Here is a 57,671-nt window from a genome sequence, read left to right on the forward strand (position 1 = left end):
TCTCTTACTATAACTCAATTCGCATTCAAACAAAACTAAACAACCAGTCACCGGTTGAATTCCGACGACTGGCTGCTTAAACTTGTAAGGTGTTTTGATCCCTGTCCTACAAACGGGGGTCAGTCCCTTTATATTGCTCATAGCTTTTTTCTCCTTGCTTGCTTTTTCACCTATTCCTGTTCAAATGTGGAATGAGCATCTCTTTCATCTTTATCATGTCTCTGTCCCATTATTATGAATACTGCCTAGACTTCTCTTTTCTCATCAGGATAATAGATAATTCGAACATAATCCGAATCCTTTGAATCCATATCCCCTAGAAACATTCGCTCATGCTCGGGTACAAGCTCATACTTTTCCTTAAGTCTAGCTCGATTAAACTCGGATGGATCTTCTAAATACTCATAATAGACCTGTCTGCATAGTTCTAAAGAAGCTGTTTCTCCCTTAAGCTTTTTAAGCATATCCTGTAATTCATCATACTTATCATTGATTTCGCTTGCATACTGAGCTACTGAGAATGTTACCTCGCCTAAATGATCAAGTACGATAGCAGTAGGTTCTTCAAATGAAGTAAATAAGACTTTATTGTCCCACAATTCCTTAACACTCTCGATACTATATTCAAATGTAAAAAATGAATTGTAACAAACCACAGCATCATCCTTATAAACAACAATTCGCACAAGATAATTTTTCCCCTCATGCTTCATAAAGGCTGTGAATCCTTGACCCGCTACAGTGTCATATCCAATCTCGTGAGTAACACGGAAGTCTTCGGGGGTTGGAGAATGCAGAATCCTTCTGGCATTCCATAGCTCCTTCTCTTCCTCAGAAATACGATAGATATTACGGAGTGAGGGATTTAGTTGTGTAACAGTGTCGCGGATCAAATTCATATATTGGCCTTGGTCAAAATTCCACTGTGCATCCGCTATCTCATACGATCCCAATCCAAATATAGAGATCGCTTCACCTTGAGGGACACTAGGGACGAGCCAATTCTTATTGAGCTTTTCAACTAATCCATCTAAATCGACTAGCTCCCAGCAATTAACCATCCCATCCTCATAAACGTCTACATAAATAAAAAAATAACTCCCGCCATTGCAAATAAAACCAGGTATCTTCGTTCCTTCTATCGTTTTTGTTCTGCGAATTTTTTGCATATGGGTCTCCCCTTTGTCATTTATTAATCGACTCGACTACCGAAATTGCTCTCGCACCCTCATAAGGGCAAAGCCTAACAGATTCTCTCCCCTCCAGCGCTGTGGCCGTTCAGCATCAGGATGATCTTGCGCTAGTCCAATCCCCCATACTTTGTCATAAGGACTAGCTTCCACTAGAACTCGATTCCCAGTCTGGAGTAAATAGGATTTTAACTGAGGATGTTGACCGAATTTTAGTAAATTCGCTTGTTGAACAATTTCGAGCTTTTGTGCATTCCACACTTCCTCGTCAAAAGCTTGAACCCTGCGTCCCAGTGCTTTTGCTTGATTTGGATGCTTCTGCTGCAAAATCTGATCACGAATCGCAGCATCGCCAAACAATTCCGCTTTTTTCGCCATCATATAATGCTCTGCGGTAGGGTATGTAATGCCATCCTCTACAAAAGGAGCTGGATACCACTGGCTGAAGCAGGATTTATCTACAATTCCCTCTCTCTTCGGGGTATTTCCCCAGAAAAACAAATATTTCAACTGTTTTTTATGCGATTCCCTGATCAATGTCTGTACATCTTGTATCAGTTCCATCTATTCCACCCCTTGCAAATAATCCTAACAATCATGCACATAAAATGACTACTCTATGCTCGATCTATTTATTTTTTGCTTCACCATTGTCCGTACAAATTCTATGTAATAAGCTAGCGTAATTAGGTATGTGGTATACTATCATCCCATTCTGCTTGACCATTTCCGCCAACAAGCCAATTAAGTGCATAATGTCTTTCCAACACGACCCCCGCGTCTAATTCAGCCGGAGCATTTCGCTGGTTAATGCGGGCATCCACACATGCCCAGTCATAACGCATAATTAGATCTGCTGCATCTAGTAATTCTTTTTGAGACCTCGGTTTACAATGTTGTATTAAATAGTCCAAGCTTTGATATGGAATGAGTAATTCGGAAATTCGTGGGACATGACACGTGCTATCTGGGTATGTTAATTCATCTATCAATCCAAGCGCCCATAGTAAGACCTCGCAGCACTCATACCTCCACACAAACTGAATACATTCAATCTCCTTACATTCTGCTTTTTCTATATATGCTCTTTCCTTTGGCGTCAGCCAATCTCTAACTTGATATACCTCATCTACCCTCTCAAAATAAGACAAGGCTTCCTCCCGATTTCCCTCTGGAGACAATACTACTTCCGAATATAGCGCTACGGCGAACAGGGCACTAACTCTTTTCGCGATAGATGTAAGGTCTCTAATGACTGCATTCTCTTCCACCAACGCTACTCTCAAATGAGAAATATATGGAATCTTTCTTGCTTCTAATAAAGCAATAGAGCGATTCATTCGATCGCGATCTGCCTCTGATTCCTCCCCCTTATCACGGTCTAACAGGTCAGAATTCGCTATTGGAATGAGTTGCTCCAGCTCACTTTTTCCCTCTAATGAGAACACAAGCCTTCCTTCACTGTTACATATCTCCATGCTTGGATACAGTAAATAAGCATTTATCTCGCTTGCAACAGCATAAATAGCATCCATTAAAAAATGGGTCCGATTCGTATCATTAGTAAGCTCAAATCGAATTCCAACGATGCAGGTAAAGCACAAAATCTGTTGAATAACACTTTGCTGTAGATCAAGTCGTTCGGTTTTTACCTGGGAATAGTAAGTAGCCATCCCGTTTATTTGCCGTTCCACTTCTTCTTGATTCGCAATATAATCAATGCGATTTATTTTCATGAAAGTATCATCTTGCAAGGTAATCGTTAACTGCCCACCATCTACCTGATGTGATTTGCTAACTTGCTCAAAATTACTGATAATTGAATCAAAAACTCGATCTGGGTTACCTATCCCTGTATATAGCGTAATAACGGCCTCTTCCATGTATGTGTTCGCTCCTTTACAGATAAAAGCTACTAGACAGTATCAAAAACTGTACCGCACCTATAATTTCAATGATTCCAGCCTTCCATGGACGCATCGCTTTTCCAGCATAGACAAAAGCTCTTACAGTTGAATAGACATAAGCAATTGTCATCCAAGGAAAGCCTATTAGCCACGGAACAACTAGTAATAGTCCATGATAAATATGAGCATACATGATCCAACGCTTGTTGTCTCGTTCCCGAAAAACTGACTTTACAAAAAATGCACTACCCATAAAATGCAACCAACTGAACAATACAATAGCAGCCATCGTTACATCAAACTCTCCACCAGCCAAAAGGTAAGAAGCAGCACCTCCAATGGAAAAAATAAGAATGGCACATAAATCGTTAACGATCGCCCTCTCTTTTTTACGTTTTGCATGCCATACATTTACCAAAAGAAGAATAAGTAGCGGTAGTGCAAAAGCACAAAGGAATGGATTGCTTACAAGCGCTGGTATTAAGCAAATAAGGGCAAGTAAACCGTACAATAATCCCCATTTCAGCAAGTGCTCAGCTCGTGTGGTTCGTTTCATATATTGAAGAAACGGATAAGATGACAAATAGAGAAATAGCCAAGCTAGAAATAAGAGGATATGCATCCATTGAGGTTTTCCAGCCAGCATTCCGAAAAGAAACGGGACGCTAACCATTGCCCATCCCCCGTGTTCATGGGGTATTACAATACTACTTTTTTTCACAGAATTTCACTCCTTTCAAAAGGGACTCAATCGTAAATCAATTCTTACAATTCGTTTTTTAAAGCTCTTTTCATTCGAAACGTTCTACGCAATAAAAAAAGCCTTCTGCCTCTTTACAGACCTGACTACAGAGCGAAGTATAGCATTACAACGAGTAGTTTGCCATTCCTTCGATCAATCTGCCACAAGAAAGCCAAACATCCTAAAGCATCCGCAAGTAAATCTATCGAAATCGAGAACACTGTCCATACAAAAAATGGTGGAAATTGTAGGTAAAGAAATAACTACAATTCCACCATTTCTCTTTGACTTGCCGATATCACAAGTTGTTCTTGATCGCGATTTGTTCGACCACAAGTCCACGATGCGTACTCCAGACATAAATCGTCAACAACGCAACTACAAGGAACCCTACCCAATAAGGAGCTTCCGGCTGAATTTGGTATAATGCCGTTCCAGCAATCGGCGCTACAAAAGAGCCCACCCCTGTTGCCGCCGTAGTCAAGCCTGCTGCTGCTCCCTGTTCCTCTTCTCCTGATGCCAACGAAACACCTGCTGTATAACCTGGCATGGCGAATCCGCCTCCAACACCCAGTAGCAAAAAAGCAAGGACGAAACTAAATAAATTGTTAATGAAAACAAGAAGCAGCAGGCCTCCCCCCAGTATCGGCAGACCAATACGAAGCAAGGTACGCGGCATGAAGGAGCGTTTCCGAATGACTACTATTTGGACCAATGCCATCATAAAACCGACGCAAAACAAACTGATTCCAACCCACAGCGCCGTATCTTTGGAATTTAATCCAAATTTATCTTGGACATAAAAGCCTGCTGTCACCTGTAGCATCACAATGGCGCTCATCATACACAAGGCAATCAATAAATAAGGCCGTATACCTGGCTTTCGTAGATTAAGCTTGTTTCTTTTACCAGATGACTTTGGTGTAAAACGCGGAATACGTACATACACCATAAGAGCAGCAAATAATGATAGAACAGCAGCAACAACAATGGGAAACAGGAGGTGAATCCCTGATAATGCTGCCCCCATGGCGGGGCCGATCAGAAAACCAATACCACTCGCCGCACCAATCATCGCCATTCCCGCTGAGCGTTCATTCAACGAAGTTAAATCGGCTATCAGTGCCTGCCCAGAGGAAGTCATTGCAGGGAAAAACAGACCGAACAACATCCGTGAAAGCAACAATAGGATAAAAAGCAAAGTCAGCTCTGTTCTCCCCTGTAAACCAATCCAAGAGAGCCAAGCAAATAGCACCAAACTAATCGTAAACCCAACCAAACCAATAATCATAATCGGTTTTCGACCGAATCGATCACTTTGTTTCCCCCAGATGGGAGCACCAAGTAACAAGATGAGAGCGGAAGCTGAAATGATCCAGCCTGCATGCATTTCATCGAGGCCCATCTCTCGAATTAATGGAGCCAGCACCGGATTAATGACTCCTAGGCCGATATAACAAATCATTAATGACAAGAAAATAACACGTTTCGGTTCCATGTAACCACCTCCATTAGTACTTGTAATTCTTGCGGTATTCCGTTCGTTGCAATTGCTTCAAAAAACTCGACAGCAAAAGAGAATGCCCCCTTTTGCTGTTACCTTTTTGTGCATTTAAGAGCAACTTCTGCCCCATTAAGCTCTGACCGCCTCCCTATTACTTCAAATCTGTATTTATTATCAATAAAATGTAAATGCTGTTCCGCCAGTAAACGGATGATTCCTAACGTTTAACGGATTATTTTCTATCAGACAAAACAAAAATTTGATTTAACTCACACTAGCTATGCCCCTTCCGCATAAGAAGCCCTACCGCGTTTACTTATGTTATTGCATAGAAAAAAGCCCATTTGTTGCGCAAAAGCCACCTCATGTAAGGAGCTAATATCTAACAAATGAGCTAACCATGAATTTAGGAAACTTTTTTCCCTTGAGAAAATAACATCTCTTTTGGGTTATTTCAAATCATCTGCTCAGTGTACTTACACTGTCGCATGCTCAGCTTCCGCATACCATTGTGCTTGCGACCGGAACATCTCTGCATACTCTCCATTTCTTTGCATCAGCTCCTCATGTTTGCCTTCTTCAACGAGTTTGCCGTCCTTAAGAACCAAAATCCGATCAACATTTTTACAGCTTCCAAGCCTGTGAGTGATGAAAATAGCGGTTTTATTATCTGTAATCTCAATAAATTTTTCTAGAAGCTGTGCTTCAGCAATCGGATCTAATGCAGCTGTTGGCTCATCGAGAATAATAACCTCGGCTGGCTTAAACAATGCTCTGCTCAAAGCAATTTTTTGCCACTGGCCTCCTGAAATATCTTGTCCTCCAGCAAAGGATGTACCCAATTCAGTCTCGTAGCCTTTTGACAGTTGATTAATGACTTCATCGGCGCCTGTTTGATTGGTTGCACTCTTTAACCGCTCTTGATTATTGATATGTTGCACATCGGCTATCCCGATATTTTCTTTAACTGTTAGGTTATAGGTTACGAAATCTTGGAAAATAGCACTAATAATGTGTCTCATAGATACATGCTTAATATTGTGCTGATCATAATAAACATTGCCTCCAGATACTTTATAGAGTCCGACTAAACATTTGATTAACGTACTCTTACCCGCACCATTTTTACCTACAATAGCAATCTTTTCCCCTTTATTAATCTGAAACGAAATATTATGTAACGCTGGTTTTGTACGATTAGGAAAAGTAAAAGTCAGATTCTCGACCCAGATCCTTTCCTTTAGAGAAAATGTATGATCAATCGCCAGCTCCTGCTCTTCCTCTTCTAGTTCCATAAAATCAAAGAAATCCTTAATATAAAGAGTTTCGTTATATAGCTGCCCTAAATTATAGGCAATGAATTGAATAAGTGATATGGCTGAGCTAATGGCCTGTGATATTGATACATAGTCACCAATGGTTAGTTTCCCTTGACTTCCGAACCAAAGGAGCACAGCTATAAAAGCTGTTTCTGCAAAGCTATTTATCCCGCCTTTCCCAAGTTCAGCCGAAACACTTTTTTTACGAAGCTGGTAAACTGAATCCTCATATTTCCAATAGGTATTTCCCCATTTTTCTTGTAAATACTTCGTATGACCAAAAATACGTAATTCCTTAGCCGTATCACGTTCAATTAGCAGACGATACAAATAGAAAATTAAACGATTGGTGCTTGTGAACTCCCGAGCTTGCGTATATTGCTTTTTACCAAGCCAGGTAGTGATGATAATCGGCGGAAATACCAGCAATAAAATACAGGCAAATAGAATCCAATGTAGCTGAACTAAAATATACAAATAGCCTATTAAGGTTATTACATTTTTTACGACATCTAATACAGAGAAGCTCATTTTAAGACCTCGAGCTCCTATACCAGCCGAGGCTCTATGTAGGTAATTATAATTTTCTGGATTTTCAAAGAAAAGTAGTGGCAACTTAGAGGATTTTTCAATGATCAGCTTGTCAAAATAATAGCTCACCCTTTGAGACATGCGTAATCGTATCAAATCATCAAGATTATTTATTAAAAGCCCAACAACAACTAGCCCCATCTGTAAAACTAGAAGAAATACTCCTTCTGTAAGGTCGGCGTTCTTATTAATGATATCCATCGTCGTATTGACCAATGTTTTGGTTAGATAGATTTGTAGAAGAGGGATGACTGCCTTAATGATAGCCATTGAAATCGTTGCGATCATTAAAAGGGAGGTACACTTCCATATTAAAGGAAAGACCTTTTTCGTACACTGCAATGAAAATAAAATGCCCCAATCCTTTTTCTCGGAACGCGATGAAGACATATAGTCACCTCTTTCCTGTTTTCATTATGGAAATGAAAGCTCCCTATCAAGAATGATAGGGAGTCTCCACTATAGGTTATTTTCTAGCAACAACCTGCGTAATAACTTTGATCCCAATAGCAATCTGTTGTACTACCGCTTTTGCAACGTACGTAAACATGTCTCCATTTATTTGTTTTGTTACCGCATTTTACTGAATCGCATGTGTAATTATCATTGCAGCTTCCAATTGCACTCCATCCTGAAGGGCATCCCATATCTTATACCTCCTTTAAATTTACACCTCATAGATTTCCATCATCGTTTCATTCCGTGTAAAGCTGGTATGTACATCCCTTCTTTTATTACAGGAAATCGAATATTGGGAAAACATATCTATCGGTGAAAGTATTCATTTTTCCTAAAATTCTAAAATAGAGGGATTACTTCCTATCAACCAGCTTTACTTTGCTACTTAGCAGCAGCCTGCGTAGTAACTTTGATCCCAATAACAATCTGTTGTGCTCCCTTTTTGGCAACGTACGTAAACATGTCTCCATTTATTTGTTTTGTTACCGCATTTTACTGAGTCGCACGTGTAATTATCATTGCAACTTCCAATTGCAGTCCAATCATTTGAAGGGCATCCCATATCTTTCACCTCCTTTCAAATTTTCTATGCTTCCTTTCTATTTCCTATTCCTCACAGAATACGCTTACATAGCTTTCAGCCATTAATTCATTATCAATATAAAGCCGGTATGTATACACCCCTTCTTCCACTACAGGAAATCGAATATTTACACGTATGTCGATCCCTGGAACCATCCCTTCTTTTCTAAAATTTTTGAGTGGGGGAAGTTCTTCATGACAAACCAATCGATTCTCTTGATCCAAAACTTGAATAGATGGTTGCAGTGGCGGTGTATCCTCCTCAAAAAACACTTTCACAAGTACATCTGTGATAACGGCCGCTGGGAGTATTGGAACTGTAATAGCGTTTAGTACTTTTTCAACAGAGTGCATTTTTTCATACTCATGAAAATGAACCTTCTCAGCAATAATCATTTGTATTTTGAATGTGTCAAGCATAGTTTGCATCAGCTTATTAATTCCTCCTTTTCTGTCATAACAAACCGTACGTACTCGTACGAATCCGAAAAATGAAATATCTTATGATGTCTCTGTACAAGTACAGGATTATTGTGTAGCAGAGGTGTAAACCAAGAAAACGAACTACTGTTTACAACAAGATGATTTTTCCATAATTTTGCTTTGATAGTAATAAGCCAATCCGGAGCAGAAAAAAATATGATTATTTTTTTATTTTCACCTTGAGCCAGCAATTGATCTATGCTCTTAAAATTAGGAGAAGCATAGTCCACAAGGATTATAGTAGAAAAGCTTGTCCCTAGCTGCTTTTGTAATGTGTGGATCAATCTCACTTCATGAACGAGGCGTTTCTTTGCTAACCAGACCCTAATGGCGATCATGAGCAGCACAATAATCCCGCTAAAAATGATAAGGACGTTTATCATCGGTCGTAAGCTCCCTTACTTGTTTAGCTTCGCTCCAAATATCATAGGCGATTACAAAACAGACGATAATAGCTCCAGAGACTATCGATTCATCTAATGAAAAGATACGGGTGGGGAGAAGCAATTTCCCTATCAACAAGGCAATCAGAACAAGATTTCGAATAATCGGATATTTATTCAAGGAATCCACCTTACCAAAGCACCCACAATCAGCCGCTTCGCTAATCTTACGTTTTCGTTTAATAAACAGGATAAAGGAAGACAGCATAAGAATAACCAAAATTTCTTTCCATATGTATGCGATACCAATTACGAAAAGTAAGAAAATAGAAATTTCGGATATCAGCAAAAGACAGGCTGAAATAGCTGTAAGCTGATAAGGGATTATTTGATAAGAGTGTATTTGTAACCTTAGATCATGAAAATGATAAACCTTCATGTAAAAGGATAGAAAAAAGACTACAGCTATTATCATGTCTATAACATAGGACAATACGGTCATACTCCAACCTTCCTATCATGTAATAAGTTGAAATAAACTATCTGTATCAGTTGAATGTATTCCTTTGATAACCTTTCCGTTTTTATCAATAAAGTACGAAAAAGGTGTAAACGGTATCCGTAAATCATCATAGCTGCCAGCATACGATAGAATTGGAAAATCAAATTCATGATATTTTGCTATCTCATCATTGTCTTCTGGTGTACCATCGCTTACAAGTATAAAATGATCTGTATATCCTTTGAGAAACGCTGGAATTTGAGGTAATAAATCGATACAAAGAATGCAGCTCAAAGAGATAAAACAAAATACACAGTTCGCCGAAGAATCATACTCCATTCCCAGCTTCTCAATAGGAAAATCTTCTCCTACACGGAAAGGTACAATCTCTCCACTACTGCTTTCATTGCCACTGCTTTTCTTCTTAGTAAATAAATCTTTAAAATTTATACGACTCACAAAAGTTCCCCTCCTATGCCAATATCCGACGTAATGGTTCCATTAATTTGTTAAACCAATATAAGTCGGAGCACCCATTTGTAGAAAGAACTTGTCCAAGCTTGTTGATCGCATAACCCCTTGGCATGAAATAAACATTTAGCTTTCGCGTAATCAATTCTTTTGGAACCAAGTAAATGTGTTCAATGCGATCCGTGAAGGCCGCCTTCATTAATTCAAAATTTTCCGGACTGGTATGAAGTAACACAGCAATATTGATTCCAGGATTCTCGTGAGTAAATTCATCCAAGGCTTCCATCGAAGCTAAGCAGGATTCACAATCCGTGCTATAACACATCAACAGCAGGTAATCTGAAACAAGATCATACAGTTTTAGCTCTTTCGCTTGGTCTTCATAAATCTTAACATTCGGGATATAATCCCCGACTTTTAGCATTTCAAGTTTTTTATCCTTATAAAATTTTCTGTGGGCTGGTGTTTCTACGACACTCACAATATTCCTCCTTTTATTATGTATGGATCAGAATAGTATGTAGGAAAATTAAATTGGATATGTTTTCCTTTTATGTATTTATATTACATTGAATATAAATAAATGTAAACTGTTTTTTCTGATTTACTGCTTTATCTTTCTTTATGTATATGCATTCCTTAATTTAGATAAGGGAAATCTGCTTCTTTCAAAAACAAAAATAAAAAAAGAGAAGCCTCTTTTCACTCCGTTCTATCAAACAGAATGTCTAGAAAAAGCCTCTCTTTTTATGATTTTTTATTCGAGATCCTATGTCTCTAATCCCACCTTCGTATCCTGTGACTTCGGTAGTACCCTCCCCTCAGTCAGATAATGCATAACCGCAGAAATAAAGAGCTTGCCAGCCACAAGCATAGAGCGTTCATCTACGTCAAACATTGGGTGATGATGTGGATAAGTCGCCTGAATGTCTGGGTTTCGTCCTCCTACATAAAAGAATGTACCAGGTATTTTTTGGAGATAATAAGCAAAATCCTCCGCACCCATTCGAGCCTCTAGTATCTCTGTATGCTCCTCACCTACTAAAAGCTTGGCAAGCTGATGAATACGCTCTGTCTCTGTCTCATCGTTACATAAGGCTGGATAGCCCCGTTCATAGTCGATTGTGAACGTTGCCCCCGACCCTTCACAGGTCGTTTTGGTAATTTGTTCAAGTGAGGTTTCAATCTTTTGGCGAACATTTTCATCAAAGGTACGTACCGTTCCTGATAAAGTAACACTTTGCGGGATGACATTAAACGCTTTTCCTGCGTGAAAGCTACCCACTGTTAACACGGCCGCTTGAAGAGGATCAATCCGTCTACTAACAATTTGCTGTAGGTTTAATACCAGTTGGCTTCCAATCACTAGCGGATCAATCGCTTTATGTGGATACGCGCCATGCCCTCCCTTACCCGTTATCTCCATATAAAATGAATCTGCCGCTGCTAACATATAACCCGATTTTACTCCAACAACTCCTACAGGCTGATCTGATGAGACGTGGGCACCGTAAATAACATCTACACCATCAAGGCATCCCGCTTCAATCATGGAAACCGCACCACCCGGCAATAATTCTTCTGCAAACTGGTGAATAAAAATTACAGTCCCGGGTAACTCGTCACGATACTCACTCAAAACCTTCGCAACACCAAGTAAACCCGCTGTATGAATATCATGACCGCATGCATGCATCACCCCAGGTACTCGTGATTTATATATCACTTCCTTTTCATCCTGAATGGGTAGAGCGTCAAAATCAGCACGCAAAGCAACTGTTTTTCCTGGCTTTCCACCTTTTAGAACTCCAAGTACCCCATTGCCACCTACTCCCGTTTTTACCTCAAGTCCAATTTGGCGTAAATAATCGGCTATTTTTATAGGCGTATTCACTTCTTGGAAGGAAAGCTCCGGATACATGTGTAAATCTCGGCGAAATTCAACTAATTCAGGATAAAGCTGTTTCAAGCGTTCTAGCATTGGCTGTATCATAAAACTGACCTCCTTTGGAAATTGAGAAAACTAATGCTCACAGAAGTATTCTAGCCAACGGATTCCCGCTTCGGCACATTATGTCTATTCCTGCTTTTGTATAACTATACGTTTTGTATCATGAACAATCAACCGAAAATTCAGTCTTTTAAAACCAAAGAAAGATCGATGCCTTGACTAAAGGGCTACCGATCCTCTTCTTTACATCATTCAAGCTGCTGCCAATTTGCTGGATACGTAACATATAAAAACTTTGCATAGGCTGGTACCGAGAATTGAATGCTCGTATTTCGTGGAATGAGAATAATATCACCTGCATGTCCGATAATGCGACGACCATTTATTACAATTTCTAGGGTTCCTTCTATGATATAATCAATTTCATCATATTTTAAAGTCCAATCAAATGTCGTTTCTTTCATTTCCATCAATCCACAGCCAAGCCGAGGGCTCTCCTGTAAATCTAACGCATCTTTTAAATATACGCGATCGCCTGCTTTTCCCGTATCAAAAGGCTCCAATTTCAACGAGTTCAATTTAACAGACATTACACCGCTTGGATCGATCTTCTTATCTATCTCATCAGGTGATTGGTTAAGCTGCGTAAGCTTTTCCAAAACAATTTTACGAATTAACGCTTCAAGAGATGCTGGATCAAGTTGCATTTATTTTACCTCACTTTCCGCAGTTAGCTTTGATTTGGAAGCAATCAGAATAGCTACTAGCACTGCGGTGATTCCACCCACTAGTTTCCCTACGATCATTGGAAAAATAAGATCTTTTTCTATACCAGCCGTAAATCCTAAATGATCTCCAAAGGTAAAAGAAGCACTAACTGCAAAGGCGATATTTATGATCTTTCCCCTTGAATCCATTTCTTTTAGCATGCCAAACATCGGTATGTTGTTGGCTAAAGATGCTACTAGTCCTGCGGCCGCTTTATCATTCATACCAAGTAATGAGCCTAGCTTAAGTAATGGTTTTTGGAAAACTTTCGTAATGACATATACCATGGGAAATGCACCCGCAAGTACGATAGCAATAGAACCTACGATTTCAATGCCATCCCAAATACGAGTCATCCCAGGAATAATAACCACTCCTGTTAAGGTCTCAATAATGATAGCCGCTAGTGCCAGCGTAATAATAATAACGACTCCTTTGCCAAAAACACTAAAGCCCTTTATCATCCCATTCGGGACCAGCCATAGCCCAACTCCAATAATTAATGCTACTAGTATGATAGGAACTAAATTACGCAAAATCATTCCAATATCATAGCCAGCAACCAATCCACCTACTAAGCAACCAATCGGAATGGTCATGATTCCAGCTAGCACCCCGGTAGCAAGGTATTTACGATCCTCTCTTTCAATAATGCCAAGTGCAACAGGAATGGTAAATACAATAGTAGGGCCAAGCATGGAGCCAAGAATAATACCGGCAAAGCGTCCTGCTTCTGGGTTGCTAGCCATCTGCATTGCTAGCGGATATCCTCCCATGTCATTAGCGAGCAAGGTGGTGGCAAACATGGCTGGATCAGCACCTAATGCCGTATAGAGTGGCACAACGATCGGCTTTAACAACGTCGCTAATACAGGTGCCAGCGAAATAACACCCACCATGGCAAGTGTGAGCGATCCCATCGCCATAATTCCTTCCTCGAATTTATCTCCTAAATTAAATTTATTATCCAAGCATTTATCAATTGCCCCCAAGACCATGAAGATTACCATTATGTAAATGATAATTTCATTAATACTCATACACTGTCCTCCTTACCCGAGTCTCTTAGCTCATAGCTATCAATAATACCAACGATCGTCGCATCAATGGGTGCTTTGACTTGATCAAAAGCCGCTCTTGCCGAACCGCCCTTCGTTACCAATACCAAATCACCAATACCAGAGCCTGCACCATCCGCAGCTACAAAGGTCTTAGCTGGTTCACCACCAAAAATTTCGGTGGGAGAGACAATCATCAGTTTCAGACTATCTAATTTTGCATCTTTTCTTGTGGCCCAAACGTTACCAATGACTTTTCCAATAATCATACAGGTTTGCCCTCCTGCTTTGTTTTCTTGACAGTAAGCTGATTCATACGTACAAAATCCTTAGCCAGTGGAGTTAAGATGGCATTGGGTAAAATGGTAAACGATTGAGCCCCTAATAAGCATAGCTTTTTAAATACGGATTCAGATATGACCCTCTGCTCGATATGCCATACTTTTTCTGCGGCATCTGCTAAATTACTTGCCTCATTCACATGTAAATCATGCTTTCGCTCACAATTTGAATCCAAGTGTTCAGAGGACCTTTGGCATATGGACTGCGTTAGGGGTCTTTCCAGATGGCGCTGTTCCTGACCTAGCAGATGAATGTCTGCTTTTTTGATCAAAGTCACTCCATAGGAAACAAGCTTCTGCTCGTATGATTGATACAGCTCATATAAATGAGCTGGAGCTGTACGGTGGAATTGCCGATGCTCAAGACCTTCTTGTAACAGGTACACCTTTTTCCCTTGAAGTAATGCTTGGGTAATAAGATTCTTTGAAGATATGAGCCCCAATGCTAGTGAAGCTAATGCGCAGCAATGTAATCCAGTTATCAAAATGAAGGCAAAGGATTGAACGTTACATTCCAAGAGGTCATCAGGCCACTTTTGTGAGCAGGTTACATCATTGATTACAACAGAATGAACGTCAAATTTCTTATTGAGGACCGACTTTATGGCAAGCCATTCGCTTTCATGTGTAGAGATAACGATTATTTTTTGCTTGTTCTCTAAAGAAAGCGTGTCCAATCGAGATATAACCTCATTAGTAACGGCTTCTATTAGCTGCTGTATCTCCAAACCGGTCACTTCCTAACAAGTCTAGCAACTGTCCCTTTTTGATACCCGCAAGCGTTCGCTTCATCATAATCGAGATGCATAAACGTACGAAAATGTGGACTTACTCGAATGGTTACTTCTTGAAAGATAACCGGTCTCGTTCCAAGGACTTCCACACACACATTTTGCTTATCCGAAAGACCAAACCATTGAGCATCCTCAGCTGACATATGAATATGGCGTTTCGCAATAATTGCCGCTTTGACCGGAACTGATGCAAGCTGGGTAGCCAACGTAACTTCTGCACTTTCTGCTAAATTTCCAGATTCACGAAGAGGCGGTCTAATTCCCAGGGCAACTGCATCCGTTAAGGAAACCTCCACCTGTGTGTTTTGCCTTTCCGGCCCCAGAACAGCCACATTCTTAATCGTTCCTTTTGGGCCAATCAAATCAACCCGTTCCACGCAGCTAAATTGCCCTGGTTGGGATAATTCCTTAGCTTTCGTAAGTTGGTATCCCTCTCCAAATAAGATATCAATGATCTTGCGAGATAAATGCACATGCCTTCCTGAAGCTTCAACGGGAATAAACAGTTTTTGCTTAATTCCAGCCACTACTTTTTCCGCAATTTGATCAACCTGATCTTGTATCAACTCCACACCTCTTTTCAGTCATATGCTTGTTTATGTAAAGAGGGCATACTATCCGCTATTTAGCCTTCAGAAAACCATTTTTATCAAAAGAAAGCTTGTAAGGGATAGTATGTTCCTGTATTTAGACTGGTTGTTGCTTGGACTTAGGAAGAATGCTATCTACCTCAGTGTGAGGGCGTGGAATAACGTGTACAGAAATCAGTTCGCCAATTCGTTCTGCCGCCGCTGCACCAGCATCGGTTGCCGCTTTTACTGCCCCGACATCCCCACGTACCATTACGGTTACCAAGCCGCCGCCTACCTGCTCTTTACCAACCAGCTCAACATTAGCTGCTTTCACCATGGCATCTGCTGCTTCAATCGCGCTCACAAGTCCTTTTGTCTCAATCATACCTAACGCATTTGTACTTGCCATTTCAATTCCTCCGTTTTTCATGTCATCTATTTACAACAAAATGCTAAGAGATGCAGTTGCTCTGCTTCAATTCGAGTAGGACTTTTTGGATAATGGAATTCACTAAATCATCATGAACTCCAAACCCTCCCCGCGTGTTACAAGCCACTTGGTGTGGACGTAGTGCCTCTAGTTCCCTAACCCCATAAGCAATGCGTCGAATATTAATTAAGTTCATAGGTCCTACGTTATCTGAAGTAGAATTGTTACCCACTGCTCCACAGCCCAATGTTAAAGCAGGTACTAAATTGGTTGTTCCCCCGATTCCACCTAATGCTGCTGGTGTATTTACTAAAAAGCGAGATACAGGCTGACGTAGACCAAAGTAACGAATAACCTTCTCATCCTGTGCATGAATAATACAAGTATGGCCTGCTCCCTCATGTAGCAAAATTTCTTCACATAAATCACATGCTTTCTCCATACTTTCGGCTGTGTAGAATCCTAAAATAGGAGCCAGTTTTTCCCGTGAGAAAGCTACTTTATAGCCCACCTCTGTTTCCTCTGCAATTAAAAGTCTTGCGTTAGCGGGAACTGTGATCTTAGCTAAATTGGCAATATGTTGTACACTCTTCCCTACGATTTGCGGATTCATTGAACCATTTTCTCGCATAATCAATCGTCCAACTTTTTCCTTTTCATCTGGGGTTAGAAAATAAGCTCCCTGCTTTTTAAATTCTGCTATTACCTTCTCTTTCATGCATCTTTCCACGACGACTGATTGTTCGGAAGCACAAATTGTTCCATTATCAAAGGTTGAGCTATCAAAAATACGCTTGACTGCATTCTGCAAATCAGCAGATTTATCAATGTAAGCAGGCCCATTCCCCGATCCAACACCGATTGCTGGCGTTCCCGAACTGTAGGCTGCTTTTACCATTGCTGAGCCGCCTGTTGCTAAAATCAGCTGAACATCTTTGTGTTTCATCAATTCGTTGGTTCCTTGAATGGTAGGCATCTCCATACAAGTCACAATATCTTCAGGACCACTTGCTGAGGCAATTGCTTCCCTTATGATCTTTATCGTTTCCAAAATACATTTTTTCGCATTTGGATGAGGGGAAAAAATAATGGAATTACCGGCTTTCATGGAAATAAGGGATTTATATAAGACAGTAGAGGTTGGATTCGTTGATGGGATTAATCCAGCGATTACTCCTACTGGCACTCCTACCTCGATGACTTTTTTCACTGTATCCTCGTTTAAAATCCCAATCGTTTTTAGTTCCTTAATATGCTCATAAACGACCTGACTGCCAAACAGGTTTTTGATTACCTTATCCTCCCAGATGCCAAAGCCAGTCTCTTCTACCGCTAGCTTTGCCAATCGTTCGGCATGTGCGACACCAGCATTTGCCACTGCTTTAACAATGGTATCAATCTGCTCCTGGGACATTTTACTTAAAGTCCTTTGAGCCGTATTCGATCTCTTTATCAGATTTCTTACTTCTTGTACGGAAAGTAAGTCTTTATCAGAAAGCATCATGTAGTTACCCCTTCTTTATGCATTTTGGTAATCTCCTGAACAAGCTGAGCTTTTTTGGCTTGTCTTACTTGCCTATTGTTAATCGTCACGATTCCTAATCGTTTCGCTTCCTCTCTTAGCTCACCAACTGTCATTTTCTCTAGCTGCTCTGCCTGACTTTCAGGTAGTGGAATGGTGGCTTTATCCGAGTTAGTCAACGGTGGCGATGCTGTTTCCGCATGAGCCTCCCCTTGATCGGGTAGCAATTCACTATCAAGGTCTTGTAGCTCTTCGGTTGTTTTTGATTTGCCCGATTCTCCAAGCTCCTTCGTCTTTGTAGGTGTTTGGGTAATTTGTGTGGGCAGCTTGCGGTCTCTTGGTTGGAATGGTAAGCTATTCGGCTGTTCCACCATTCGATATAAGTTATCATCTGGATTTGAGATCACATGCTTAGAAATTAGTGTGCCAACTCTATTCACTGCTTCTGCCCCTGCTTCCACAGCGGCAGTAATTGCTGACACATCTCCTGTAATTTTTACGGTAACAAAGCCATTTTTTATTTTCTCCAACCCAATCAAGGTAACATTAGCTGCCTTCATGGCCGCATCTGCTGCTTCTATAGACGCCAACAGCCCTTTTACCTCAATCAGTCCTAAAGCATTTTTTCTCATAGGATCACCTTATTACTTAATAACTTTGTGGATTTTCTGCAACATATTGGACGGCATCGGCAAATGCATCACATGCTGCCTTACAAGCGGATTGACTTCCTGTTAGCAATGCACCACCGAAGTTGGTCTCCGAGGGTGGACCGTAGAATGTCGCCAGCTTAACATCGGCTGCTTTCAAGGCAGCATCAAGGGCATACATTGCTTCTAAAGGAGGTGCAATCAGGTAGGCAATAGCTTCTGCATCCTCTAAATTTGCCATCTTGGACAAATATGTTCCTGGTCGAGAAACACAATGAGCAAAGTAAGCGATAGAATCATCATCATTAGCACTGACAAAATGAGCTCCATTATGAATGAAGTCGACCGCTGTATGTAAGCCACTTCGAATTTCTGCTGGATTTGGACCAGCCAATATTCCTATTACTTCTCCCGCCAGCTTCGAATTGGCATTGGCAGCTCCTGCATACATTGATTTGGCATATACGACATCAACGGCTGCCTCCTTTGTCGCTTCATCCAAAGCAGTATAGGTTACATCGTCGCTGTCAGCCGTTATAATCCCTAAGCTTTTTTGGTTCGGTTGTAGCTGAAATGCTTTTACCATATCGGGAGCCACATTTGGGATGATTTTTACACTCAACACATTCGCCCGAAGTGCATCATTCTTCATTCAAAATTCCCTCCTAAGGACAATGGGGAGTTTATAGTTTTAAATCGATTCCGCTCGCTTTTTTCTCCAGCATGGTCTTAATCAGCTCTGCAATATGGGCACCTGCTTCTACAGGAGGTGTTCCGCCCTTATGGATATTGGAGATAACTGTGCGGCGTGCTTCTGGCATATTAATCGTCGCCTTGTAGGCGATATAAGCACTCATCGACTCTGCTGTGACCAGACCTGGACGCTCACCAATTAATACACAGGTTACGTCTGCTCCAAGTATCTCGGAGATTTGATCCATAGCACCAACACGGCCTAATTTTACAAAAAACGGTGTTCCTACCTGAATTTTATACCCCTCTAATCCTTGTATGATCGCTGGCAAAATATCCTTTGCATTCGCTTCTACCGCAGCAGAGCTTAGCCCATCAGACACATAGATTTGAACTTGGGGCTGCTTCTGACAGTTTTCCTTAATCTTTTGCAAGCCCTCTTCAGATATTTTTCGTCCCAAATCCGGTCTGGTTAAATATTCATCCTTATCCTTACAAAGAGTCTGTACGCTAAAGAGATTCATCTCTTGTAAGAACTGCTCATTTACATGTGAAAACACAGCGTCCTGTGCCGCAGCATGGTCCGCCCGAAAGCGAAGCGTGGTTTCTGTCTTATACCGGGGACCTGCACGCCAAATTCCCAGACGGGCGGGGGTGCGTTCTTTCATTTTTAAATAGCCTTTTGCATCTACTGGATCAGGCACTAACAATTGGCTTTTTAGATCAATTTTCGTAATATCATCAATAGCTCCATCGGAAGGCATCTGCGGTTGGACAACCCATCCACCACCGACATTAGATTCAGGTCGAGGCTTGGCGGATTTAATTTCAATTTTTCCCTCCGTTCTCACTGCCCCTTCATTGGAGGTTAATTCCAATAAAACCTGTTCTACTACTTTTCTGATGTCATTTTCTTGAAGCATGCTCTAGCCTCCATTCCTTACGCTAGGAAAACAGATGCATCCCCAGCACGTTTTGTTAGCTTACCATTCTCGATGAATCCCATTTTTTCCATCCATTTTTCAAACTCAGATATTGGCCTTAAATGAAGTAGTTCACGAAGAGTTGCTGTTTCATGATAACCAGTTGTTTGATAGTTCAGCATCACATCGTCTCCATGGGGAATACCCATGAAATAGTTACAGCCAGCCGTGGATAAAAGAACCGCCAAATTCTCGATATCGTTTTGATCCGCTTTCATATGGTTCGTATAGCAAGCATCACAGCCCATGGAAATACCGGTTAATTTCCCCATGAAATGATCTTCCAAACCTGCGCGAATGACCTGCTTACTGTTGTACAGATACTCAGGTCCAATGAATCCCACTACGGTATTTACCAGAAACGGGTCGTACTTCTTAGCAAAACCATAGCAACGTGCTTCCAGCGTTACCTGATCCACACCATGATGAGCCTCAGAAGATAGCTCAGAGCCTTGTCCTGTCTCAAAATACATGACATTTGGCCCGGTTGCCGTTCCGTCTCTGTGTGCCAATTGACGTGCCTCTTCAATCATGTCCCCTGAAATTCCGAAGGCTTCATTTCCTTTTTGAGTACCAGCAATACTTTGGAAAATAAGGTCGGCTGGAGCTCCCTTACGGATTGCCTCCATCTGGGTAGTCACATGAGCTAACACACAGTTTTGCGTAGGAATTGACCATCTTTGCTTGAAATCCTCAAATCTCTTCAATACCCGACTTACGCTTTCAACGGAATCATCTACGGGATTTAATCCAATAACAGCATCACCAATGCCAAAGGTAAGCCCCTCCATTAAGGAAGCTGTAATTCCGTCTGGATCATCTGTGGGATGGTTGGGCTGCAATCGAGCTGACAGAGTACCCTCATAGCCAATTGTTGTATTACAGTGGGCTTGAATACGGATTTTTTTTGCTCCATAAATAAGGTCCAAATTCGACATAAGCTTCGTGACCGCGGCAACCATTTCACTGGTTAGCCCCCTGCTAATTCTTTTAATATTTTCCTCTGTTGTATTTTCATCAAGAATCCATTCACGTAGCTCAGAGACTGTCCAGTTCTTTATTTCGTTATAAATTTTTTCGTTGACTTCATCTTGAATGATCCGTGTCACTTCATCTTCTTCATAAGGAATAGCTGGATTATTCCGCAGATCAGCCATTGTAAATTCACTCAGCACAATTTTAGCTGCTACCCTCTCTTCTGAGTTTTCCGCCGCGAGGCTAGCCAATTTATCTCCTGATTTTTCTTCGTTTGCTTTTGCCATGACGTCCATCACATTTTTAAATTGATATGCATTTCCGAAAAGGGTTGTTTTAAGTTTCAACGCCGTCACCTCATAACTGTTAGGAATGAAATACTAGAGTTTTAATGATTACAGGTAATACACGGCCGTTTGCCAGTGGTTTTCCTATATCGATGTAATCGCCGTTTTCTAAGCGGATGCTATCAATGCATACAACCTCTTTCGAAAATTGCAGTTGCCTATGCATCGTCTGACCTAACACTTTGGCAAAATCCATTTCAACAATGACCACCAAGGGCAACTCTGCTTTTATTAACGCCTCCATACCACCGATTAAAGCTTTTGCAAGCTCCTGAATTTCTGTAAAGCTTGGGCTTTTTTTCCCACGAATAGCAATGGCAACAGGCTGCCATTCGTTTTCTAATATGAACCAACGTAATTTTTCCTGTAGGACATTTTGTAAATGAGCAAAGCCTTGTGATTCATCCTCTTCTGTTAGCTTTAAAATAGGCAGATTTTTCATAGGAAAGTTTTTCTCTGTGTATGTAATCGTGCTCCCACTTATCTCGGTTGTATGCGTCCCTGCTCCAACGACAGTTGCCCGAATCGTCTCTGCGGCTTGCACCAATTTCAGTTTTTCGCAAAGAGATGATTGGCGAATCGCTTGTCCTAGCAAAATTCCTATATCCCCGTAAGCTAGTACATCATCAGCTTGCGGATGATAGACATAATCTGCCACTCCGCCAGAGAAAGAAATGTATTGCGGGTGAATCCGATCATCAATTCCATGATGGGTTACAATGGTTGAATAAAATGGGGTACGCTGTGTCAAATTGACGGACTGCTCCAGCAGGCTCACCATTTCCATTACTACTTTTCGCAACTGTTCGATATTAGCTATATCCCCCTCTTTTACCTGTAAATTCCTCTCGTTGATAAGCTGCTTGATTTTATCAGCAATGTAGGTAATTTTACGTGTAGAGGGTTCGATTTTTATGAGCCTGCCTCCAATATCCAAACATCCTGTATTCACCAATTCCCCGTCGTTAAATACAGCTAAATTGGTTGTGCCACCACCAATATCTAAATTGACAACACTAGCCCCCTTCTCTTCTGATACCTTGTCTATTCCAGCTCCCTTTGCCGAAATAATGGATTCAAGATCAGGGCCGGCCGTTGCCACAACAAAATCTCCGGCAAAACCACTCAAACTCTGCAATACATCCCTTGCATTTTGCTTTCGAGCAGTCTCGCCAGTGATAATGACAGCACCTGTTTGCACGTCACTAGGCCGAACATGTGCTTGTTGATACTCTTTTTCTACAATCCTGCGAACCGCGTCACTATCAATCTCGGTCTGGGAAAGTAACGGAGTAAAATGAATGTCGCTTCGATAGATAATCTCTTTATCCACGATCGTAATGCGCGGAACTCCAAAAGCAGATGCTGTATTTTCGATGCCAATCTTGCTAAATACGAGTTGTGTGGTTGATGTACCAATGTCTATTCCGACACTAAGCACTTCCTCTTTCATTCTGTTACCACCTCAAGTGTTTCCTGCGAGCAATTCCTTGATTTTCTCAAGACCTTGTTTTTCATAGCTACTCACATGAAAAATTTGTTGTGCTCCTGCTTCACGTAAAAACTGTTCGGCACGCTCCAGCTCTTCCTTTTGATTACACCGATCTACTTTAGTAACAATCCCAATCACTGGTTTAGCAAAGGCGCTAGCAAATTGAACGGGGAACAAACTAGCTTGATCCGTGCAAGCTTGTACGAATCCAATCAAATCACACTCTGCTGAGGTTACGATAAGTGCACGGTAATAATTACGGTTCTCAATATACTCACCAGGCGTATCAATAATATTTTCTACAGTTTCAATCATCTGTGTTTTATGGTAGCTGAGTTTTGTATTCATAAGAGCTTGTGTCAGAGTTGTTTTTCCACAGCCCGTTCTACCCACTAGCATTATGATTTTTCCCATAGCTATGACCTCGTTATCGATGTAGCTGAAAAATGTAAGACTTCAGAGAGCATTTTCAGAACTTCTCGTAGCGCAGATTCCACACTTGAGATATCACCGGTAATGACAAGTGAACCACTGAATCTATCTACGAAACCAATGGAAACATCCGCAGATTTGGTGGCAACATCTGCTGCAATGATGGAAGCCTCGCTTGGCGTGATCGTTAGGATTCCAATCGCTTTGATATTTTCAGAGAGAAGACCCAGCTTTTTATATAGATCGGGATTGGGATTTGCAATCAAGTGGGCTAGAGTCACCTGCTTTCCTGGAACATATTCTTGAATGACACGTTGTTTCTCTTCCATATGCTTCATCACCACACTTCATAGTTATTATGATTGTTAGCGAGACAAAGTATGCTTTAAGTCAAACATGTGTTTATGAAAAAATGGTTAAAATAAATCAAGCTGATAAAAGACAAAATAACACTATGTCTGCTTATTAAAGGAGAAAGCTATGAAATCGGAACCCTATCTTGTGATAGATATAGGATGAGTTGAAAGGAGACAGATATGAACCATTTTCAAATAAAAACGAGCATTCATTTCGGGACAGATGCTTTATCTAGTCTTCAGCGTATAGAGAATAAACGTATTTTCGTGGTAACCGATCCCTTCATGATTAAGTCCGGGATGATTGATAAGGTTAAGCTTCAGCTAGAGGAAAAAAACGAACATATCACCATTTTTCATAATATCGTGCCAGATCCTCCCCTCGAAAACATCGTGAATGGTATACAGGTCATGAGTGCAGCCGATCCTGATGTCGTGATCGCTTTAGGTGGCGGATCAGCAATTGATGCAGCAAAAGCAATTTGTCTGTTTAACAATCGCCTGCATCAAAAAGAAGCGATTACAAAAGAGGTAACATTCATCGCCATCCCAACTACGAGTGGGACTGGTTCTGAGGTAACGAGTTTTTCGGTTGTTACAGATCGGACTAAAAATGTAAAATACCCGCTCGTTTCTGATGAAATGCTCCCAACTGAGGCAATCCTTGACCCGGAGCTCGTAAAAACTGTCCCTCCATTTATAACAGCTGATACCGGAATCGATGTGCTAACGCATGCTCTGGAAGCCTACGTATCTACGCTTGCCTCAGACTTTACGGACGCCTTCTCGGAGAAAGCCATACGACTTGTGTTTGCCTATTTAGAAAAATCATTTCGAAATGGGGAAGATCATCTTTCACGTGAGAAAATGCATAATGCCTCATGTATAGCCGGACTTGCCTTTAATACAGCCTCACTGGGCATTAGCCACAGTATGGCGCATATTATTGGAGCCAAGTTTCATATTCCTCATGGGAGGAGCAATGGCATCGTGTTGCCGTACGTTATCGAATACAATGCTCACATTAAAGGGTATACAGATCGAAGTTTCAGCATAGCGGCCAGTAAATATGCGGAAATCGCTAAGCTTTTGAATTTGCCCGCCTCTGATACACGAAACGGAGTAAAAAATCTGATTATCTCAGTGAAAAAGCTTCGAAAGGATTTAGGAATGCCCGCGTCTCTAAAAGAAGCAGGAGTAAAAAAAGAGGAGTTTTATCAGGAGCTGGATAGTTTAGCCGAGATAGCTATGAAGGATAAATGTACAATTACAAATCCGCGTTCCCCTAGCATTGGGGATCTAAAGAATCTTTTTGAACAGGCTTTTTTAGGAAATTAGGTATCAATATTAATTTTGCTATTGACAATTTCAAATTGTACCAGTATCATTCACTATAACAATTAAGTCCTCGTTAGGTGAGGCTCCTATACAAACATAGGCCACTGCCCAGAAATATCGAAAGATGCCCATGGGTAGAACAGGAACTGTCGGATTAAGGCTTTTCTTAAGGTGGCTAAGAGATTGTGTTACTCTCTTTACGTTGTATAGTGCCAAAACTCGACTAGGGGGAGCGAAAATGCTTTTTTGGCTATGCATATTTCCAACCCTCTAGTTATTTCTAGAGGGTTTTTCATTTTGTAAAGGGGGGATTCCACATGGAAGGCAGTCCTAGTAATCAATGTAAACAGCTATATCAATCATCTGTAACAAGAGAGAAGCATATTTTCTATGCCCTTACATGTTTGCTATGCTCTTTTTTTCGCCCTCCTTTACCAACTACGTGGGTGTATTTAAGTATGTGTACATGACATGCGAGTGCATAGAAAAATAGTGCAGCTAGCTCTCTCTTTTACAGGGAGAGTTTTTTTGTGTCTATTTTTCACACTCGGGAGGTACTACCATGAAACAACGTAAACACATTACAAAAGCATCGTTGAACCACGACATTTCTTCTCGTCTCCTTGACGCATCTACCTCGAATATCGATAACCTTATGGAAGCCTTGGCTACATCTATGACAGGATTATCAGAATCTGAGGTCAATAAGAGATTAAATCAATACGGTCAAAATCAAATTGCCCAAGAAAAACAGGCAGCCTGGTACATCCAGCTCCTGTTATGCTTCAAGAATCCATTTATTCTAATATTACTCGGGCTAGATATATTCTCTTATTTTTCAAATGATCTAGAAGCATCCATCATCATTAGTACGATGGTTTCCATTAGCGTACTTATCACTTTTACCCAGGAGTTCCGTTCCAGACGGACAGCAGAAAAACTAAAAGCGATGGTCAAAACCACCGCAACTGTAACTCGCCAATCCATAAAACAAGAGATCGACATGGAGAAGCTAGTACCAGGAGACATCATTCATCTATCAGCTGGTGATCTTGTTCCAGCAGACGTCCGAATCCTTCATTCGAAAAATCTGATTGTTAGTGAATCGGCTCTCACTGGAGAAGCTTTCCCCGTTGAAAAACAAGCTACGGTTGAACCATCTCTTCACGCATTAGAGTGTTCCAATCTTTGTTATATGGGAACAAATGTGATAAGCGGAGCCGCCACTGCCCTAGTGATATCAACCGGTTCTTCTACTTACTTCGGCTCCATGGCAAAGACATTGGTCGATAAGCGTCCAATGACAAGCTTTGATAAAGGAGTCAACAGTATCACCTTTGTCCTGATTCGCTTTATGCTGATTATGGTCCCTATTATTTTCTTCATTAACGGCTTTACAAAAGGGGATTGGTTGGAAGCCTTTTTCTTTGGATTATCCATCGCTGTTGGCTTAACACCAGAAATGCTTCCGGTTATTGTGACGGCTAATCTAGCCAAAGGTGCAATTAGCATGGCACGCAAAAAGGTAGTCGTAAAGAAACTCAATGCGATTCAGAATTTAGGAGCTATGGATATTCTATGCACCGATAAAACTGGAACACTTACACAAGATAAAATCGTTGTAGAAAAACACGTAGATATTCACGGTAATGATGATGAGAATGTATTGAAATATGCTTATTTGAACAGTTACCATCAAACAGGGTTAAAAAGCTTACTCGATGCTGCCGTCGTAGAACATGCAATCCATAGTGATGTTACGGGGATCGAGGAAAAGTATCAAAAAATAGATGAAATCCCCTTCGACTTTCATCGTCGTCGCATGTCAGTGGTATTAAAAAACAACGAAGAACGTATTCTCATCTGCAAAGGAGCTGTAGAAGAAGTTCTGGATCATTGCTCTCAAGTATCTAGTAACGGACAGCTCATGCCCCTCACATCACAAGTAGCGGATAACATAAAAAAAACGGTGCATGATTTAAACACAGATGGTCTACGTGTCATCGCCGTAACCATCAAGTCTTGTGATTCTCGGGATCATGTGTATAGCATGGAGGACGAAAGTGAATTAATTCTGGTTGGATTCCTCGGATTTTTAGATCCACCAAAGGAAAGTGCCGCAAGCGCCATCCAAAAGCTACATGCTAGCGGGGTCAATGTTAAAGTCCTTACAGGAGATAATGCAGTGGTTGCTCGTAAGGTTTGCACAGACTTAGGCCTGCAGGTTGATCAGGTAATTGTGGGGAGCCAAATTGATGATGTAACGGATGAAATGTTAGCTGATTTAGCCGAAAAGACAACCGTGTTTGCCAAGCTGAATCCGTTACAGAAGGCAAGAATCGTTCGTGTGCTACAATCCAAAGGGCATACGGTAGGGTTTATGGGGGATGGAATCAATGATGCTGCATCCTTGCGCGAGGCAGATGTGGGAATTTCTGTAGATTCAGCAGTCGATATTGCAAAGGAATCAGCAGACATCATTTTGTTAGAAAAGAGCTTGTTGGTATTAGAAGATGGAATACTGGAAGGACGTAGAACGTTCGGAAACATTATTAAATATATCAAAATGACAGCTAGCTCCAATTTTGGAAATGTCTTTAGCGTATTAGGCTCAAGTGCATTTCTCCCCTTCCTTCCGATGTTACCCATTCATTTATTAATTCAGAATTTATTTTACGATATTTCACAGCTATCCATTCCTTGGGACAATATGGACAAAAAGTTTTTGCAGACTCCAAGAAAATGGGATGCGAAATCGGTAGGGCGTTTCATGCTTTTCATTGGCCCTATTAGCTCAATCTTCGACTATGCTACTTATTTCGTCATGTATTATGTATTTGCAGCCAATACCATTGCCGATCAATCTTTATTCCAATCCGGCTGGTTTATCGAAGGCTTATTGTCGCAGACGCTTATTGTGCATATGATTCGTACAGAAAAAATACCATTTATTCAAAGTCGAGCTAGTTTACCCGTTTTACTTTTAACTAGTATCGTGATGATAGCAGGTATCTATATTCCATTCTCTACTTTTGGAGCAAGTGTTGGATTACAGCCGTTACCACTTGAATATTTCCCTTGGCTGGTAGGCATCTTACTTTGCTATGCACTTCTCACCCATCTCATAAAAAAATGGTACATTCGTACTTTTAATGAATGGCTATAAGGTAAGTAAATCATTCTGGCAAAGCTACTTACTTCGCTTTGGGTCCACAGCTACCTGTCATCTGGACCCAAAGCAGATAACCTACCTAGTACGTAAATTATTTACGAATATCATTCATTTGAGGAGCTTCTGGTCATTCATCTATTATGTTAGCAGTAAACGAACGTTTGATGAAAGACAAGCTACACCGGTGCTCCTCTTATGATTTCTTTCTCACTGCCAGAACCACAAACAACCAACCTAACAAAAAGCAGACACCACCGATTGGAGTGATAGCACCTAGCATTTTGACTCCTGTTACACATAAGAGATACAAGGAGCCTGAGAAAATGAGAATCCCAGCCAATAAAAAAGTACCAGCCCATTTCAGCATAACAGTTTCCCCTACTTGCTTCCCTAACAGCCCAACGAATAACAAGCCTAGGGCATGATACATTTGGTAACGTACTCCTGTTTCAAAAGTGGCTAAGCTTTTGGCATCTAGCATCTTTTCAAGTACATGAGCACCAAAAGCTCCCAAGGCTACACCTAACAATGCGAGTATAGCGCCCGCTGTTACGTAACGTTTTAGCATAATGTCCCCCTTACTTTTCTCTAACACTTCTCATTTTTTGTCAGAAAGCATGCATGATCCTATCATAGCATCTCTTCTTGTATGGAAAAAACAGAAGGGACCCATAATCCATGGAGAAAGCGTGACGAAAAAAAACTGATTTTGGTCAGCTCTCTTGTTTTATGCATCATGTAGTGCATCTCGACATTCGTAAAAGCACCAGTACATCCATTTTACATAGAAAGCGTTTTTTCTGTATACGTAAGGATTAAAAAGTTGATTGTACACAAAAAAGCTGATCAGCAAGTGACACCGATCAGCTTTTTTCCTGATGTCTATTCTTCGCGAATGACTAATAGTACACCAATAAAAATTAATATCGTACCTATCCAAAAAGAGAAACCAATCTGTTCACCTAGTAATAACCACCCTAAAAAAGAACCGACGATTGGCTGGAAAAAGAAAAATAAACCGCCACTTGAAGCATTAAGCAGCTGCAGTCCACGATTCCACAGCAAAAAGGCACATGCAGTCGAGATAAGCCCCAAGTATAAAAGCCCGCCCCAAATAGTTGGATGCGTCATGGTTTGAAAATCGAGCTTAGCTAATCGACCAATCGTAAAAGGGGTTAGAACAACAATCGCAACAAGAATGGCATAGCTCGTTACGACAATTTGTGAATATTGCTCCGGTACACGTTTAATCAGAACAGACATAAGTGACCACGTCAGTGCAGCAATAAGTAGCGATAAGCCCCCAAGCTGGTGAGACGAATCAATATGTCCATTTCCAACAATAATACAAACTCCAATCGTTGCTAAAAAAATAGAGATTGCCTTTTTATATGTAATTTTTTCTTTTAAAAAAATACGCGCAAATAGCACCATAAATGCAGGTGTGGTTGAAGTGATAATGGCCCCTGTTTGTGCAGTAGAAAGCATCGTACCAACTTCCTGAGTCACGATTGAGAGGGTATTTCCAATAAGGCCAATGATGATAATTAATGGCCAGTCTCGTTTTTCAATCCGCCATGATTGTTTTGTTATAACACCGATCATTAGCAATGCACACATGGCAATTACATAGCGAAACCATACTAATTCAAGTGGTGGCACGAGGTCTACCACTGCTTTTACAACAACATACATCCCGCCCCAAATGCTAGCAGCGAGTGATAAATATAAAGAGCCTAATAATTTTTTCATGTTGTACCCTCCGTTTTAGATGGACAATTCTGTCCTTAACGGAGATGGAATTATTCTACCGTTAAGGAAGAATAACTACAGGTACATCATTTTCAAATAATGGTGACCACATCATCAGCTAACAACTCCCTTTCAAAGCGTTTAGCTTATCGTACAATACTTTTGTTGCGGATGGAATCCGTAATTCTCAGTAATCCTCTTCATTTGAGGTATTCCTTTTGCTACGATTGATGTAGTCCTCTTTCAGTAACCCATATATTTCCAAATCTACTACACCTTTACCAGACCATAAAAAAGCTTGTCTTACTAACCCTTCTTTTATAAATCCATTTTTTACGATAACTTTCTTTGAAATCTGATTTGCAGGCATGATCTCTGCTTGGATTCTATTAACATCAACCTCTTCAAATAAAAATCTTACTAATTCCGCAACAGATTCAGTTGCAATACCTTTTCCCCAGTATTCCTCTGCCAAAAAATAACCAATCGAAACCATATTCACTTTTTGATTAAAATCCATACATTCCATAATTCCAACCAGCTTACTCGCTTCACTTTTTTGGAAAATCCCCCATTTAATTCTGCTTTTCTTATGATAATCCCTATCAAAATGGTCAATCATTTTCCTTACAGTTTGTAAATTATGCTTAGGAATAATCCCACAATACGTAAACACTTTATCATTGTCGTAGATTGTAAAGACCTCTTGTAAATGCTCCTGTTCTATTTTTTTCAATATGAAATGATCAGACTCCAATACTGGAAAATCCCCAAAAATCTTTCCAAAATTCATTTTATTCTTCTCTCCCTAGATTTCTATTTGATTGGTATATATATTTTCATTTTCATTTCATTAGGATATATGGAGTTCAAGACATCTGTAATCTCAAAATCCGGCCCATCTCCTCTCTCATATTTGGAGTTAAGTAACCATGTACCATAAATGTATCTTCTCGTATTTTGGACTAATTCAGTGGTTCCATTGACTTTGAATTTAGCATATTTACCCTCCGGAATTTCAAGATTCACGAAACCCTTTTCTAATGTTGTATACATCTCCTTCACTTCTTCACCAATAATAAAAGAAAAATGACCTTCATCATGAAAATTTGTCGATATACCAAATGACATAATAGGTGAACTTCTTCTAGGTATCTTATGATAATATCTGTTTTTTCCAAAATCCGTATAGAATGTAGGAATTTCCTTAAAATATTGTTCATGATTTAAACTCGTTTTGTACTCATAACCAATAATATGTTTCTTATTTAAAACAACAATTTCAGGTTTATTCATAATTAGATCACCTATCATCTTATTTTTGTAATCCAAAAAGTTAATTTTTTTTTGTTGTTTTATAATGGTTCCCCCTCTTCGATAGTTAGCTGGGGTCAATCCAAAATGATTTACAAATGCTCGGGTAAATGCTTCCTGGGAACCATATTGAAAAAATAACGCTATTTCCAATATGTTCTTTCGTGTTTCCTTCAGTAATACAGCCGCTTCTGAAAGTCTTCTGCTTCTTATATACTCCTGTACAGAAAAACCTGTAATGGCTTGAAAAATTCGTTGGAAATGAAACGCTGAAAAACAAGATTTCGAGGAAATTTCAGTAATTTTTACTTCCTCTTGTAGATTTTTTTCGATGAATTCAATTGAATCTTGTATTCTTTCGAAGTAATCCATTCGTCAACACCTCTTGAATATTAATCATACACTTCCTGTAAAAAATATTTTTGATAACTTGTGCTATCTTTCAAGGTAAGGTGATTCATTTTTTATGTAAAATAAAATGGACCCTCTAGGGCTTCTGAACTATGGCTAACCTTCTCGAATCCTTTGACGAGAAAATGGAGGTTTTGACGAAAAAAGCCCCCGCCACTTTATTGGCAGGGGCCTACACTAAACGTAGCTTCTACACGTATCCAAAAAAATCTCATCATAAAAAAGATACATGATTGGATCAACTATTTAAATTAGAAGGATAAGAAGTAGTGTGTATCGTATTATTGTCGGACAATAATCCAGGAGCCTGCTTGTGAACCGTCTGTACGTACTAATACATATTTATTAACAAGCATATACTTTGCATATTCTAATGAAGTTTTAAATGGATTATTAATTTCATTTGTCTCCGTTTGTTCAGTCATTTGTACTGTTGTATGACTTTCTGAGACTTTTAAGGAATTTGTTATAGATGTTTTTATAGCTGAGGTTAGACCTAAAATATTAAATCCAGCGTCTGAACCAATTGTTGTACCAAATGTCTTTACCATCGAAGATTGATCTGTTCTAGTCATCCCATTTTAACTCATCTGTATTTTCTTTGATTGCATGGATTTGTAAAAAGATAGGTACATGTTTTTCATTTACCTGACAAGCTTATAACGGGTAGGTTCATACTATTTATTAGCGGTTTTTTAGTGAATTCGAAATGCTAATTTATTTTTCGAAATTTTCTTATCATTCTAGCCGTTGAATGGTTAGAAAAGCCCCTTCTATACCGTTTCCTAAAAAACTAACGGCGACATTATCCCCCATTACCTGAAGGGTAATTTTATCTCCTTTGATTAAGTTTTCCTGAGTTTCAGCCCCAAACGTATTTGTCTGTTTTCCTCCACTTTTAGAGGTATTAATTTCAACTGTATTATTTCTTACTAATCGGGTAATAAGAGTAAAAGAACCGGATGTGGTGATATTATATCTGAGAATATAACGTCCATCTTCTGGAACGATGAAGGCTCTGTTCGCATCTTCAACTGTGAAACTATCCAATTTTTGATTGTCTGGCAGAGGGAGATTTATTCCTTCTGGTGGTACAACAATAATAAAGGGATTAGTAGGGGGTGTTAAAGTGGCAGTCATCGTGTTGATGTTTAGATTTGGACCTATTGCTCCTGTTGGACCTGATGCTCCTGTTTGCCCCATTGATCCGGTAATTCCTGTCGCCCCTGTTGGTCCTGTCGCTCCCGTTGGACCAGGAGGACTAAAAATTCCTAATTGTGTTAAACCTGTCCATCCTGTGTCCCCTACGTCTCCAGTAGAGCCAGTTGCCCCTGTTGCCCCTGTTTCTCCGGTAGAGCCTGTTACCCCTGTTGTCCCAGTTGCTCCAGTAAGTCCCGTTGCCCCTGTTGTCCCAGTTGCTCCAGTAAGTCCCGTTGCCCCCGTTGTTCCAGTTAATCCGGTAGAGCCAGTTGCCCCCGTTGTTCCAGTTGATCCGGTAGGTCCCGTTGCTCCTGTTTTTCCCCGTATAAATGTACAACAAAATGTAGACGATGAAGAGGATAAATGACATGAACGCTTCATGTGTTTTGGATTTTTTTTAGCAAACTCATCGAGATCAGTATGTTTAATTTCATCCCATATTCTTTTTATATCGTGTAATTCTTTCACGATCTACACCTCACTTTTTATCTCAAGATATTCTACACATCGGAAATACTCTTGTACAAAAAGAACCCTACCTTAAAATGGTTGTTTATACAGTAAATAGTACAAATTACCTGCAAATAAAAGAAATCTTCTTTTACAGAATTATGCACTATCTCATATATAACTAAGACTAAGTAGTTTGCTGTTTTTGTTCCACTGTTAATCACTGATTCCTCTTTTCAAATAATCGTTTATAGAAGAAAAATCGTTTCCACATTTCTTAGGAGACGATTTTTCTTCATTTCATCCTTGTTTTAGCTCATGTTGCCAATCGTGTCATTTATCAAGCTCGTAATTGATAGATTTTTGAGATTTCCAATATCTCAAGCTCTTTAGCATGTTCACTCGAAGCATATAACGTGATCTGCTAAACTAGCATCTAAAATTTTTGATTATTCCAGACGTTGAATGGTTAGAAAAGCCCCTTGTATACCGTTTCCAGCGAAATTAAGAATAACATTTTCTCCCATTACCTGAAGAGAAATCTTATCTCCTTTTATTAAGTTTTCCTGAGTTTCTGCAGCAAACTTATCAGTTAATTTCCCCCCACTTTTAGAGGCGTTAATTTCAACTGTGTTATTTCTTACTAATCTGGTAATAAGAGTAAAAGAATCGATTGAGGTGATGCTATATCTGAGTGTATAACGTCCATCTTCTGGAACTATGAAAGCTCTGTTCTCATCCACAGCGATAAAACCATCTAACTTTTGATTGTTAGGCAAAGGAAGATTTATCCCTTCCGGCGGTACAAAGATAACAAAAGGACTAGTCGGGGGTGTTAAAGTAGCAGTCATGGAATTGGCACTTATATTTGTCCCTGTTGCTCCGGTCTCTCCTGTCGCACCAGTAGGTCCCGTTGCTCCTGTTTCTCCTGTGGCTCCTGTAGGCCCAGTTTCCCCCATTGGCCCTGTATTTCCTGTGGCTCCAGTAGGTCCCGTTGCTCCTGTTTCTCCGGTAGGTCCTGTTTCTCCGGTAGGTCCTGTGGCTCCTGTGGCTCCGGTAAGTCCCGTTGCTCCTGCGGCTCCAGTAGGTCCCGTTGCTCCTGTTACCCCGGTAAGTCCCGTTGCTCCTGTGGCTCCTGTGGGTCCCGTTGTACCTGTGGCTCCGGTAGCCCCCGTTGCTCCTGTTCCTCCAGTGGGTCCCGTTGCTCCTGTTTTTCCACGTATAAATGTCCAACAAAATGTAGACGATGAAGAAGACATACCACATGAACTCTTCATGTATATTGGATTTTTCCTACTAAACTCTTCAAGATCGGTATTTACAACTTCGTCCCATATTCTTTTTATATCGTGTAGTTCTTTCACTATTCACACCTCGCTTTTACTACCAAGATATTCAATGCCTAAGGAATTTTCTTGTACAAACAGTACCTCGTCTTAAAAATTGGCACTTTTCTAAAAAATACTTCTTTATCAGGTTTCTCTAACGTAAGACGTACTGTTTAAGACTTTCTACATTAACAACATCTTCTACAGTCATCCATCAAAAATCCCCATCGTTTCTATCTTGATTCATTTAATTTATGTAACAGTGCTTTCAAACTTATCTACCCATCTTATCTTCTAGCGGATCCTATCATGCCTTTACTCTCTTTTGTCTCTTTCTATCGGACAATTGAAAGGCATAATCATACTGTAGAGAGTCAGATAATCTTTGACAAAATTCAGCTAGCTCATCCTCATCAATAATAGGTTTCTCGATCGTTTCTAATCTTCATGAAGCTACTGGAACCTCCTTGATCTAGGCAAAATAAATTTTGTTAGTCCCTAGTCATTTTTTTAAAAATAATCATTGTGGCAAGAGATATATGATAGAAAAGTAGTGATCCACCTATATAAACAATATAAGCTTTATAGCAACATATTTTTTGTAGAATATCCCCTTTAGTTAATCCGAAGAAAATCAAGGCTATGGAAATACCTGCTAACGAATATAATCCAAGATGTACAAAATAAAGCTTACTTTTATTCGATATTCCCATTCTATTTGTAATAAAATCGATTAAGATCGTGCATGGAATTCCAATAAGCAAAAATATTGGAATGGAATACATTAGATAGATAATCAATAAAGTCACAAAAGGAAAATAATAGGTATTTGGCTTGCGTGCTATCATTGGGGTATATTCTGCTACTGCAACAACTAGACAAAAAAGCATTGCTGTAACGACCCCAGCAAAGATTCTATGTAGCATTGCCCTTCCCCCCTTTTTATTAGCCTACTAATAGTTCCTATTCATTAGTTTTACTATGGTGAAAAAACTGTGGTTGAAGGGCTCCCAGTCTTTCAGTCTTCAAGATTCAAGATTTCAAGCTCTGATGCTCCTCAAATTGTCGCGAAAGTCTATGCTACCTTTTTTCATTTTTATGTAACTAGTAAACAAAATTTATAAGCCCAAATTATATTTTTTAAAAAATCCTGCAACGCAACAAAATAAACTTACTTTTATGATTTTTCAATGACTTTGTGAAAGCTAGTTTTTTTTAAAAGCACTTCAGCTCAAAAAATAAGTCTCCTTTGTCTAGTTTCATGTATACTAAGTATAGAATATACCGAAAATACTAACATTTAATCAGGAGGGTACATATGCAACATTTCATCTGCACTACCTGCGGAGTTCAATATTCTAAAAGCAAGGAAGCCCCGCTTTTTTGCCGTATTTGTAAGGAGGAAAGACAATTTGTGAATCCTCTTGGGCAGGCATGGACAACTCTCGGGGAGCTCCAGCAAAATGCAGACTATACGAATGAAATTGTAAAAAAAGAAGACGGATTATTCAGTATTACAACAAAGCCAAAGTTTGCTATAGGACAGAATGCGTATCTCTTACAAAGTCATGGGTTCCAGCTTTTATGGGACTGTATTACCTATTTGGATCAATCAACCATTGAGCAAATCCAAGGTCTAGGTGGTATCCAAGCAATTGCTCTTTCCCATCCACATTATTACTCTACTCAGGTAGAATGGGCTGAAGCCTTTAACGTACCCGTCTATGTGCATGAAGATGATAGAGAATGGATCACTCGTCCTAGTGAACATATCGTGTATTGGTCAGGAGAATCTCATAGCATAACGGATCAATTGACTATTCATCGCTTAGGCGGACATTTTAAAGGCGGGTCTGTCTTACACTGGAAGGATGGGAATAACGGAAAAGGTGTTCTTTTAACAGGAGACATCATTCAAGTAGTAGCAGACAATTCTTGGGTGAGCTTTATGTATAGCTATCCGAATTTAATTCCATTACCAGCTAAAAAAGTAAGAGAAATAGCCGATAAAGTACAGGGTTTACCATTTAATCGTTTATATAACGCGTTTCATGGAATCGTTTCCGAAAATGCTAATGAATCCGTACAAAAGTCTGCAAAACGCTATATCAAGGCTTTAGAAGGAAGCTTATTTGAAACCTGATACATCCATATAAAAATGCAATACAAGCAAGACTGTTGGGATTGCCAGCCTTGCTTGTTTGTTTTTTTGACAAAATAGAGGAACCTAAAGCTCTCACATTAGACCTAGCTTATTTTTTCCTAAAATACGCACTAAGGTTTTACTACAATTTCACTATCGTCCGTCCACGTATCTGCCCCTCTAAGATCTGTGAAAGCGTCTTAGGCAATTCCTCCAAGGTAATTTCCTTTACCATTTGATCTGTCAAATGCTTGGGTTTCATATCGGATGCTAGACGTTCCCATACCATTTTGCGTTGATTCATCGGGCAATAGACGGAATCGATTCCAAGTAGATTCACGCCACGTAAAATGAAGGGATATACACTTGTAGACACATCTGTTCCTCCCGTCAAGCCACTTAGAGCAACAGATCCCCCGTACTTCATGGTCGAAAGGAGATACTCTAATGTTTTCCCTCCAACAGGGTCTACTGCTCCAGCCCAAAGCTGCTGGCGCATTGGCTTGTCATCCACGGTAACAACCTCATTACGGTGTAAAATAGTAGTGGCGCCTAGTTCTTTTAGATAGGCATGCTCACTTTCTTTGCCTGTACTAGCCGTCACTTCATATCCATTTTTCGCTAAAATATCAACTGCAACACTGCCTACACCACCTGTAGAACCAGTCACCAGAACAGGTCCCTGCTCTTTCGACAAACCATTCTCCTCTAGTCGAATAATAGATAAGGCCGCTGTAAAGCCAGCAGTCCCCAAAATCATTGCTTCCTTCATTGTTAAACCATCGGGTAGGGGCACAACCCATTTAGCCGGAACTCTAGCTATCTCACTAAATCCCCCAGGATGAGATACACCTATTTCGTAGCTTGTAGCGATTACCTGATCACCTACTTGATATCGTTCATCCGTCGAGGCGATTACTATGCCCGCCAAATCAATTCCTGGAACCATTGGATATTTGCGAATGATCCGATTCGGAAGTGTTGCCATGCCATCCTTGAAATTAACACTGGAATAGGCAACACGAATCGTCACTTCTCCCTCTGGTAAATCAGCTATAGACCGTTCTTGTATCTGCATGTTCGATTGACCATTTACAACATCCAGCACAAGTGCGCGATAGATATCCTGCATGAAATCCACTCCTTCCCTGATTGCTTTCCCTATGAAGTATAAATTGAATTACCTTTTATGAAAAGAAAACATCTAGCAAACTTTTATGTATCAATTCATTTTTTCTAGTCTTCCCAATAAGAGTATGAGCAATTTTCAAAGCAAAAAGGACTCTACCTAAATAAAGGATAGAGTCCTTTGATTTTTATGCGATGGGTTCCATCTGTTCTACTGGCTGATGTGCCTTTCCATTACCTTTAATGCGATCCACGATAATTGCAATGGCTCCATCTCCTGTTACGTTACAGGCTGTCCCAAAACTATCTTGTGCAATATAAAGGGCAATCATTAATGATGTCAGTGATGGACTAAATCCAAGCATTAATTGCAATAAACCAATTGCTGACATTACGGCTCCACCTGGTACTCCTGGGGCGGCCACCATGGTAATGCCCAGCATGAGGATAAATGGAAACATAATCCCAAAAGTAGTAGGCATACCATTTAGCATCATTACAGCCATGGAACAGCTAACCAGCGTAATCGTACTTCCGGATAGATGAATTGTTGCACATAGGGGAACTACAAAATCTGCAATCTGATCGCTTACTCTATTTTTCTTCACTTGACGTAAGGTTACAGGTATTGTAGCTGCTGAAGATTGTGTTCCAATCGCTGTCATGTAGACAGGAAGCATATTCTTCATTAAAGAAATATAGCTTTTACGTCCCAATTGTCCAGCGATAAAATACTGCACGAAAAGATACAAAATATGCAAAGCAATAATAATGATAAAGACTTTAAAGAATACAGATATTATCAGTTGTACTTGTCCAGCATATGTGAGATTGGTAAACACACACATGATATGCACAGGCAATAAAGGTACGATTACAGATGAGATTACTTTTTCAACAATTGTTCTGAGATCAACCATTACGTTTTGGAGAGAATCTCCCTTGAGGGAAGCAGCCCCCAATCCCAAGGTAAAAGCAAGAACAAGCGCGCTCATAACGCCCATGATTGGCGGGATTTCAATCGTAAAATAAGCCTTAGTTAACGCTTCCTCTGGATTTTTGAAAGCACTGGTTAATGTCCCAACTTCTAAAATATGCGGGAAAAAGTTGGTGCTTACAAAATAGGCGGCCAAGCCTGCTACAATCGTAGAACCATATGCGATTGCTGTCGTTAATCCTAAAAGCTTTCCAGCACCCTTTCCAAGCTCCCCAATACCAGGAGCAATAAATCCGATAATAATTAATGGAATAATAAAGTTAAGAAAATTACTAAAAATACCGCTAAATGTTGCAAATCCTTTGATGATCCATTCAGGCGAGGTAGAGCCAATAATTACCCCTAAAATGATACCTAGAATGATTTTGGGTAAAAGACCTAATTTCTTCATCATTTCACTTCCTTATGTTTCTTGGTGTTGAAGTGTACACGTCAGGCGTACACTATTCCGCCAGGTATGGATTACTGCTAACGTACCACAGCAGCTTTGTTTTGTCATCCGCAATTTTTATAAAGTAATTCTTGTGAATTTTCAGTCGTTTATCAAAAAACCTTGTTAATAAGCCTTTTTTAACCGTAACACAAAAACACTTACACATTCTTCACACAAAAAAGATGCCTTTTTTAATAAAAATAAATTTTTGTAAGGGCTTTCATCAGCTTATGGAACGTATGTTTGTTTTTCTCAGGTGGATATTTGTCAATTTTAGAAGAATCACTGAACCACCGTTTTTCTGTTCTACTCTTGATAATTGCAGGCAATTCCCTTTTTCTTCCTTTCCTATTTCCCGTTGGGCTGATAGTAAAAAAAGGCGGTTGGATTCCGCCTCTTTTACTTTTCCTTCCTATTACTTCCCTATCTTTATTTCTGTTTCTCTTGCTCTCTGAGATTTTCTCCTATTCCCTTTAGCATATGTATGCCAAAAGAAATCGCACGATTGATATCAGGGTCTTGTAGTGCTTTGAATAGATCAAACATACCCATTTTATTCTCTTTAGCACTGGCTTCTTCTGCTTTTTGCAGACCATGTGTAAGACTTGAGACCAACTTTTTGGTCATCTCTGGCTCTATTTGGCCTAACGCTTCTGTTAATGCCATGACGTTATTAATGGATTTCGTTACATTTGGCTTTACCAACTGCTTAACAGCAATGCCAGCCATCTTTTCCTTGCTTTGAACCATAGATTGGACAGTTTCTAGGACACCCGCTTGGTGTAGCTCATCCAACAGTTTCACGGATTGACGAATACTTTGCGCATGCATGGCGATCTCTTCTTTTAATTGAGTAAGATGCAGCTGCTGGTGCTCCTCATTTGTGATAGTTGGTTTCGCTATTTTTGTAATGGGTCTGGCCATTATTGCTTCCCTCCTGCTACATTCACATCGGCGATAGGCTCATAATCAGCCCGTGCCCACTTGCGGTCTACCTGAACACCTAGCTGTGGGTTTCGTTTGGCATTACGTGGATTATTTTTTGGCAATGGATTTTGGCCGCTATGTTCAAGTACTTCCAAACGTACCTTGGTTTGTTTATAAGCTGGTGTTTGCGTACGAATATCGCCTACATTACCTGTTAGGATATTAATAGCATTGTCGCTGCTGACGGAATTCATCGGGACATACAGCTCTTTTCCTTGTACACGATTCGTTACAACTGCTCGTAATTTGATAGCTCCATATGGTGATACTAGACGCACTAAGGAGCCGTCCTTGACCCCGCGTTCACAAGCAAGCTCAGGTGACACCTCCACAAATACTTCTGGTACTTTATATTGAATACCTTTTGACTTATTTGTCATGTTCCCTTCATGGAAATGCTCTAATAAACGCCCGTTATTAACCACTAGATCAAATTCCGCTGAATAAGAAATAGGTGGCACATATTCTACTAAGGACAGGCGTGCCTTACCATCAGGAAAATTAAATCGATTGATATAGAGTAACGGTTCATCTGTTCCATCAGGCAATACAGGCCAGATTAGACTGTTCCAATTTGCCAACCTTTCATAGCTAACCCCTGAGAAAAGCGGACTTAAGCTGGCAATTTCGTCCATAATATCACCGGGGTGAGTATATCTCCAATTAGCGCCAAGGTGGTTTGCAAGCTGTGTAATGATCCACCAATCTGGTTTGGATTCCTCCCATGTAGGCAATGCTTGATAGAGCCGTTGAATCCTTCTTTCTGTATTGGTGAATGTACCGTCCTTTTCTAAAGAAGGTGCTGCTGGCAAAATGACATCTGCAAATTGTGCCGTCCGTGTAAAGAAAATATCCTGTACGACAAAGAAATCAAGCTTACTTAAGGTCTCTTGTACATGATTCGAATTGGAATCAACCCAAGCCATATCCTCCCCAATCAGATACATTGCTTTTAATGTACCTGCTTCTACTGCCTCTAACATCTGAATGTTCGTATAACCCGGCTTATTAGAAATTTTGACATCATACGCTTTTTCAAATTTTTGACGCGCCTCATCATCAGAGATGGACTGATAACCCGGTAGCCAATTTGGCAATGAGCCCATATCACAAGCTCCTTGAACGTTATTATGTCCGCGCAGTGGATACGCACCTGCACCATGCCGGCCAAAATTTCCTGTGACTAATAAAAGATTGGCAATTGCTGCGGATGTATGAGAACCTCCTACGTTTTGGGTAACTCCCATACCCCACAGTACGCATGTACCATCTGCCTCACAAATCATTTTTGCTGTTTCTTTTAGTTGCTCTTGAGAAATACCCGTCACTTTTTCAGCATATTCGAGTGTATAGTTTTGGATGGCTTCCTTATACTCTTCTAGGTAATTGACGCGTTTTGCTAAGAAGTCAACATCATGCCAGCCCTGATCAATGATGTATTTGGCTACCGCTGTTAACCAGACAAAATCTGTCCCTTGATTCGGATGTAAATACAAATCCGAACGTTCTGCCATTTCATGCTTGCGCAAATCTGAAACAATTAGTTTTTGACCATGTAATTTCTTTGCACGCTTCACCCGCGTCGCCAAAACCGGATGACCTTCTGTTGGATTCGCTCCAACGATAATGACTAACCCGGCAGCAGCAATATCACTAATTACACCTGAATCACCGCCATAACCAACAGTTGACAATAGCCCATCTGTAGCTGGAGATTGGCAATAACGTGAACAGTTGTCTACATTATTTGTTTCAAAGACCTGTCGGGCCAATTTCTGTACCAAATAAGCTTCCTCATTGGTTGTTTTTGATGAGCTAACGAAACCGAAAGCGTCTCCTCCATACTTTTGCTTCATCTCTTTCCACTTAGACGCAATTAATGTAAGCGCTTCCTCCCAGGTAGCTGGAACAAACTCTTCTCCCCGTCGAATTAATGGTGTTGACAGCCGTTCATTGCTGTTGACGAAATCCCAACCGAACTTGCCTTTAATACAGGTCGAAATGCTATTGACTGGTGCTTCCTCAGATGGCTCAATTTTTAAAATTTGGCGTCCTTTCGTCCAAACCTCAAAGCTACAGCCTACCCCGCAAAATGTACATACCGTTTTCGTTTTTTTAGTTCGAGTTTCACGCATGGCTGCTTCTGCTTCAGAAATGGCCAATATTCCACTGTAACCAGGCTCTACTTCCTTGACCAATTCAATCATGGGATCAAGCAATTCCTTCCCCATCTTTGTCATGAAACCAGCTTCACCTAGCATAGTTTTTTCCATTAAAGCATTACATGGGCATACAGTGACGCAATGCCCACAGGAGACACAGGAGGATTCATTAATGGGTTTATCCTGATCCCAGATAACCCGCGGCATTTCTCGTTCCCAATCAATGGTTAGTGTCTCGTTGACTTGTAAATCCTGACATGCTTCTACACAACGCCCGCACAAGATACATTGATTCGGATCATATCGGTAGAAAGGATGAGACATATCTACCTCATAGCCCTTCTCTCTAAACGGTCGCTCCTGATGCTCCACTTCCATCAGATCTACCGTATTATGTACACGACAATTGCCATTATTATTATCACACACCGTACAGTACAGCATATGGTTTTCGAGGACACGATCCATCGCTTGTTTTTGCGCTTCCTTTGCCGGTGAAGATGCAGTCTGGATACTCATTCCTTCCTCCACAACAGTAGAGCAAGCTCGCATCAGTTGACCGTTAATTTCGCAGGTACAAGTATCGCATGTTTGAATTGGGCCTAAAATAGGTGAATAGCAAATATGAGGATGCTTGATGTCTTGCTCAAGCAGATAATCAAGAATTCTAGTTCCCTCTTTTGCTTGGTGTAACGTATCATTGATGGTAAATGAAATCATTTTGTTCAAGGGTTATTTCCTCCGTTTCCTTCTCCATCTGCTTCAAAAAATAAAAATAACCCACCACAAAACAACCAGCGCAAACGTAAAACGTTGCCCAAGCTGTTTTATGGTGGGTTAATACTTAGCAGTGGTATATACCAGTTATCAATCCCTCCATACTCTGTACGCGTATGCGTAAAAGCACAGGATGAATAGTATGACTGTAATCAGCCAGACTTAGACATCAATGAACTTCTTTTTTAATGATAACCAAACTTTCAGAAATTGCAAGAGAAGAGCCCGTTTTTTTCAATTTTATGCTAATTCAACAACAAAAAAATAATCTTTTACATTTTTTGAAAAATAAATATATTGCCTAATTTTGGAAATGAGTTTATATTTTTTGTAGAACAAAAAAGGGTGGAATTATTTATGGATAATCGATACAGCTCTTTTCAAGAATTCGCTCAAGCATTTGAGAAAAAATGGGTAACCATAGCAATAGAACATGGATTAGTGAATGAGCCAATGGATATATATTTAGCTAAAGTCCGCAAAAAAGCACTTTTTGTCTGGAAGAAAAATAAAGGGGATGAATGGATAGAAAGACAGGGATATACCATTGTTGACAGAAACCTCGACAAGGAAGGAATTTTCGATAAAAAACTAGGGCGCGGTCGTCCACGAAAGCATGAGGATGATCGGCTACATCATGCCATCCATGTCAGACTAGACGAGGAAACATATCAAAAATTACTATCGCTGTGTCAAAAAAATAACCTTGACCTCTCTGAGACTATTCGTATGCTCATAAAAAAAGGGTAACCCGTTTCGCTATGTAAAGGAGGAATTAAGATGAGTCAGGAAGGTCAATTGCCTACTATCAGGACTACACTTCGCTGGTGGATACTTGCTAATGTGTCTTTGGGAATCTTTATGTCAACATTGGATGGCAGCATCACGAATGTAGCTCTCCCTAGTATTTCGGGTACATTAGACGTCCCCCTGCATATTGTACAATGGGTTGTAACAGCTTATTTATTAGCGATCGCTTCCCTTTTACCCATTATTGGAAAATTATCGGATCTTTTTGGACGTGGGAACTTATATAATTTGGGATTTTTAATTTTTTTGATTGGATCTGCTTTATGCGGTTTATCAAAATCCATTTGGATGTTAATTGGCATGCGTGTCCTACAAGCTGCTGGCGCCGCACTGCTGATGGCTAATAGTCAAGCGATCATAGCTGCCACTTTTCCCAAAGAAGAACGTGGTCGGGCCCTCGGAATAACCGGTATGGTGGTATCACTTGGTTCATTATCCGGTCCAGCCATCGGTGGCATTCTAGTTGATTCGTTTGGCTGGGAATCTATTTTTTGGATTAACGTACCCATCGGTTTAATCGGATTTATCGCAGCATTACGTATCATGCCAAAACAACATCAAAAACGTGTGGGAGAGCCTTTTGACTATCTTGGTTCTATTATGTATATGACAAGTATGATTACCTTCCTATATACCATTTCTAATGCTGAGGAACATGGATGGACAACGGGAATTACATTAGGTGGTCTTCTCTTTTCATTCATCATCTTTGTCTTGTTTTATCGACGTGAAACTCGAATCTCACATCCTATGCTTGACTTCTCACTATTTAAGATAAGGACCTTCCGTTCAGGAAGCTTTGCGACTCTCCTGTCTTTTCTCTCTCTTTTTTGCATAACTATTCTCATGCCGTTTTATATGCAATTGGTGCTAGAATATCCCCCGAATATCGTGGGTTATGTGATGATGGCAAATGCTGTGATGATGGCGATCGTTGCTCCGTTCTCCGGTTGGCTGTCTGATAAAATTGGCTACTACTATTTAACGATCTCTGGCTTGGTGATTAATGCGATATCCTTTGTTCTGCTAACGAAGCTTACAACAAATGAACCGGCATGGCTTGTCGCAACACATATGGGTATATTTGGAATCGGCACTGGTCTTTTTTTATCTCCCAACAATGCAAGTATTCTCGGATCAGTTCCGCCCAAACTATTAGGAGCAGCAGGCGGCCTAAATGCATTAGTCCGCAATATCGGGATGGTATTAGGGACGACATTTGCTATCTCACTATTCTCTTTTCAATTGAATAGATTAACTGAAGATCAATCTGAATTTAGTAGCACTGATATCCTAAATGTGGAAGCTTACATGACTGCTCTTCATACTGTCTTTTGGGTAGCAGCCGTGATTTGCCTTTTTGCTGCCGTACTCTCTTCTATGCGTGATAAGCCTCAACGACAGAAAAGAAAAGTGGCGTAGCTGTTCACTCAGTAAAGCTGGATCACCATATGTTGCAAAAAAATACGGGCATGACGCTCACGAATTCCGATTCGCGACGTCATGCCCGTAGCTTTTATGATTCTAGCCTATGGTTTTATTTGCGACAAAAAGATTCTTTTACCGCGGCCTTTAACGAAAATCATTTGTTGCATGGGTAGAGACAGCATACATTTCATCGATGATTTTCTGTAAGATCATGCGGACTATGCTTGCATTCCCCTCAATCATTTCAGGATCAAGCATCTCTTCATGGGTTCCCACCGCTTGATATTGCATATGATTTCCATGAGTTGCCTGTTTCCATAACCAAGAAGATTCTACTGTCGAGCCCACTTTCTGAGAATCGGATGCTAGTAATTCATGGATATTGGCTTGAACCATCCCCTCATTAACAAGCTGATTCCGATATCTAGCGTACGAATAGATTCTATTTGTATAGGAAGGCGTCACAAGATGCTTGTACTGTTCAGGTGTATCTTCTAAGAGAGTAGCGATTTCCTGTAAGGCGTCCTCTTCTGAAGATACAGAATCCCCACTTCTGATAATGGAATCTAGCAAGATAATATCTTTTACTTCGTAGCCTCTTAATTCCATTGCTTTTGCCACTTCAAATGCCAAATTACCACCTATTGAATAACCTAGGAACACGTATGGTTGATTTCCCTGTACATCAGTGAGGAGTTTGACATATTGCTCCATTAATTCCTCGTCATTTGTATATTCCTCAATAAAATCCATACCATACAATACGCACTGGTGTTCAAGTAATTTTGCCATTTCGATGTATGCCATGCCATACCCGATTGCTGGCGGGAAGCAGAACACATGTAAGCGTCCATGCTCGTTTAATTTTGTGATTGGTTTACTATTATTTTTTGTAAACATAGATCGTACTATTTCTTCGGCCATCGCGCCTACAGTTGGCATCTCGAACACTACACGTATAGGGATCTCGACCCGAATATCTGTGTAGATTTTCCTGATTAATTCAAGTACATGTAAAGAATGCCCACCCAATTCAAAGAAGTTGTCATTCTTACCAATTTTAGAAACACCCAATACCTCCTGCCAAATAGTAGCCAATTGTACCTCCGTTGGTGTCTGTGGAGCGATGTACTCCACTCCTAGATGAATATTACCTTCTGGAGTCGGGAGTGCATTTCGATTCATTTTGCCGTTTGGAGTCAATGGCATCTGTTCAAGCTGGATAAAAAACGCTGGAATCATATAAGTAGGTAAATCTTGTGACAGCGAATTTCTGATTTCACTTACTGTAAGCTGTTGATTTGCCACAAAATAAGCACACAACTGCTTCTGTCCCGCTTGCTCCTCTCTTGCAACAACTACCGCTTCCTGAACAGAAGGAATTTGTAGGAGTAGGGCTTCAATTTCACCAAGCTCAATGCGATAACCTCGAATTTTTACCTGGTGATCCATTCGTCCCAGATACTCAATGGTTCCATCAGGGAGCCATTTTGCTAAATCTCCTGTGCGATACATTTTTTCCCCGGTTATAAATGGATTCTCTACGAATTTTTCTGTTGTTAGCTCAGGACGATTCCAGTAGCCTTTTGCCAATCCTTCTCCTGCAATGCACAGTTCACCTGCTATCCCGATCGGTTGGAGGTGGTTTTCAGCGCTTAAAATATAGAAGGAAGTGTTTACAAGCGGTTTACCAATTGTTATCGGTTCCCCGTCTATCAGTTCTCCCACCGATGACCACACCGTTGTTTCAGTTGGGCCGTACATATTATACAGGCGTGCCTGGGTGGTCTCTTGTAGGGCTTTGATTAGGGAAGCGGGAAGTGCTTCTCCACCGAGCATAATTTCTTGTAATCCCTGTAGGCAGTGAATGTGCTCCGAGGATAACAGCATTTGTATCCGAGAAGGCGTCATTTGGATCATGTCCACCTGCTGTTTTTCAATCACATCACACAATGCTCTCGGGTCAGTTTGCTGAAGGCTACTTGCTAAAATTACCCTTACACCTTTACACAGCGGCAGTAGAGTCTCTAACACAAAAATATCAAATGAGATCGTCGTCACGGAAAGAAGTGTTTTTCCTTGGGTAAAGTCGATCTGATCGGTTATGCCTTGTAATAGGTTTACGACTGCACGCTGTAAAATCATGACGCCTTTTGGCTTACCTGTTGAGCCTGATGTATAAATAACATAGGCTAAATCAGTAGGTCCACTAATAGGTTCAAGGTTAGATTGCTCATGCTGATCATCCGCAGACTCTTCATCCATAAGGATCAAGCTTCCTGCAAAAGCTATCCGCTCCTGTAAATGACTCTGTGTCACTACCCAATTCGCTTTCGAATCTTCCAGCATGTAGCGAATCCGTTCGTCCGGATAATCTGGGTCAATTGGAACATAGGCTGATCCAGCTTTCAAAATCCCCATTAACCCAATCATCATGTCTAAGGAACGGTCCACCATAATTCCAACTAACTGATTGGCTCCCACACCTTCGGATCGCAGGATTCGAGCTAGTTGATTTGCTCGCTCGTTTAATTCCCGGTAGGTGAGCTGTTCATTTTCGTAAACGACAGCTATCTGCTCAGGGGTACGTTCCACTTGACTCTCAAACAATTGATAAATGGTTTTCTCTCTTGGATAATCTCCTGCTGTATCATTAAAGGTGTGCAATAGCAACTCTTTCTCTTGCGTAGTAGCAATCTCAATGGTAGACAGCTTTGCGGTTGGATCAGCCACTATGCTGTCAATGACCTGTAGGAACTGCTCTGACATTCGCTTGATTGTGTCACGCTTAAACAATGAGGTAGCAAACTCGAAAGTACACACAATGTTTTTATCATCTTCATTGGCGTATAAGCTTAGATCAAATTTAGAGACATTATGCTCTCCTTCAAATGGTCTGAGCTGTAAACCTTCGATGGTCTGATTACCTTGCTCCACGTTTTGTAAGGCAAACATTGTATCAAACAGCGGATTGCGACTAAAATCGCGAGCTACCTGTAATTTTTCTACTAGCTCTTCAAACGGATATTCCTGATTTTCATAGGCTTGTAGTGCATGCTCTTTAACTTCCTTGACATATTCGTAGAATGTTTTTGTTGCCATTGGCTGAGTACGAATCGCTAGTGTATTAATAAATATACCAATCAGGCTTTCAAGATCTGCATGCGGTCTTCCCGCTATTGGAGTTCCTACAATAATATCCGCTTGTCCACTGCTTTTGCCCAACAAGGTGGTATATACAGCCAATAAGACCATAAACAAGGTGGAACCTGTTTGTGCAGCAATTTGTCGGAGTCCTTCACTTCTTCGTTGATCGATGACAAATTCAAAGATATCCCCCTGATAGCTTTGCAAAGCAGGTCTTGGATAGTCCGTTGGCAAATTCAGAACCGGAATTTCATTTCCATGAATGTTCAGCCAGTATGCTTCTTGATTTAGGATGCGTTCGCTTTGCACTTCTTCCTGTTGCCATACGGCGTAATCCTTATATTGAATTCGGAGCGGTTCTAGTTCCTCACCTGTGTATAACTGAATCAAATCTTGAAGCAAAATACTTAACGAAGCCGCATCAGAAATGATGTGATGCGTATCAAACATTAAAACATGTCGATCTGCTTCAAGTTCAATCAAGCCTACCCGTAAAAGTGGAGCTTTTGCAAGATCAAACTCACGCACAAATGCTTGAATGATGCTAGCTATCTCTTCCTCTTTTGCCAGCGTGTATTCAATCTCAAATGTCACACCACGATAAATCTGTTGGACTGGTTCCCCATTTATCATCGTAAAGCCTGTGCGTAAGGTCTCATGACGATTGATTACCTTCTGGAATGCATCTTCAAGAGTTTTCCGATGAAGCTGTCCCTCTACCACTAGGACGGTTGGCATGTTATAACTGAGCCCTCCACCCTCAATCTGATTTAAAATATATAATCGTTTTTGAGCAGAGGATACCGGATAAAACTCTCTGTCGAAAATGACAGGAATTGAGAAATGCGCCACGTGATCAATCTCAGATACTCGTTTGGCCATCTGTTCGATCGTAGGATATGCAAAGACATCTCGCAGAGGAAGATTCACTCCCATTTCTTTATGCATCTTGGCAACGAGAGTCGTAGCTCGCAAGGAATGTCCACCACTATCGAAGAAGTTATCTCTCACCCCGATATCAGTAATTCCTAGAACCTCCTGCCAAATACCAGCGATCTGCACTTCCCACTGTGTCTGTGGCGCTACGTATTCCACTCCTGTTTGCAGGTTTCCTTTTGGTACAGGTAATGCTTTACGATCAATCTTTCCATTTGGTGTTAAAGGCATTTGCTCCAACTGGACAAAGTAGGAAGGAATCATATAGCCAGGTAGCTTTTGCAGCAATGTGCTTCTTACATCGCTTACAAGTACTGGTTGATCCGCTACAATATATGCGCATAAATGCTGTAGCCCAGCATGGTCTTCCTGTGCGATTACCACTGCTTCTTCAACCTCTTTTATATTCCTTATCTGTTCTTCTATTTCTCCAAGTTCAATGCGATAGCCCCTCACCTTTACCTGATGATCGATTCGACCTAGATACTCAATGGTTCCATCAGGTAACCACTTCGCTAAATCACCCGTTTTATACATTTTACTTCCTGGTAGGAATGGATTTTCGATAAACTTGTCCATCGTTAGTTCGGGACGATTCCAGTATCCTCTTGCAAGTCCCAGACCAGCGATGCACAGCTCCCCAGCTACTCCTACTGGTTGAAGATGACCTTCCATACTCAAGATATAAAATTGTGTATTCGTGATTGGTTTGCCAATTGTAATAGGCTGGCCCGCTGTCACTGATCCAATTGATGACCATACGGTTGTTTCAGTCGGACCATACATATTAAACAAGCGTGCCGGTGTATGCTCATGTAGCGCATTGACTAAGGAAATAGGAAGCGCTTCGCCACCAAGCATTATTTCTTGGACATGCTGCAATTCTTTGAACAGCTCTGTACTATCTACTGAAGATAACAGCATCTGCATGCGAGAAGGCGTCATTTGGATCATATCGATTTTTTGCTCAGAAATGACGTTTCGTAAGGCCTGTGAATCCGTCTGTTGAATTTCGCTAGCCATTACTACTCGTATCCCTTTACTAAGCGAAAGGAGCGTTTCTAGCACGAAGATATCAAATGAAATGGTAGTAACAGAAAGAAGAGATTTTCCTTCTGCAAAGTCAATCCGATCCGTTATGCCATGTATCAGGTTGACTACCGCCTGATGAGTAATCATAACGCCCTTAGGCTTACCGGTCGATCCTGATGTGTAGATGACATAGGCTAAATCAAGCGGACTGCTTCCTGGTACAAGATTAGATGCATCTTCCTGATAAGAAGCTTCTTCCTCTATTACGATACATTTTCCCTGATATCCATCGAAGCTGATCTGATCCTGCAAATGACTGTGTACAACTACGAACGTAACCCCCGCATCCTCTAACATGTAGCGAATGCGATCTTCTGGATATCCTGGATCAATAGGTACGTAAGCTCCGCCAGCCTTCAGGATGCCTAACAGTCCGACTAACATGTCAAGAGAACGTTCTACCAAAATACCGACTAGTTGATTCGAGCGTATCCCTTCTGCTCGCAGTGTTCTAGCCAGTTGATTTGCTCGTTCATTTAACTCACGGTACGTCAGTTGTTCACCCTCATAAACGACCGCTGCTTGATCCGGTGTACGTTCGACCTGCATCTCAAATAATTGGTGAATGGTCTTGTCTGCTACATCCTGCATTGCTGTATTGTTAAATGTTTCGAGAATCAACTTCTTCTCATCCGTTGTCAGCATCTCGATGGCTGACAGCTTCGCATGCGGTTCACTTACAAGTCTATCTACCAATTGGGTAAAGTGCTTGGCCATACGCTCGATCGTTTCTCGTTTGAATAGTCTTGTCGCATATTCAAAGCTACACAGGACTGTATCTGCATCCTCCATCGCATGTAAGGTCAAATCAAACTTGGATATGGTTTGTTCACTTGCATATGATGAAATGCGTAATCCCTCTAGCTCCTGCTCTTTCTTTTCTAGATTTTGCAGGATGAGCATTGTATCAAACAATGGATTACGACTCATATCCCGATTTACATCGAGCTTGTCTACCAGCTCTTCGAATAAATAGTCTTGATTCTCATATGCCTTCAAGGAAGCTTCTTTGACTTCCTGTAGATATTCGTAGAATGTTTTTTCACCAGCTGGATAGTTACGTATCGCAAGCGTGTTTATAAATATACCAATCATACTTTCTAAATCTGGATGAGGTCTTCCTGCTATCGGAGTTCCAACAATAATATCCTCTTGTCCACTATATTTACTCAGTAGAGTCGTATAGACAGCCAATAACACCATATACAGCGTAGAACCTGTTTGGGCTGCGATTTGCCTTAATCCATCACTGCTTTTTTGGTCAAGCACAAATTCAAACGTACTTCCCTCAAAGCTTTTCATAGCTGGACGGGCATAATCGACTGGCAAGTTGAGTACAGGAATCTCTCCCTGGAAAACCTCAAGCCAATAGGCTTCTTGTCGCTTGATTGCCTCTCGGTGAACGCCTTCTCGTTGCCAGACTGCATAATCCTTATATTGAATACGAAGCGAAGATAACTCTCCCCCCGTATACAGGCTGATAAATTCTTGCATCAAAATCCCTGTGGAAACACCATCTGAAATAATATGGTGCATGTCTAACATCAGAACATGGCTGTCTTTTTCTATCTTAATAAGCCCAACACGGAGTAATGGAGCTTGCTCAAGGTTAAACGGACGGACAAAGCCTTGGATAATGGCTTCGAGCTCTTCTATACTGGCTTCAGCGTATTCGATAGAAAAATCTACATTTGGGTGTACTCGTTGCATCGTTTCTCCGTTTACCAGCTCAAAACTAGTTCGTAAGATTTCATGACGCGAAATCAGCTTCTGGAAGACTATTTCTAAACGTTCTTGATCGAGCTCTCCATCTATCCTTACCACGTTCGGCATATTATAACTAATTTCTCCACCAATTAATTGACTTAAAATATACAATCGCTTCTGGGCTGAAGAAACCGGATAGAATTCTCTCTCTTCAATAATGGGAATGGAAGTATAGGCAATTTTTTCTCTTCCTATTAATACTTCTGCCATTTGCTCAATAGTCGGATTTTGGAAAACATCCCGTAGCGGCAGGTTTTGATTTAATTCTTTATAAATTCTGGAAACCAAATGAGTAGCTCGCAGGGAATGACCACCAATATCAAAGAAATGATCCTTCACCCCGATCATGGAAAGACCAAGAACCTCTTGCCAAATCTGCACAAGCTTCGATTCCATCCATGTACGTGGCGGTACATATTCTGCTCCTGTTTGGATAGTGCCATCCTCTGGGGCAGGTAAAGACTTTCGATCGAGCTTTCCATTTGGTGTATGCGTGATTTTGTCTACCTGTATGAAATAGGACGGTACCATGTAACTAGGAAGCTGATGGGCCAGTCTGCTTTTTAGCTCACTAATCATCAATTGCTTTTCCGATACAATATATGCGCATAAGTGCTGTAGTCCAGCATGGTCTTCCCGAGCGATTACCACTGCTTCTTGGACCTCTTCCATGCTTACGATCCGTGCTTCTATTTCTCCTAGCTCAATCCGATATCCTCGGATTTTAACCTGATCATCTGTTCTTCCCGCATATTCCATATTTCCATCTGGCAACCATCGTGCAAGGTCCCCGGTTCGATACATTCTTTCCCCAGGCCTAAAGGGATTTTCTATAAATTTTTCCGCAGTTAGCTCGGGGCGATTTAAATACCCTCTGGCAACCCCATACCCTGCAATGTACATTTCTCCAATAGAGCCGATTGGCACTGGACGCAGCGCTTTATCTAATACATAAATCCTTACATTGTCCGCTGGTACACCAATTGGTACGGAGTCCTGAGAGATATGATTCGGATCAAATGTATAGAGCATGCAGCCTACTACGGTTTCGGTAGGTCCATATTCATTCATAATTTGGACATTCCCACCAAAATTAAGATGGATTTTGCTAGCCAGTTGCGTATGCAGGTTTTCGCCGCCGACAATTAATCTTTTCATGTTACTGTTCGTGCCATCGTAGTCTTCTATTAATTTAAGATGGGTAGGAGTTAGCTTGATAATCCCAACCTTATTGTCTGCAAGGATGTCCAAAATGACCTGTACCTTGTCTTCTCCTCTATAAATATAAATCGTATTTCCAGAAATCAGAGGAGTATAAATGGACGTGACAGTCAAATCAAACGAAATGGACGAATAAAGCGGGAAATGAACGGTCTCATTTTGCACATACACCTTTTTAGCCCACCAAATATAATTGACAAGCCCCTGATGAGTGATCATAGCTCCCTTCGGATTTCCAGTCGAGCCTGAAGTATATATGATATATGCTAGATCATTCATGTTGTTTTCGTGTTCAAGATTAGTGGTATTTCCCTGATAGATCTCTTGATTGTCTAGGTAAAGAATCTTTTTGTTATAAGTAAGTTTTTCAGAGAATTTTTGCTGCGTGAGCAAAATAGTTGTTTGACTATCCTCTAGCAAGTACTGAATTCGATCTTCTGGGTAGTTTGGATCAATCGGTACATAAGCCCCCCCAGCCTTTAAGATACCGAGCAATCCAATCATCATATCCAATGAATGCTCCATCAAAATACCGACTAGCTGATCTGAGCCTATTCCTTCTGCTCGCAGTGTTCGTGCTACTTGATTCGCTCGCTCATTTAACTCACGATATGTCAGATGTTCACCTTCATAAACAACAGCTACCTGATCTGGTGTGCGTTCGACCTGCATCTCGAATAATTGGTGGATGGTTTGCTCTCCTACACCCTCTACTGTCGTATTGTTAAACGTTTCGAGAATCAACGTCTTCTCATCTGTTGTCATCATCTCGATGGATGACAGCTTCGCATGCGGATCACTTACAAGTCCATCTATCAATTGGATAAAGTGCTTTGCCATACGCTCGATGGTTTCTCGTTTGAATAGTGTTGTCGCATATTCAAAACTACATAGAAGCGTATCCGCATCCTCCATCGCATGTAGAGTTAAATCGAACTTGGAAATCGTATGCTCACTTGCATATGGTGTGATGCGTAACTGCTCTAAGTCCTGCTCCTGATTTTCTAAATTTTGCAGGACAAGCATCGTATCAAACAATGGGTTACGACTCATATCCCGGTTTACATCTAGCTTATCTACCAGCTCTTCGAATAAATAATCTTGATTCTCATATGCCTTCAAGGAAGCTTCTTTCACTTCCTGTAGGTATTCATAGAATGTTTTTTCACCCACAGGATAGTTGCGGATTGCGAGCGTGTTTACAAACATACCAATCATGCTTTCCAAATCAGCATGGGGTCTTCCCGCAATCGGTGTTCCAACAATAATATCCTCTTGTCCACTGTATTTACTCAGCAGGGTTGTATATACCGCCAATAGCACCATGTACAACGTAGAACCGGTTTGGGCTGCAAGCTGCTTTAGGTCCTCACTTGTGTGTTTGCCGATTCTAAATTCCAACAGACCTCCGTCAAAGCTTCTAATAGCAGGCCGAGTGAAATCAGTAGGCATTTGAAGGACAGGCAGTTCTTTTGAAAATACTTGTAGCCAATAATTTTCTTGTTGCTGATACCACTCACTTTTCATCTGCTGCTGTTGCCAAGAAGCGTAGTCCTTGTACTGGATTCGTTGTGTAGGCAATACCTCTCCCTGATACAAGCTGGCAAACTCTTGAATAAGAACATTCATAGAGGTTCCATCAGAGATGATATGGTGCATGTCAAACAATAAGACATGGCGATCATAGGCTAACTGGATGAGTCCTACACGCAACAATGGAGCGCTTTGCAAATCAAACATTCTTGTAAAATCACGAATGATTCCTTCCGCCTCTTCTTCATTGGCAACCTGTACATATTCCAAGGCAAAAGGAACCTCTTTATGTACGCGTTGAATTGGTTCACCGCCTACTAACTCAAAGCTAGTTCGCAAGATTTCATGACGCGCAATGAGTTGCTGAAACGTTTTTTCTATACGTTCTCGATCGATCTCTCCATCCAGCAACATAGCATTCGGCATATTATAGCTGATTTCCCCACCTGCTAGCTGACTTAGGATATAGAGTCGTTTCTGAGCGGATGAGACGGGGTAATAAGGTTGTTCCTCAATATTGGGTATAACTGAATAAGCCGTTTGCTCGATATTCTCAATGAGCTGAGCCAGTTGTTCGATCGTCGGATGTGAAAACACATCTCTTAGCTGGATATTCTTTTGTAGCTCCTTCTGAATCGTAGACACCAGAGCTGTTGCTCGTAAGGAATGTCCACCTCTTTCAAAAAAGTTGTCTTTTATTCCAATCTTAGATAGCCCTAAAATCCCCTTCCAAATTTCCGTTAATTTTTCTTCCAATAAGGTGCCGGGGGCTACATATTCTTCAATTGGCATTGTCTCCTCAACAGATGGGAGCATTTTTTTATCAATCTTTCCGTTCGGAGTAAGCGGCATTTGGTCAAGGGGTATGCAATAATCAGGAACCATATATTCAGGTAATTTATCCGACAGATTTTTGAGTAATTCTCCTGGTTGAATAGACTCTTTTCCCACGTAATAGGCGGCTAAATATTTATTTCCTTCCTTTATTCCATCCACTACAATGGCTTCGTTGACCTCTGGGAATGCTAAAAGAGCATTTTCAATTTCTCCTAGCTCAATACGAAATCCTCTGATTTTTACCTGCTTATCTATCCGATCTAAAAAATCTATATTTCCATCTGGCAGCATCTTGACTAAATCGCCTGTACGATACATGGGTGTACCTGGCACAAACGGATTATCAACAAATTTTTCTACATTTAACTCTTCTCTATTGAGATATCCATTCGATAAGCCCTCTCCTGCGATGCACAATTCACCCGGAACCCCAATCGGTTTGAGATGATTGAATTGATCCACTACGTACACCAATGTATTGGCTAGAGGTTTCCCAATCGGAACTGTTGCGACATCTTCATCAAAAGAAGTATTAATGGGATAGAAGGTGGTAAATACCGTACTCTCGGTAGGACCATAGACATGAATGAGTCGTTCTGGCCCTAAATAATGGAATGCCTTGCGAATATGAGTAACAGATGCACGCTCTCCCCCAAATAAAACCTTGCGGACATTTGTAAAGCATGTCAGCTGATTGTCAACAAGCGTATTGAAGAAGGCAGTAGGTATAAAGAAGATCGTCACATTCTGTTGCTCGATTACGCTACTAAGCTTAGTAAGGTCAAGCATATCTGTTTTTTTCATGAGGATCAGCCTTGCCCCATTTAACAAAGCGCCGTAGATGTCAAAAATAGAACCGTCAAATACATAATTAGAAAGCTGTAATAAGGTATCGTCTTCTTTTATTTCGATGTAATTGGTTTTGAGTACCACTCTTGTAGCACTGAAGTGTCTGATTTGCGTGCCTTTAGGTGTTCCAGTCGATCCAGAAGTATATATGACATAAGCCACATCAGTTGCTTCTGCTACTGGCTCTACGTTGGAACTGTCTTCACTGTAAGCCTCTGAATCATCTAGGAGTACGCACGTTCCCTCGAAATCTGCTCGATGCCGTATGTGACTTTGTGTAACAAATACTTTTGCTCCTGAATCCTCCAGCATATAACGAATCCGATCATTCGGATATTCTGGATCAATCGGTACATAGGCTCCCCCCGCTTTTAAAATCGCGAAAATTCCGATGATCATTTCTAAGGAGCGTTCAACCATGAGCCCGACTAATTGCCCTTTAGTGACTCCTTGGTTTCGTAGCGTTCTTGCTAGTTGATTAGCCTTTTCATTTAACTCTTGATAAGTTAGTTGCTCATCATGTAATACAACCGCTACTTGATTTGGTGTACGCTCTACCTGTTCCTCAAACAACTGTTGAATGGTTTTCTCTCTGGGATAGGCGGTAGCCGTGTTATTAAACGTACGCAGAAGCTGTTCCTGCTCTTTTTCTGATAACAGTTCAACCTGTTCTAGTGAAAGGTCTAGATCAAATAAGACAATGGATAAAATGTGAGATAAGTGCCTGCTGACTTGGTTAATCAGCTCTTGATCATAACGATTTTCGTTATAAATGGTGTTTAATTGAAGAGAGCCATTTTCCAGACCAAATTGAAAATGGATGTCATAAACAGCATGTTCCTCGAAATCTAGCGTATGGAGCTCCTTTAACGACACGATCGTATTAATGATCGGGACTCGATTCGAATCGTAATGTACATTCAGAGTATCAATAAAATTCCAAAAAGGCAGACTCTGATGTT

The 57,671-nt window shown here is 40.7% G+C and carries 44 protein-coding genes and 1 riboswitch (1 of these 45 running past the window's edge); of the genes, 5 read left to right on the plus strand and 39 right to left on the minus strand.

What is annotated here, in order from left to right:
- Positions 1–245 precede the first annotated feature (245 nt).
- The 26 genes from O0550_RS15485 to O0550_RS15615 form a co-directional block, all read right to left on the minus strand.
- A complete protein-coding gene (locus O0550_RS15485) occupies positions 246–1,169 on the minus strand; it encodes a DUF7638 domain-containing protein (RefSeq protein ID WP_258426763.1) in 924 nt (307 codons plus the stop codon).
- 36 nt (positions 1,170–1,205) lie between these two features.
- Positions 1,206–1,754 carry a riboflavin biosynthesis intermediates N-glycosidase gene (ybiA, locus tag O0550_RS15490; RefSeq protein ID WP_258426764.1) on the minus strand — a complete coding sequence of 183 codons (549 nt, stop codon included), beginning with the start codon at positions 1,752–1,754 and terminating at the stop codon, positions 1,206–1,208.
- Positions 1,755–1,876: 122 nt separating this feature from the next.
- On the minus strand, positions 1,877–3,073 hold the full coding sequence (locus tag O0550_RS15495) for a DUF4272 domain-containing protein (RefSeq protein WP_258426765.1): 1,197 nt from the start codon (positions 3,071–3,073) through the stop codon (positions 1,877–1,879).
- A gap of 16 nt (positions 3,074–3,089) precedes the next feature.
- Entirely contained in the window at positions 3,090–3,818 is a 729-nt protein-coding gene (locus O0550_RS15500; protein ID WP_258418722.1) for a YwiC-like family protein, read from the minus strand.
- Positions 3,819–4,137: 319 nt separating this feature from the next.
- Positions 4,138–5,337 (minus strand): MFS transporter, encoded by a 1,200-nt coding sequence (locus tag O0550_RS15505; RefSeq protein ID WP_258426766.1) that lies wholly within the window; start codon positions 5,335–5,337, stop codon positions 4,138–4,140.
- A gap of 482 nt (positions 5,338–5,819) precedes the next feature.
- A complete protein-coding gene (locus O0550_RS15510; protein WP_258426767.1) occupies positions 5,820–7,643 on the minus strand; it encodes an ABC transporter ATP-binding protein in 1,824 nt (607 codons plus the stop codon).
- Positions 7,644–8,318: 675 nt separating this feature from the next.
- Entirely contained in the window at positions 8,319–8,723 is a 405-nt protein-coding gene (locus O0550_RS15515) for a hypothetical protein (protein ID WP_003336358.1), read from the minus strand.
- A complete protein-coding gene (locus tag O0550_RS15520; RefSeq protein WP_003339456.1) occupies positions 8,723–9,160 on the minus strand; it encodes a hypothetical protein in 438 nt (145 codons plus the stop codon). The genes O0550_RS15515 and O0550_RS15520 overlap by 1 nt, the downstream gene beginning before the upstream one ends.
- Positions 9,135–9,662, minus strand: coding sequence for a MauE/DoxX family redox-associated membrane protein (locus O0550_RS15525; RefSeq protein WP_258426768.1), 528 nt, complete (start codon positions 9,660–9,662; stop codon positions 9,135–9,137). Before O0550_RS15525 ends, O0550_RS15520 begins: the two co-directional genes overlap by 26 nt.
- Positions 9,663–9,677: 15 nt before the next feature.
- Entirely contained in the window at positions 9,678–10,121 is a 444-nt protein-coding gene (locus O0550_RS15530; protein ID WP_003339458.1) for a TlpA family protein disulfide reductase, read from the minus strand.
- A gap of 13 nt (positions 10,122–10,134) precedes the next feature.
- On the minus strand, positions 10,135–10,614 hold the full coding sequence (locus O0550_RS15535) for a TlpA family protein disulfide reductase (RefSeq protein WP_003339459.1): 480 nt from the start codon (positions 10,612–10,614) through the stop codon (positions 10,135–10,137).
- A gap of 288 nt (positions 10,615–10,902) precedes the next feature.
- The gene (locus tag O0550_RS15540; RefSeq protein ID WP_258426769.1) at positions 10,903–12,126 is read right to left on the minus strand and encodes a M20 metallopeptidase family protein; all 1,224 of its coding nucleotides are present in this window, start codon (positions 12,124–12,126) and stop codon (positions 10,903–10,905) included.
- A 206-nt stretch (positions 12,127–12,332) separates the two neighbouring features.
- Positions 12,333–12,791: a cupin domain-containing protein gene (locus O0550_RS15545; RefSeq protein WP_096885845.1), complete on the minus strand. Its 459-nt coding sequence runs from the start codon at positions 12,789–12,791 to the stop codon at positions 12,333–12,335.
- Complete coding sequence (gene eutH / locus O0550_RS15550; protein WP_003336350.1) at positions 12,792–13,892, minus strand: ethanolamine utilization protein EutH; 1,101 nt, start codon at positions 13,890–13,892, stop codon at positions 12,792–12,794.
- On the minus strand, positions 13,889–14,179 hold the full coding sequence (locus O0550_RS15555) for a EutN/CcmL family microcompartment protein (protein WP_003336349.1): 291 nt from the start codon (positions 14,177–14,179) through the stop codon (positions 13,889–13,891). Before O0550_RS15555 ends, eutH begins: the two co-directional genes overlap by 4 nt.
- Positions 14,176–14,979, minus strand: coding sequence for a hypothetical protein (locus O0550_RS15560; protein ID WP_258426770.1), 804 nt, complete (start codon positions 14,977–14,979; stop codon positions 14,176–14,178). The genes O0550_RS15555 and O0550_RS15560 overlap by 4 nt, the downstream gene beginning before the upstream one ends.
- Before the next feature lie 5 nt (positions 14,980–14,984).
- A complete protein-coding gene (pduL, locus tag O0550_RS15565) occupies positions 14,985–15,611 on the minus strand; it encodes a phosphate propanoyltransferase (protein ID WP_003336347.1) in 627 nt (208 codons plus the stop codon).
- 121 nt (positions 15,612–15,732) lie between these two features.
- Positions 15,733–16,026: an ethanolamine utilization microcompartment protein EutM gene (gene eutM / locus O0550_RS15570; protein ID WP_003336346.1), complete on the minus strand. Its 294-nt coding sequence runs from the start codon at positions 16,024–16,026 to the stop codon at positions 15,733–15,735.
- Positions 16,027–16,069: 43 nt separating this feature from the next.
- Positions 16,070–17,551, minus strand: coding sequence for an acetaldehyde dehydrogenase (acetylating) (locus O0550_RS15575; protein WP_003339465.1), 1,482 nt, complete (start codon positions 17,549–17,551; stop codon positions 16,070–16,072).
- Complete coding sequence (locus tag O0550_RS24425) at positions 17,548–18,201, minus strand: BMC domain-containing protein (RefSeq protein ID WP_276565026.1); 654 nt, start codon at positions 18,199–18,201, stop codon at positions 17,548–17,550. Before O0550_RS24425 ends, O0550_RS15575 begins: the two co-directional genes overlap by 4 nt.
- Before the next feature lie 16 nt (positions 18,202–18,217).
- A complete protein-coding gene (eutL, locus tag O0550_RS15590) occupies positions 18,218–18,871 on the minus strand; it encodes an ethanolamine utilization microcompartment protein EutL (protein WP_003336343.1) in 654 nt (217 codons plus the stop codon).
- Between the two features lie 31 nt (positions 18,872–18,902).
- Complete coding sequence (gene eutC, locus O0550_RS15595) at positions 18,903–19,676, minus strand: ethanolamine ammonia-lyase subunit EutC (protein ID WP_233882831.1); 774 nt, start codon at positions 19,674–19,676, stop codon at positions 18,903–18,905.
- A gap of 176 nt (positions 19,677–19,852) precedes the next feature.
- Complete coding sequence (locus tag O0550_RS15600; RefSeq protein WP_258426771.1) at positions 19,853–21,217, minus strand: ethanolamine ammonia-lyase subunit EutB; 1,365 nt, start codon at positions 21,215–21,217, stop codon at positions 19,853–19,855.
- A 19-nt stretch (positions 21,218–21,236) separates the two neighbouring features.
- Positions 21,237–22,670, minus strand: coding sequence for an ethanolamine ammonia-lyase reactivating factor EutA (eutA, locus tag O0550_RS15605; protein WP_258426772.1), 1,434 nt, complete (start codon positions 22,668–22,670; stop codon positions 21,237–21,239).
- A gap of 12 nt (positions 22,671–22,682) precedes the next feature.
- Entirely contained in the window at positions 22,683–23,123 is a 441-nt protein-coding gene (locus tag O0550_RS15610; RefSeq protein WP_031415199.1) for a EutP/PduV family microcompartment system protein, read from the minus strand.
- A 2-nt stretch (positions 23,124–23,125) separates the two neighbouring features.
- Positions 23,126–23,479, minus strand: a complete 354-nt coding sequence (locus tag O0550_RS15615; RefSeq protein ID WP_003339475.1) for a BMC domain-containing protein — start codon at positions 23,477–23,479, stop codon at positions 23,126–23,128.
- Positions 23,480–23,677: 198 nt separating this feature from the next.
- Here O0550_RS15615 and O0550_RS15620 point away from each other — a divergent pair, with 198 nt between their 5' ends.
- Positions 23,678–24,835: a 1-propanol dehydrogenase PduQ gene (locus O0550_RS15620; RefSeq protein WP_258426773.1), complete on the plus strand. Its 1,158-nt coding sequence runs from the start codon at positions 23,678–23,680 to the stop codon at positions 24,833–24,835.
- 62 nt (positions 24,836–24,897) lie between these two features.
- Positions 24,898–25,073, plus strand: a riboswitch (M-box (ykoK) riboswitch).
- 324 nt (positions 25,074–25,397) lie between these two features.
- Positions 25,398–28,001, plus strand: a complete 2,604-nt coding sequence (gene mgtA, locus O0550_RS15625) for a magnesium-translocating P-type ATPase (protein WP_258426774.1) — start codon at positions 25,398–25,400, stop codon at positions 27,999–28,001.
- A 199-nt stretch (positions 28,002–28,200) separates the two neighbouring features.
- On the opposite strand, the gene O0550_RS15630 is transcribed toward mgtA, so the two are convergent.
- The 8 genes from O0550_RS15630 to O0550_RS15670 all read right to left on the minus strand — a co-directional run bounded on the left by O0550_RS15630 (position 28,201) and on the right by O0550_RS15670 (position 35,388).
- Entirely contained in the window at positions 28,201–28,575 is a 375-nt protein-coding gene (locus tag O0550_RS15630; protein ID WP_258426775.1) for a DUF423 domain-containing protein, read from the minus strand.
- Positions 28,576–28,889: 314 nt separating this feature from the next.
- A complete protein-coding gene (locus O0550_RS15635) occupies positions 28,890–29,759 on the minus strand; it encodes a DMT family transporter (protein ID WP_022584764.1) in 870 nt (289 codons plus the stop codon).
- Between the two features lie 187 nt (positions 29,760–29,946).
- Positions 29,947–30,552, minus strand: a complete 606-nt coding sequence (locus O0550_RS15640; protein ID WP_258418711.1) for a GNAT family N-acetyltransferase — start codon at positions 30,550–30,552, stop codon at positions 29,947–29,949.
- 23 nt (positions 30,553–30,575) lie between these two features.
- Positions 30,576–31,445, minus strand: a complete 870-nt coding sequence (locus tag O0550_RS15645; RefSeq protein ID WP_258426776.1) for an AraC family transcriptional regulator — start codon at positions 31,443–31,445, stop codon at positions 30,576–30,578.
- A 320-nt stretch (positions 31,446–31,765) separates the two neighbouring features.
- Positions 31,766–32,059, minus strand: a complete 294-nt coding sequence (locus tag O0550_RS15650; protein ID WP_258426777.1) for a hypothetical protein — start codon at positions 32,057–32,059, stop codon at positions 31,766–31,768.
- Between the two features lie 163 nt (positions 32,060–32,222).
- Positions 32,223–33,152 (minus strand): BclA C-terminal domain-containing protein, encoded by a 930-nt coding sequence (locus O0550_RS15655; protein ID WP_309304389.1) that lies wholly within the window; start codon positions 33,150–33,152, stop codon positions 32,223–32,225.
- Between the two features lie 431 nt (positions 33,153–33,583).
- A complete protein-coding gene (locus tag O0550_RS15660) occupies positions 33,584–34,393 on the minus strand; it encodes a BclA C-terminal domain-containing protein (RefSeq protein WP_258426778.1) in 810 nt (269 codons plus the stop codon).
- A 560-nt stretch (positions 34,394–34,953) separates the two neighbouring features.
- A complete protein-coding gene (locus tag O0550_RS15670) occupies positions 34,954–35,388 on the minus strand; it encodes a hypothetical protein (protein WP_096885867.1) in 435 nt (144 codons plus the stop codon).
- A 392-nt stretch (positions 35,389–35,780) separates the two neighbouring features.
- Here O0550_RS15670 and O0550_RS15675 point away from each other — a divergent pair, with 392 nt between their 5' ends.
- Positions 35,781–36,605 (plus strand): MBL fold metallo-hydrolase, encoded by an 825-nt coding sequence (locus O0550_RS15675; protein ID WP_258426779.1) that lies wholly within the window; start codon positions 35,781–35,783, stop codon positions 36,603–36,605.
- A gap of 142 nt (positions 36,606–36,747) precedes the next feature.
- On the opposite strand, the gene O0550_RS15680 is transcribed toward O0550_RS15675, so the two are convergent.
- From O0550_RS15680 to fdhF, 4 genes are all read right to left on the minus strand, one after another.
- Positions 36,748–37,737, minus strand: a complete 990-nt coding sequence (locus O0550_RS15680) for an acrylyl-CoA reductase family protein (RefSeq protein WP_276565027.1) — start codon at positions 37,735–37,737, stop codon at positions 36,748–36,750.
- Between the two features lie 184 nt (positions 37,738–37,921).
- Positions 37,922–39,121, minus strand: coding sequence for a dicarboxylate/amino acid:cation symporter (locus tag O0550_RS15685; protein WP_022584755.1), 1,200 nt, complete (start codon positions 39,119–39,121; stop codon positions 37,922–37,924).
- Between the two features lie 471 nt (positions 39,122–39,592).
- A complete protein-coding gene (locus O0550_RS15690; protein ID WP_022584754.1) occupies positions 39,593–40,087 on the minus strand; it encodes a helical membrane plugin domain-containing protein in 495 nt (164 codons plus the stop codon).
- Positions 40,087–43,032, minus strand: a complete 2,946-nt coding sequence (gene fdhF / locus O0550_RS15695; protein WP_258426812.1) for a formate dehydrogenase subunit alpha — start codon at positions 43,030–43,032, stop codon at positions 40,087–40,089. The genes O0550_RS15690 and fdhF overlap by 1 nt, the downstream gene beginning before the upstream one ends.
- Positions 43,033–43,446: 414 nt before the next feature.
- Between fdhF and O0550_RS15700 the strand changes: the two genes are divergently transcribed.
- Positions 43,447–43,839 carry a hypothetical protein gene (locus O0550_RS15700; protein ID WP_003336318.1) on the plus strand — a complete coding sequence of 131 codons (393 nt, stop codon included), beginning with the start codon at positions 43,447–43,449 and terminating at the stop codon, positions 43,837–43,839.
- A 30-nt stretch (positions 43,840–43,869) separates the two neighbouring features.
- On the plus strand, positions 43,870–45,321 hold the full coding sequence (locus O0550_RS15705) for an MFS transporter (protein ID WP_258426780.1): 1,452 nt from the start codon (positions 43,870–43,872) through the stop codon (positions 45,319–45,321).
- Positions 45,322–45,471: 150 nt separating this feature from the next.
- Here the strand turns inward: O0550_RS15705 and O0550_RS15710 are convergent, their stop codons facing one another.
- A protein-coding gene (locus O0550_RS15710; protein WP_258426781.1) for a non-ribosomal peptide synthetase crosses the window boundary here: on the minus strand, positions 45,472–57,671 show its 3' portion. Its footprint extends 406 nt past the window's final position; only the last 12,200 of its 12,606 coding nucleotides appear in the window; the start codon falls outside the window, past its right edge; the stop codon is at positions 45,472–45,474.

This window comes from Brevibacillus halotolerans (assembly GCF_026891775.1).
Lineage (GTDB): Bacteria > Bacillota > Bacilli > Brevibacillales > Brevibacillaceae > Brevibacillus_B > Brevibacillus_B halotolerans.

What these genes read in the sequence shown, in the direction of transcription:
- O0550_RS15485 (WP_258426763.1), bottom strand. Translation starts at nt 1,169, where the DNA reads ATGCAAAAAATTCGCAGAACAAAAACGATAGAAGGAACGAAGATACCT.
- ybiA (WP_258426764.1), bottom strand. Translation starts at nt 1,754, where the DNA reads ATGGAACTGATACAAGATGTACAGACATTGATCAGGGAATCGCATAAA.
- O0550_RS15495 (WP_258426765.1), bottom strand. Translation starts at nt 3,073, where the DNA reads ATGGAAGAGGCCGTTATTACGCTATATACAGGGATAGGTAACCCAGAT.
- O0550_RS15505 (WP_258426766.1), bottom strand. Translation starts at nt 5,337, where the DNA reads ATGGAACCGAAACGTGTTATTTTCTTGTCATTAATGATTTGTTATATC.
- O0550_RS15510 (WP_258426767.1), bottom strand. Translation starts at nt 7,643, where the DNA reads ATGTCTTCATCGCGTTCCGAGAAAAAGGATTGGGGCATTTTATTTTCA.
- O0550_RS15515 (WP_003336358.1), bottom strand. Translation starts at nt 8,723, where the DNA reads ATGCAAACTATGCTTGACACATTCAAAATACAAATGATTATTGCTGAG.
- O0550_RS15520 (WP_003339456.1), bottom strand. Translation starts at nt 9,160, where the DNA reads ATGATAAACGTCCTTATCATTTTTAGCGGGATTATTGTGCTGCTCATG.
- O0550_RS15525 (WP_258426768.1), bottom strand. Translation starts at nt 9,662, where the DNA reads ATGACCGTATTGTCCTATGTTATAGACATGATAATAGCTGTAGTCTTT.
- O0550_RS15540 (WP_258426769.1), bottom strand. Translation starts at nt 12,126, where the DNA reads ATGATACAGCCAATGCTAGAACGCTTGAAACAGCTTTATCCTGAATTA.
- O0550_RS15545 (WP_096885845.1), bottom strand. Translation starts at nt 12,791, where the DNA reads ATGCAACTTGATCCAGCATCTCTTGAAGCGTTAATTCGTAAAATTGTT.
- eutH (WP_003336350.1), bottom strand. Translation starts at nt 13,892, where the DNA reads ATGAGTATTAATGAAATTATCATTTACATAATGGTAATCTTCATGGTC.
- O0550_RS15555 (WP_003336349.1), bottom strand. Translation starts at nt 14,179, where the DNA reads ATGATTATTGGAAAAGTCATTGGTAACGTTTGGGCCACAAGAAAAGAT.
- eutM (WP_003336346.1), bottom strand. Translation starts at nt 16,026, where the DNA reads ATGGCAAGTACAAATGCGTTAGGTATGATTGAGACAAAAGGACTTGTG.
- O0550_RS15575 (WP_003339465.1), bottom strand. Translation starts at nt 17,551, where the DNA reads ATGATGCTTTCTGATAAAGACTTACTTTCCGTACAAGAAGTAAGAAAT.
- O0550_RS24425 (WP_276565026.1), bottom strand. Translation starts at nt 18,201, where the DNA reads ATGAGAAAAAATGCTTTAGGACTGATTGAGGTAAAAGGGCTGTTGGCG.
- eutL (WP_003336343.1), bottom strand. Translation starts at nt 18,871, where the DNA reads ATGAAGAATGATGCACTTCGGGCGAATGTGTTGAGTGTAAAAATCATC.
- eutC (WP_233882831.1), bottom strand. Translation starts at nt 19,676, where the DNA reads ATGCCTTCCGATGGAGCTATTGATGATATTACGAAAATTGATCTAAAA.
- eutA (WP_258426772.1), bottom strand. Translation starts at nt 22,670, where the DNA reads ATGAAAGAGGAAGTGCTTAGTGTCGGAATAGACATTGGTACATCAACC.
- O0550_RS15610 (WP_031415199.1), bottom strand. Translation starts at nt 23,123, where the DNA reads ATGGGAAAAATCATAATGCTAGTGGGTAGAACGGGCTGTGGAAAAACA.
- O0550_RS15615 (WP_003339475.1), bottom strand. Translation starts at nt 23,479, where the DNA reads ATGAAGCATATGGAAGAGAAACAACGTGTCATTCAAGAATATGTTCCA.
- O0550_RS15620 (WP_258426773.1), top strand. Translation starts at nt 23,678, where the DNA reads ATGAACCATTTTCAAATAAAAACGAGCATTCATTTCGGGACAGATGCT.
- mgtA (WP_258426774.1), top strand. Translation starts at nt 25,398, where the DNA reads ATGAAACAACGTAAACACATTACAAAAGCATCGTTGAACCACGACATT.
- O0550_RS15630 (WP_258426775.1), bottom strand. Translation starts at nt 28,575, where the DNA reads ATGCTAAAACGTTACGTAACAGCGGGCGCTATACTCGCATTGTTAGGT.
- O0550_RS15635 (WP_022584764.1), bottom strand. Translation starts at nt 29,759, where the DNA reads ATGAAAAAATTATTAGGCTCTTTATATTTATCACTCGCTGCTAGCATT.
- O0550_RS15640 (WP_258418711.1), bottom strand. Translation starts at nt 30,552, where the DNA reads ATGAATTTTGGAAAGATTTTTGGGGATTTTCCAGTATTGGAGTCTGAT.
- O0550_RS15645 (WP_258426776.1), bottom strand. Translation starts at nt 31,445, where the DNA reads ATGGATTACTTCGAAAGAATACAAGATTCAATTGAATTCATCGAAAAA.
- O0550_RS15650 (WP_258426777.1), bottom strand. Translation starts at nt 32,059, where the DNA reads ATGACTAGAACAGATCAATCTTCGATGGTAAAGACATTTGGTACAACA.
- O0550_RS15660 (WP_258426778.1), bottom strand. Translation starts at nt 34,393, where the DNA reads ATGTCTTCTTCATCGTCTACATTTTGTTGGACATTTATACGTGGAAAA.
- O0550_RS15670 (WP_096885867.1), bottom strand. Translation starts at nt 35,388, where the DNA reads ATGCTACATAGAATCTTTGCTGGGGTCGTTACAGCAATGCTTTTTTGT.
- O0550_RS15675 (WP_258426779.1), top strand. Translation starts at nt 35,781, where the DNA reads ATGCAACATTTCATCTGCACTACCTGCGGAGTTCAATATTCTAAAAGC.
- O0550_RS15680 (WP_276565027.1), bottom strand. Translation starts at nt 37,737, where the DNA reads ATGCAGGATATCTATCGCGCACTTGTGCTGGATGTTGTAAATGGTCAA.
- O0550_RS15685 (WP_022584755.1), bottom strand. Translation starts at nt 39,121, where the DNA reads ATGAAGAAATTAGGTCTTTTACCCAAAATCATTCTAGGTATCATTTTA.
- O0550_RS15690 (WP_022584754.1), bottom strand. Translation starts at nt 40,087, where the DNA reads ATGGCCAGACCCATTACAAAAATAGCGAAACCAACTATCACAAATGAG.
- fdhF (WP_258426812.1), bottom strand. Translation starts at nt 43,032, where the DNA reads ATGATTTCATTTACCATCAATGATACGTTACACCAAGCAAAAGAGGGA.
- O0550_RS15700 (WP_003336318.1), top strand. Translation starts at nt 43,447, where the DNA reads ATGGATAATCGATACAGCTCTTTTCAAGAATTCGCTCAAGCATTTGAG.
- O0550_RS15705 (WP_258426780.1), top strand. Translation starts at nt 43,870, where the DNA reads ATGAGTCAGGAAGGTCAATTGCCTACTATCAGGACTACACTTCGCTGG.